Here is a 56632-nt window from a genome sequence, read left to right as displayed (position 1 = left end):
GCCAGCTCGCCGCCGAGCTGGCCGAGCAGCACGAGCTGCTGCGCGTGACGCTGCGCTCCATCGGCGACGGCGTCATCACCACCGACGCCCAAGGCCATGTGCAATGGCTCAACCTGGTGGCCGAGCGCCTCACGGGTTGGTCTTGCGACGAGGCCCGCGGCCAGCCTGTGGCGCAAGTCTTTGCCTTGCAAGACGAGCACGGCGCGCGGCGCGGCGACACCGCTGTGCAACAGTGCTTGAGCGAGCCCGGCCAGGCCAGCCCACCAACGCAGGGCGTGCTGCTGTCGCGCAACGGCCAGCGCTATGGTGTGGAGGAAACGGTCTCGCCCATACGCAGCGAAAACGGCGCCCTGCACGGCACCGTGCTGGTGTTTCACGACGTCACCGAGCAGCGCCGCCTGGTGGGCGAAATGCGCTATCGCGCCACCCACGATCAGCTCACCGGCTTGCTCAACCGAGGTGAGTTTGAAGCACGCCTGGGCGCCATGCTCGACGATGCCCACACCCGCAACAGCGAGCATGTGCTGATGTTCCTGGACCTGGACCAGTTCAAGCTCGTCAACGATGCCTGCGGGCATGCCGTGGGCGATTTGATGCTGGTGCAAGTGGCGCGCTTGTTGGGGCAATCGGTGCGTGGCCACGACGCGCTGGCCCGCCTGGGCGGCGACGAATTTGCTGTGCTGCTGGAGCACTGCCCACTGGCGCAGGGCCGACGCGTGGCGCAGCAAATCTGCCAGCAAATGGAGGACTTTCGTTTCAGCCACGAGGGGCGGCGTTTTCGCATTGGCGCCAGCATCGGTCTGGTGCTGGTGGACGATCGCTGGGGCAGCACCTCGCTCATCATGCAAGCCGCCGACTCAGCCTGCTACGCCGCCAAGGAAGCCGGGCGCAATCGCGTGCATGTCTGGTTCGAGACCGACATGGCCATGCGCGAGCGCCACAGCGCCATGCAGTGGACCAGCCGCATCGAAAGCGCGCTGGACCACGACGGCTTTGAGCTCTACGCCCAGCGCATCGTGCGCATCCTGGCACCGGGGCAAGTCGACGAGGGCGGGGTGCGCGCCGAGGTGCTGCTGCGCCTGCGCCAGGAAGACGGGACCGTGGTCGCGCCGGGCAGCTTCCTGCCCGCTGCGGAGCGCTACCAGATGGTCACGCGCATTGACCGCTGGGTGCTCTCTCATGTGCTGGACTGGTTGCACCTGCACCCCCAGCTGTCGCGTCTGGAGCTGCTCAGCGTCAACGTCTCGGGCCAGTCCGTGGGCGACCGCGCCTTCCACGCGTGGGCGCTGCAGCAGCTCCACCGCGCCGGCCCCGAGGTCTGCAAGCGCCTGTGCCTGGAGGTCACCGAAACCGCCGTGGTCACCAGCCTCTCGGACGCTGCGCTCTTCATCGACCAGCTGCGCCAGGTGGGCGTGCGCGCCTCGCTGGACGACTTTGGCTCGGGGGCCTCTTCTTTTGGCTACCTCAAGCAATTGGGGGTGGATGAGCTCAAGATCGACGGCCAGTTCGTTCGTGACCTCATCAACGACCCCCTGGATGCCGCCGCCGTGCGCTGCTTTGTGGATGTGGCCAAAGTCGTGGGCCTGCACACCGTGGCCGAGTTTGTGGACAACCCCCGCGTGCTGGAGCGGCTGCGCAGCATGGGCGTGAACTACGCCCAGGGCTACCTCATCCACAAGCCCGAACCCCTACAGCAGCTGCTGGCCTGAGAGGCAGCGGCGGCGGTGTTTCAAAAAAGCTGCGCTCAACAGTCCGCAAGCTGCCGGTAAAACTTGCTTTGTTGGGGTTTTTGCGTCGGCAAGGCGAGGGAGCATCTGTCCGAGAGGCCCTGGCTCGTCAGTGCCTTTGCAAGCTTGAGGTGCTAGGGTCAAGACAACGCCCCTGGAGATGTGTGTGCCCCCCATGCTTGCTGATGAATTTGGCGTTGCAGTCCATGCTCACCCGGACGACACGCGTTGGTTCCGAACACTGGCCGATCACTCACCGGCCGGGGTGTATTGCACCGACACGCAAGGGCTGACCACCTACGTCAACCCACGCTGGTGCGAAATCTACGGCAACACCGCCGCGGGTGCACAGGGGCAGGGCTGGCTAGACACCATCACCGCTGAAGACCGCGACGGCGTCCTGCGCGCCTGGCAGCAGGCCGTCAGCAGTGCCAGCCCCTTCAAGATGCGTTTTCGCCTGCGCCATGCTGACGACAGCCTGCGCCACATCTACAGCACCGCAGAACCCGTGCGCAACGAGCAAGGCCAGCTGCAGGGTTTTGTTGGCACCGTCATCGACGAAACCGACTGCGTCAACGCCATGCGGCGCATGCACGAAAGCCAGCAACGCCTCTCACTGGCTACCGACAGCGGTGGCATTGGCGTCTGGGACTGGAATGTGCAAACCGGCGAACTCTTCTGGGATGCCTGCATGTTCCGCCTCTACGACGCTGACCCGCAAAAAGGCGTCCCAAACCGGCAAGCCTGGGCCGACTTGCTGCACCCCGATGACCTCGCCGGCACCTTGCGCCGTCTCGACGAGCTGCTCAAGGTGGGCAGCCCACCCCTGAACACCGAATTTCGCGTGCGTTGGCGCGACGGCAGCTGGCACACCCTGCGTGCGGCGGCCAAAGTCACGCGCGACGCCCAGGGTCGCGCCCTGCACGTGGTGGGCGTGAACTGGGACCTCACCGAAATGCGCCGCCTGGCCGAGCAAATCGCCCACCAGCTCGCCGCCGAACTGGCCGAGCAGCACGAGCTGCTGCGCGTGACGCTGCGCTCCATTGGCGACGGCGTCATCACCACCGATGCCCACGGCTGCGTGCAGTGGCTCAACCCAGTGGCCGAGCGCCTCACTGGCTGGCGCTGTGCCGATGCCACCGGTCAACCCGTGGCCCAGGTGTTTTGCCTGCAGGAGCAGCCCGACGAGGGCTCCGGCCCCGTGCTGTGCTCGCGTCACGGCCAGCGCTGCGGCGTGGAGCACTCGGTGGCGCCCATCCTGGCGGCCGACGACCGCGTGCTCGGTGAAGTGCTGGTGTTTCACGACGTCACCGAGCAGCGCCGCATGGCGCGCGAGATGCAGTACCACGCCACGCACGACACCCTCACCGGCTTGATCAACCGTCGCGAGTTCGAGCGCCTGCTCACCCCTCATCTGGGCCCACGCCAGCACCCCGTGCGGCGCGGGCGCTACGGCGCCTTGCTGCTGGTGGACCTGGACCAATTCCGCCTCTTCAACGACGCCTGTGGCCACGCTGCGGGCGACGAGCTGCTGAACCAGGTGTCGCAGCTGCTGCAAAGGACTGCGCCCTGGGGCAGCTTGGTCTCGCGCATGGACCGCGACGAATTCGCCGTGCTGCTGGAGCACGCCACGCTGCGCCAGGCCGAGCGCTTTGGGCGGCAAATCTGCCACCAGATTGGCTTGCTGCGCGTGGTGCACGCCAACACCAGCTACCGCGTGGGCGCCAGCGTCGGCCTGGTGCCGCTCAACCACAGCTGGGGCAGCGCCGAGCAGCTGCTGCAAGCCGCCGACGCCGCCTGCCGCGCCGCCAAAGACGGCGGGCGCAACCGCGTGCATGTCTGGGTCGGCTCAGACCGTGTCATTCTGGAGCGCCGCAGCGAGCGCCACTGGGCCAACCGCCTGGAGCTGGCGTTGGATCAAGGCAATTTTGAGCTCTACGCCCAGCGCATCGACGCTGCGCAGGCCTCGCCCGGCGCGCCCACGGGCCTGCGTGCTGAAGTGCTGCTGCGCCTGCGCCAGGCCGACGGCAGCCTGGAGCTGCCCGGCGACTTCATGCCCGCGGCCGAGCGCTACCACCTCGCCACCCGGCTGGACCGCTGGGTGCTCACCCAGGTGCTGCGCTGGCTGCGCAAGCAGCCCTCGCTGCAGTGGCTGGACCGGCTCAACATCAACCTCTCGGGCCAGTCCATCAACGACAACCTCTTCCAAGCCTGGGTGCTTGACCAAGTCGAGCGCGTCGGCCCCGAGGTGGCCCAGCACCTGTGCCTGGAAATCACTGAAACCTCCGCCGTCACCAACCTGAGCGCCGCCGCGGCCTTCATCGATCACCTGCGCCAGGCCGGTGTGCATGCCTCGCTGGACGACTTTGGCGCGGGCGCATCGTCCTTTGGCTACCTCAAACAGCTGGACGTGGACGAGCTCAAGATCGACGGCCAGTTCATCCGCGACCTCATCAGCGACCCGCTGGACGAAGCCGCCGTGCGCTGCTTTATCGACGTGGCCAAAGTCATCGGCATCAGCACCGTGGCTGAATTCGTTGAAAACGACGCCACCCTGCAGCGCCTGCGCGCCATGGGCATCAGCTATGTGCAAGGCTATCTGCTGCACCAGCCCCAGCCCCTGGCCCAACTGCCGGCGCAGGCCGAGCTCACGCCTGCCTGCTTGCAGGGCTGAAACGCCCTGAGCGCCCGCGCAGCGCAGCGGTGGCGCTAGACTGCCACGCGGCTGCTGACGCCGCCGCCGCAGACCACCGCTCATCCCCGTTCGCGCATGACTTCCTCCCGCACTCCAACCGCCGCGGCGCTGAGCCTGGCCGTGGTCGGCGCAGGCCCCGCCGGTCTGGCCCTGGCCCTGCTGGCCGCACGCCAACTGCCCCAGGCCCACATCACCCTCTACGACGCGCGCGCGCTGGACAAAGACATCAGCGCCGACCCCCGCACCCTCGCGCTGGCCCTGGGCAGCGTGCAACTGCTGCAGCGCCTGGGCTGCTACCCCGCAGCGCAGGCCCAGCCCATCGTGCAAGTGCACGTCAGCCAGGCACCGCCCACCGCGCACCACCCCCTGCTGGGCCCTGGGGGCGAGCCCCAGGTGTGCATCAGCGCCGCCGAGCAAGGCTGCGACATGCTGGGCGCCGTGCTGCACTACGGCCAGCTGCTGGCCCCGCTGCAAACCGCCTGGCTGGCCAGCGCCCAGGCCGCGCCGCAGCGCCTGCACACCCGCTTTGGTCAAGGCGTGGCCGCGCTGCATCCCCAAAGCGGCGGTGTGGACATTGAGCTGGCCGACGGCCAACGCCAGCGCCACGACCTCGCCGTGGTGGCCGAAGGCGGTGTCTTTGCCGACCAATCCCGCAAAGCCCTGCACCACGACTACCAGCAAAACGCCTGGGTGGGCACCGTGCAACTCGCGCCCGACAGCCCCGTGGGCGTGGCCTACGAACGCTTCACCCGCCACGGCCCCGTGGCCCTGCTGCCCCTGCCCGCCCAAGGCCCGCAGCGCCGTGCCGCCCTGGTGTGGTGCTGCAGTGCTGCGCACGACGACATCGCCACCCTCAGCGACAGCCAACGCCTGCACCTGCTGCAACACCAGCTGCCCGCCAGCCTGGGCCCGCTGCAAGGCATCAGCCCGCTCAAATGCTTCCCCCTGGGCCTCAACGCCGAACGCCGCCTCGTGCAAGGCCGCACCGTGCGCATCGGCAACGCCGCCCAAACCCTGCACCCCGTGGCCGGCCAAGGCCTCAACCTCGGCCTGCGCGACGCCTACACCCTGGTCGACGCCCTGCGCCGCCACCCCACGCCCGAAGCCGCCCTGGCCCACACCGAACGCCACCGCACCCCCGACCGCTGGCGCACCATCGCCACCACCGACTTCCTCGCCCGCAGCTTCACCTGGCAATGGCCCGGCCTGGGCGCCACCCGCGGCCTGGCCCTCGCCGCCCTGCAAGCCCTTCCCCCCCTCAAAACCGCCCTGGCGAGGCAGATGATGTTTGGGGGGAGGTGAGGGGTTACATATCCCAGTGGTCTAGACTAATGCGCTTGCTCTACCAACTGAGCTAAAAGTTCCGGCCAGAGCACATATCCCAGTGATCTAGACTAAGGCATCACCGACCGGCCCATCACCGTGTGTTCCGGCCAGAGCACGTATCCCAGTGATCTAGACTCGCTTCGGTGGTGCGGCCCACGTCCTCGAGGTTCCGGCCAGAGCACATATCCCAGTGATCTAGACTGCATAGTCGGCCTCGGCCATTCGCGCCTCGGTTCCGGCCAGAGCACATATCCCAGTGATCTAGACTCAATTTGGGCATGGGCTCTGCGGCGGCTGAGTTCCGGCCAGAGCACATATCCCAGTGATCTAGACTTGCCACCACCCTCAGCGCCATGCCGCTGGGGTTCCGGCCAGAGCACATATCCCAGTGATCTAGACTGCTCCTGCGCGAGAACCGCATCCAGCTCGCCGTTCCGGCCAGAGCACATATCCCAGTGATCTAGACTCCTGGTCGCAGCAACCCGCCACAAGGCGCTGTTCCGGCCAGAGCACATATCCCAGTGATCTAGACTTTAATAAACATTGGAATGCGCCGACCGCTGTTCCGGCCAGAGCACATATCCCAGTGATCTAGACTCCAGTGAGGTCGATGAGGTGGGCGGTTTCCAGTTCCGGCCAGAGCACATATCCCAGTGATCTAGACTGTTTGCGGACGAGGCTGCAGAGGTCAAGCGGTTCCGGCCAGAGCACATATCCCAGTGATCTAGACTGCATAGTCGGCCTCGGCCATTCGCGCCTCGGTTCCGGCCAGAGCACATATCCCAGTGATCTAGACTTTCCGATAGTCGCATACCGTGCGCGCGCTAGTTCCGGCCAGAGCACATATCCCAGTGATCTAGACTAGGTCGGCAGCAACCCCTTGATTTATCAAGGGGTTTTTGCTTTTTGGGGCGTGAAAAATTGATCCACGGTGTCAAAAAAGGTCGAACTGGTCGGGTGTTTTTGGCGGGGGTTGTTTGGCTTGGCCGCGGAAGCTGATGATGCGTTCGTACTGCTTGTCGGTGAACTGCAGGATATTGACCTTGCCCCCTTGGGGCAAGACGCTTTGAACACGTCTGCAGTAGGTGTCGACCTGCGTGGCGCTGGTGCAAAGGCGCAGGTAGACGCTGAACTGACTCATTTCAAAGCCCATGTCCAGCAGGGCGTTGCGGAACTCAGTCGCAGCGCGCCTTTGGGCCTTTTCGACCACTGGCAGGTCAAACATCACCATCATCCACATCAGCCTGTATCCGGTCAGCATGGGCTTGCCAGCAGGGGTGCTGGATTTTCAGAAGGGCTCCTGGCCTAGCAGTGGTGCCAGGTCCAGTGGCAACGGGGGCGGGGGCAGGTCTAACTTGTCTCGTTCGCCCAGGTAGACCTGGGCCAGAGACACCGCCAGCCTTTGCATGCAAACCATGACGGGTGTGGTGCCAGCGGGGGTTTGCAGGTCGGCGTAGAGGGTCAGCACCAAGGCGCGTTTGACTTCGGGGCTCAGTGTGTCTGTGCCGGACTTTTGCAGCCGCCAGACTTTGAGGTCGATCAGCGGCCGAAAGGGTTCCATCAAGTCGTCCACCAGCCGCATGGCGTTGTTGTCATGGCTGTGGTGCAAGCCCAGGCTGGGATGCAGCCCCGCTGCAATGACGGCACGGGCCATGGCAGCCCGCAGGACGGTGTAGCCGTAGTTCAGCAAGCTGTTCAACCCGCTGCCTTGTTGGTCACGGCGGAATTGCGCACCAAACAGCAGGCTCCAGTAACGGCGTGCGCCTTGAGCTTCGAGGTTGTCTGGGTCACCGCTGCGCACTTTGCTGGCCAGGGCTTTGAGTGGGGCGTCCGGGGCACCAGTGGCGGCCAGAGCGGCACCCTGTTGCTCGAGCTTGGATTTCACCACTGCAGCCCACAGGCGTTTGTGGGTGGGCAGTTTGCTGGCCAGCTGTGCGTCAATGCGCCTGGCTTGTTCGAAATGGCCATCAATGGGCCAGAGCATGCTGACGGCGTTGTGGTTGGGGCCGCACACCACCATGGGGGCACCACGCTCGGCCAGGGCAACCAGCAGGTTGTTGCTGTAGCTCAGGCCGTGGGCGTTGGCGATGAGTGCTGCAATGTCGTCCAGCGCAACTTGCCCCAATTCGCGGCCACCGGGCTGGGTGTCTTTGACCACCAGAAAGCCTCTGTGAACGCTGAGGTGGCGGTGGTCGTCGGCGACTTCGACGATGCGGCCCAGCACGATCTCCGCCTTTACTTCTCGGTGATCTCACCGATCGGTGAGACCGTGACTTTGCGCCCCATGGCCTTTTGCAGTGAGCCAGCCATTTTCGAGATGTAGGCAAATGAGTCTGACTTGTTGCGGTTGCGCGCGTCCACGTTGGCCTCGTGAAGGTCGCACATATAGATCTGACCATTCGTGCTGACTGTGGCCACGCGCATGGTGCGCAAGCCCCCATCAATTTTCAAACGTACGGTGTCACCAATCATCAGGCGCATGACCAGGGGCTTGCCGGAGAGGCTCAGTTGGGCATCGCGCAAGCGTGCCAGTCCTCCTTGGCGCGCCGCTTGATAGGCCTCAAAGGTTGAGATCACTTCGCCCTGCCAGCGGCCTTTGTCGTCGCGCACGATGTCGATGCAGTGATTGCTATCGCCCTTGTAGCCTTTGTAAGGGCGTGGTGAGCCGTCTGGAAGGCGACCATGGCGCTGGGTATGCGTGGGTTCGACCATGGGAATCACCGTCAGCGCTTCTTCCACACGAACACGCTTGCCATCAATGGGCTTGTGAACCGCCACACGGCCATTGCCCAACAAGGCGTAGGCCGTGTCGTTGTGCATGGCCCCTTCGTGGCTGTGGTCGGGCTTGTGGCTGACCCAGATGTGCTGCACGGCGCGGGCCACGTGCTCGCGGTAGGTGGGCCAGGGCAAGGGCATGTCGCGCACCAGTCGTTGCAGGCCATCGGCCCGCGCGCTGGCGTTTGCTTGCGCAAAGCGCTGCAACATGCCTTGGTCGGTGACTCCGATGACGCAGGCGTCGACGGCATGGTGCCGGTGGTCATCGCGATTTTTTTCACCGTTGACTCCCAGCACCGTGTTCAAGCCGAACAAGCCTCGCAACATGGCAGTCATTTGTCCGGGAATGACACGGGTGCGCTGTGGACAGATAAGTTCCAGGTACTCGCGGGCCACACGGCTGAGGTAGCGCGTGTCGTTGAGTGCCCTGGCCAGGAAGCCACTGCTTTCGCCTTCCCAGCGTTGCATGCCGTCGGGTGCAAAGCGGTAACCCTTGTTGCGGGGCATGGTGGCGGCGCGTGCCAGCATGGCCTGATAGTCGTAGCCGGGAATGGTTTTGGCGCCGAAGGCTTCGAATGGGGTTTGATTGCCTTTGAGTCGGTTGGCGCTGCGCAAGGCCAGGGTTTTGTTGGCGGCGGAGTCATCCAGGGTGCGCGAGAAGGGCAGGATGTGCTCGATCTCCACCTCGGGGCTGAGTAGCCGCGCCATGCTGATGACCTCGCCGGTGTAGGGGCAGCAGCGATCCGCAGCGTTGTAAGGGTTGAGCTCTTCCCACAGGCGCAGTTTGAGCAAGTCGTCGTGCGAGACCCGGTTCGGTTCTATGCCCAGCACCTGGGCCACCGTGGCGCGGTGACGGGCGTTGCGGTCTTGGGCCTGTGCCTGCTGCTTTTGTGCCTCCAGGCGCGCGTCACGGCTTTGTTTGAGTTCCCGTGCCAACTCGACCACCACATCGGTGGGGTGGCCGTAGCGACGAATCAAGGCGTTGACGACCCTGCGCACTTGGTTGAGGCCGATATGCACGGTGGGGTTGGCGATGCGGCCAAAGCGTTTCTCGGGTGGGTCGGCTTCGGTGGCTCGCAGGTCGGCAAAGCCGACATGGCGCTGCAGAAATTCACCGTAGTAGGGCAGCTCTGTGAATACATGCAAGGTTTGAATCTCGCCCGTGCTGGGCACTACGACTTCGCGAGCCAGGGTGCGCCCAGGGATGGCCACGCCCACGCCGCTCAGGCGGCTGTGGTGAAAGCCAGCGGCTTGGGCGGCTTGGGCGTAGCCCACGGCTTCGGCAGCCAGCACCGGCAGGATGTGCGCCAGTGCTGCTGCGCTGAGGCTGCCGTAGCCCTCAGGGAGTTTGGCATTGGCAATGCGTTCGGCACAGGCTTCGTCAACGTGGGTATGTGCTTGCAGCCAATCGATGAGTGCCGCTTCGCTTTGCTCCTCCAGCAGTTGGGTCACGATCTGGTCTTGCAGGCCAAGCTCAAAGTCATGCCAGGCGGGGCCAAACAGCTCCTTGCGTGCCAGTACCAGGCTGGTGGCATTGCCTTTGAGTTCCTTGCGTTTGACATCGGCCAGGTTGAACTCGGTTCCACCGGGTAGGCCCAGCAGTTTGGGTATGGCGCTGGCAAAGCTGAGGTTGCGTTGCTCCAGTGCGCTGGTGAGCCGTTGCCGCTCGTCGAGGGTCAATGCTCGTTCCTGCAGCGTGTCGTTGAGGACGCGCAGGTTGGCCACTTCCTGAAGGGTGCGAAAGCGCTGCTGGCTGGGCAGTGCCAGCGGAGCGCGGGGCTCATCGGGCAGCAAGGTGCAACGCCCAGGTATGACGGGTCTGAGGTTGCGCTGAAACAGCAGCACGTCTTTGAGGCGCTGACCGGCCTCAGTTGGAAAGAGGGTCGGCTGCAACTGGGCTTGCTTGGCCCAGAGGGCATCGAATTCAGCAGCGACCATGGCTCGGTCGACGTATAGCTCGTAGTGTTTGTCGAGCTTGGTTTTACCTTGCTCGGTGGTGATGCGTTGTTCTCTGAGCCGTGCCCGAACACCTTGGCCGCTTTGCTGGCGGCGTGCCAGCCACTCGCCCACGGTGCGGCATCCTTCGGCCGCCAGCGTTTGCTGTGTGGTGTTGATGGCCTTTTTGAGGGCTCCGCTGTCGTTTTCTTTGGAGTCGGTTTTGCGGTTGCTCTTGAAGCCACGGCGCTGATTGATGTGGAACAGCGCCCTGGCGAATTCGCCTGGAGACAGGGCATGGTCCAAGCCTTTGGCACGCAGTACATAGGGGTCCAGCCGCTCCAGGGCTTTGCGCTCCAGTGTGTCTTGTGGGAAGTAACCCAGTTCAAGCAGCGCGCACATCATGCGGTGCTTGCGCTTGAGCAGCCGGTCGCGCCGGCGGCGCATGGCACGCGCCAAGCGGCGGTCAACTGCCAGGGAAGCGCCCGTTTTGGGGTGGCGACCATCACTGAAGATGCGCACGCCTGAACGAATCACTGCCGTGGGCTCGAGTTGGTCGTTGAGGCGGAGCACGGCCCAGCCAATTGAAGTGCTGCCCAAATCAAGGGCCAAGCGGTAGCGCGTGGTGTGCATGGTTCTCTCCCGAATCGTTATGAGTGTCATGGTAGAGTCCGCGCCTACATATCACTGGGATATGTGCTCTGGACGCTAACAAGCTGAAGCGAGTTTTCGCCAGATGCACCAAATGGAAGGCCGCGCATGCGCGGCCTTCGTCTTTTTGTCGCTGCCTGCAGCTACCGCATGGCATGGCGCTTTTGCGTGTTAGTCGCAGCGCGCGGCGGCACTGCCCAGTGCCTCAGATCACCTCTGTACTGTCTCTGACTCCCGTGCGCATAGCGTCCGCTTCGCTTTTGGTGGCGGGGCGGGCAGGGTTTTCCTGCGATTGGGGTGGTGCTTTCCCATAGACTCGCGCGGGCATTTTTGACCATGGTCGTTAGGGAGAGACACGATGAACAGTTCGGCGTTGGCGGGGTTTTTGGACCCGGCGGTTTTGTTTTTCGTGTTTGGCATGCTGGCCGGGGCGGTGCGGTCGAATTTGGAGATTCCGCAGCCGGTGGCGCGGTTTTTGTCGCTCTACCTCTTGATGGCTTTGGGGCTCAAGGGCGGGTTTGCGCTGGCCAAGTCGGGTTTGACGGTGGAGGTGTCGGTGAGCCTGGCGGCGGCCTTGGGGCTGGCGGTGGTGGTGCCGGCGCTGGGTTATGTGTTGCTGCGCCGGCTGCTCAATGGCTTTGATGCGGCGGCGCTGGCGGCCACTTATGGCTCGGTGAGTGCGGTGACCTTCATCACCGCCAGCCAGTACCTCGCGGACCACGGTGTGGCTTATGGCGGGCATATGGCGGCGGCGCTGGCGCTGATGGAGTCGCCCGCCATCATCATGGCGGTGCTGTTGGCGAACTTGACGCGCCAGCGCGAGGCGCGCGCGGGCGGGCGGGCGCTGCCCGAGGGGCACAGCCTGCGCCATGTGATGCATGAGAGCCTGACCGATGGCGCACAGCTGCTGCTGCTGGGGGCCATGGTGGTGGGCATTTTGAGCGGCGAGGCGGGCGAGCAGGCCATGCAGCCGTTTGCGGGCGATTTGTTCAAGGGCATGCTGGCCTTCTTCCTGCTGGACATGGGTTTGCTGGCGGCGCGCCATGTGGGGCAGTTGCGCGGCATGTCGCCCTGGTTGCTGGCTTATGCGCTGGGCGGGCCGCTTGCGCATGCGGCGCTGGCGCTGGCGCTGGCCGCGAGCCTGGGTTTGGGCGTGGGTGACGGCACGCTGCTGATGGTGCTGGCCGCCAGTGCCAGCTATATCGCCGTGCCTGCGGTGGTGCGCCAGGCCATTCCGGAGGCGCGCCCGGCGCTGTACTTTGGCATGTCGCTGGGGCTGACCTTCCCCTTCAACATCTTGCTGGGCATTCCGCTCTACGCCACGGTGGCGCAGCGCGTGCTGGGTTGAGCGGCGCTTGGCGGTGCGGCGCTGTCGACTGGCGCCGCGCTGCTGTCGATTGGGCGCGCGCCAGGTGAGTGGGGGGTGGGTGGCTTTCTACACTGCGCCCCATGACGACCTCGAACCCCCCCTCTTCAGCGCGCCCGCTGCGGGCGCAGTGGCTGGCGTTTTGGCGCGGCTTTTCGCCCGCCATGCACGACGAAGTGCGCACACCCGCGCAGCAGCTCGTGGCCACGGTTTTGTTCAGCGTCTTCATGGCGGTGTTTTTCACGCTGCTGTGGGCGGTGTTCAACCCCGCGCGTGCGGCGCAGGCCAGCGCTTGGGCGTGGCTGAGCGCCCTGGGGCGCAACCTGGTGGTGTCGGGCTGCGTGGGCGGGGCCATTCACGGGCTGTTCGCGCTGGTGCTGCCGCGCTTGGGCGGCCATGCGGCCATTCGCCAGCGCCCGAGCTGGCAGCGCAGCCTCATCTACGCCGGGCTGCCCATGCTGGGGGTGGCACTGGGCTGGCCGCTGGGCATGGCGCTCAGTGGCAATGCGCCTTCGGGCTGGTTTTGGAGCCGCAGCGGCACGATGTCGGTGCTCATTGCGCTGGGGCTGTCGGCGTGCATTTCGCTGGTGGTGCATGTCATCTACGCCGCCCGCGAGCGTGAACGCGAGCAGCGCCGCCGCGCCACCGAGGCCCAGCTGCAGCTGCTGCAGGCGCAGATGGAGCCGCACTTTCTCTTCAACACCCTGGCCAATGTGCAGGCCTTGATCGAGGACGAGCCCGCGCGGGCGCAGGCCATGCTGGGGGCCTTCACCACGTATTTACGCGCCTCGCTGCAGGGCTTGCGCCAGGGCGCGGGCACGCTGGGGGCGGAGCTGGATTTGCTGCGCGCCTACCTGGCTGTGTTGCAGCAGCGCATGGGCCCGCGGCTGCGCGTGCAGGTGGAGGTGGACGAGGCCTTGCTGGCCCTGCCGCTGCCGCCGCTCTTGCTGCAGCCGCTGGTGGAAAACGCCGTGCACCACGGCGTGGAGCCCAAGCTGGAGGGTGGCACGGTGTGGGTGCGTGCCTGGCGCGAGGGCGAGCGCCTGGAGTTGGAAGTGCGCGACGACGGCGTGGGCCTGGGCGCATCGCGGCGCGGCGGCCACGGCCTGGCGCTGCAGAATCTGCGTGCGCGGCTGGCAGCGCGCTGGGTCGATGCGGCGCAGCTGCAGCTCAGCCCCGCCGAGCCCGGTTGCCGCGTACGCCTGAGCTTGCCGATAGACCCACCCACACCCGCTCACCCATGAACACCCGCCGACCCTTGGCCCTGGTGGCCGACGACGAACCCGTGCTGGCGCAGCGCCTGTGCAAGCTCCTGAGCGCGCAGTGGCCCGAGCTGGAGCTGCTGCCCGTGGTGCACGACGGCCTGACGGCGGCACGCATGATCGAGGAGCAGCAGCCCGACGTGGCGTTTCTGGACATCCAGATGCCCGGCCTCAGCGGTCTGGAGGTGGCGCAGGGCATTGAGGGCGCCACGCGTGTGGTGTTTGTGACCGCCTACGACCAATACGCCCTGGCGGCCTTTGAGGAGCAGGCGTTGGACTACCTGCTCAAGCCCGTGGAGGCGCAGCGCCTGGCGCGCACCGTCGCACGCCTGCGCCAGGCCCTGCAGGCGCCGCCGCAGCCCGATTCGGCCGCCTTGCTCGCGGCGCTGCAGCGCCTGCAGCCCAGTGGCGCGGCCCAGGGTGCGGCGCTGCGCTACATCCGCGCCAGCCAGGGCGAGCAAACGCACCAGCTGCCCGTGGAGGACGTCATTTACTTCCATGCCGACGACAAATACACCTGCGTGCGCACGGCGCGTGGCGAGTACTTGATCCGCACGCCCATTCACGAACTGGTGGCGCAGCTCGACGCCCAGCAGTTCTGGCAGGTGCACCGCTCCACGGTGGTCAACCTCGCGCAGGTGGCGGGCACGCGGCGCGACGAAGCCAGCCGCCTCTTTGTGCGCTTTCACGGCGCCAGCAACGAGCTGCCGGTCAGCCGCGCCTACGTGCACCTCTTCAAAGCCATGTGAGCTGCAGTGCCGTGCCGCTGAAAGCGGCGGCACAGCCGTACTGCGCTATTCGGGTAATCCACCAGTGGCGCGGGATTGGGAGTAAAAACGCCCCACGTTGCGCGCATGGGCAGTGGGGCGCGGCACACGCACAAAGACAGGTTTTTGCGGAGGGTGTGGCGGCTGCGCGGGGTGAACCGTGGACGGAATCGACATGCGTGCATTGGCCTGGGTGGGTTCGGCCCTGGGCCTGTGGATGGGCTTGGTGCTGCTGGGCGTGCGGCGCCACCACCTTAGAGACACCCCCGGCATGCTGCTGTGGGCCTGGGCACCGCTGCTGTGCGCGGCGGGCTGCCTGGCCTACGCGGCCTGGGGCCAGTGGCCTGCGGCGCTGGTGGTCACGCTGGCCAACGGCCTGGTGCTGGGCGCGGCCGCGCTCTATGTGCTGGGTGCACAGCGTTTTTTCGGGCAACCGCTGCAGCTGGCTGCGCTGGCAGGCTGGGTCAGTGCTTGCCTGGTGCTGATTCAGCTGGCGCACCAGCTCTGGCCGCAGGCGCGGGCCGAGGCGCTCTTGCTCCTGCTCGGCGCGGCGGGCCTGAGCTGGGCATTGCAGCGCCTGTGGCAGGGTCAGCGCATGGGTGCTGCGGGGCGCTATTTGCAAGGGGTGCAGGCCGCGCAGGCGGCGCTGCTGGCGCTGTGCCTGGCCCAGCTGCTATGGCCGAGTTCGCTGGACGTGCCCCATGGCGCCATGTTTCTGGCGCTGTGCGCCACGCTGCTGATGATGGGGCTGGGCGTGCTGCTGCTGGCCTCGCAGCGCCTGCGCGAGGAGTTCATGCAGCTGGCGCGGCTGGATGCGCTGACAGGCTCGCTCACGCGCACGGCCTGGCTGGAGCAAGCCGAGATGGAGCTGGCGCGCTGCCGCCGCTACGGGCACGCGCTGTCGCTGCTGTTTTTCGACCTCGACAGCCTCAAGCACATCAACGACCAATACGGCCACCGCGTGGGCGACCGCGTGCTGCGCGAGGCCGTGCAGCAGGCACGCCTGACGCTGCGCCAAAGCGACCAGCTCGGGCGCCTGGGCGGTGAGGAATTCGCCGTGCTGCTGCCCGAAACCGAGGTGGCCAGCGCCATGCAAGTGGCCGAGCGCCTGCGCCAAGCGGTGGAGGTGGGCCCCGGCGCGCCGCGCACCAGCATCAGCGCGGGCCTGGTGAGCCTGGGCGCGTTTGAGGCCATTCCCGGCGGGCTCGACGAGCTGCTGTCGCGCGCCGACGCCGCGCTGCTGCGCGCCAAAACCCTGGGCCGCAACCGCGTGGAGCTGTGCGCGCAGGAGGCCGATCCGAGCCCAACCTCGATGCCCACGGCGCTGGAGGGCGGTTTGGCATAGATAATCGCCACCCGCCTGTTTCGGGCGTGCTCACCTGCCAGCCTGTTGCCAGCCAGTGAAGTCTTCAACACTTGCTGGATCTCGAACATGCTTGCATCACGTTGCAACCTCCGCCCCTCGCGCCTGGCTTGGGCGGCCGGTTTGACTTGGACCTTCTGTGCCGCGGCACAGGCGCAAAACCCACCCCCGGCTGAGCAGGAACTGCCCGTGCTCAAAGCCCGCGCGGCGCAGGACGACAGCGCTGGCCGTGCCACCACCACCACCAAGGGCGAGACCCGGCTGCTGGAGTTGCCGCAGTCCATCAGCGTGGTCACGCGCGAGCGCATCGATCAAACCCAGGCCAAGAGCCTGGCCGAGGCCCTCAGCGGTGTGGCCGGCGTGGTGGCGGGCGAGCGCGGCCGCCGCGGGTTTGACGACATCGGCATCCGTGGCCAGATCTTTGGTCAGGAGAAATTCGTCGACGGGCTCATGACCATGCGCCCGGGCTATATGCCGGCTGAGGAGTTGTTCGGCGCCGAGCGCGTGGAGGTGCTCAAGGGTCCGGCCTCGCTGCTGTTTGGCAGCGTGCGCCCGGGCGGCATGGTCAATGTGGTGAGCAAGCGGCCACAGCGCGAGGCCTTCACGCGGCTGGCGCTCAACGCTGGCAGCCATGGCTTCAAGGAAGCCACGCTGGATGTGGGCCGCAGCTTTGCGCAGCAGCAGCGCCATGCCTGGCGCGTGGCGGCGCTGGTCAATGACAGCGATGACGAAACCGACCACGTGTTCTTCCGCAACGCCTACGTCGCCCCATCCCTGCAACTGCAACTGGGCGAGGCCACGCAGCTCACGCTGCTGAGCAGCTACCAGGACCGCGCCTGGCTGCGCAACCAAGGACTGCCGCCCAAGGGCACCGTGTTGCCGAACAAAAACGGCCCAGTGCGCCGCGAGCTCTACCTGGGCGACCCCAGCCTGGGCCATAACGACACCCGCCGTACCCGCCTGGGCTGGGAGTTGCAGCACCAGCTCAACAGCGCTTGGAGCCTGCACCAGAACGCGCGTTGGGACGACTCACAGCTGACCCAGCGCGTGGCGGCCTACCACGCGACGCTGGCGGCCGACGAGCGCACCCAGGCGCGTACCGGCACCTTGGCCTCGGATGACCAACGCGCCCTGGCGCTGGACACCCATATGCGCGGGCGCGCGAATTCGCCCCTGGGCCGCCACAGCCTGACTCTGGGCCTGGATCTGGCGCACTTCAGCGGCCGCAGTGCGGCCAACAACTGCAGCACGGCCAATCTGGGCACGCAAGACCTCTACACGCCGAGCTACGGGCGCTTCTCGCTCAACACCGTCTGCACCGGGGCCGCGCGTGACAACAGCGAACTGCTGCGCAGCGCCGGTCTGTACGCACGCGACCAACTGCACCTCGACGCCGGTCTGGTGCTGACCTACGGCCTGCGCCACGACCAGCTGCGCGCGCAGCTGACCGACCAGCGCACCGCCAAGCGCAGCACCCAGGGCGACTCGGCCACCACGGGCATGCTTGGCGTGGTCTACGAAATGGCACCGGGCTGGGCGCCCTACGCCAGCCTGGCCAACTCCTTCGTGCCCGTGGTCGGCAGCGACCGTGCCGGACGCGCCTTCGTGCCCGAACGCGGGCGCCAGATCGAAGGCGGCATCAAGTACGAGGGGGCAGGCGGCCGCCAAAGCGCCAGCTTCGCTCTGTACGACTTGCGTCGCCAAAACGTGCTCACGCCCGACCCGGTCAATGCCGGCTTCAACGTGCAAGACGGTGAACACCGCAGCCGTGGCCTGGAGCTGGAGGCGGGCCTGGCGCTGGCGCCGGGCTGGCGTGTCAATGCCGCCTACGGCTACACCGATGCTGAAGTCAGCCGCAGCAACAACGCCGCGGAGCGCGGACGGCGCGTCAACAACGTGCCACGCCACAGCCTCAGTGCCTGGAGCCAGTACGACATCGTCCGTGGCCCGCTGGCCGGGGTCGGCGTGGGGCTGGGCCTGCGCGGCATGAGCCAGCGCCGGGGTTACAGCTATGACTTCGCCATACCCGGCTATGCGGTGCTCGACGCCGCGCTGCGCTACCAAGGGCCGCGCTGGGGCGTGGCGCTGAATGTGCGCAACCTCACCGACAAAACGGTCTACGGCGGTGCGCTCAACAACAACGTGGTCACCCTCGGTGACACGCGCCAGCTGCGCCTGAGCGTGAACTACTCGTTGTGAGCGGCAGTCGCGGGGTGGATTCATGACGGGGTGATGACGCTGTGGCGTGCTGTGCGCTGCCATCGCCCTGTCATGTGCGGTTTCTAACGTTGCGTGCTGTGTGTGCACCGATGTGCTTTATGTGCGCGCAGCTCTCAACACATCAAGGAACCGCCATGAAACCCACGCTTTTGACTTTGGCCGCATTGCTGGCACTGGCTGGCACCGCGCAGGCGCAAGGCCCGCGCAGCAACTTCAGCAACTTCACGCCGCTGACCAGCTCGGTGGCCGAGGCCTCGCTGCCCGAGACCGCACCGCTAGGCCTGGGCCATGCGCAGTGGCAGCAGCGTTCGCTGGCGGACCGCAGCACCCAGCTGGGCTTGGGGCAGTTCAACAGCGGCAGCTGGGACATGATCGACTCCAACCGCACCGGCGCGGACGCCGGGCGCTACCTGTTCATGCCTTTTGAAACCAGCCAAGGCGGCATTCAGCGTTACGACAAAAACACCGGCAGCATGGTGACGCTGTGGAACGCGGCCAACCGCAATGACTACGTCTCCATGGACGCTTCGCGCTGGACGCCTTTTGGCACCTACCTCAGCGCCGAAGAGAGCTGGGGCACGGGCAGCAAGTACGGGCGCCTGCTGGAGCTCACCAACCCCCTGAGCGCTGGCGCTGGCACGGGCGTGGTGGAGCACCGCAACGCCGTGGCACGCGTCTCGCACGAGGGCTTGGCCTTTGACAAGAACAACAACCTCTACTTCATCGACGAGACCAATGGCGGCGCCATCTACCGCTACAGCTCGGCCACGCCCACCAGCGGCGCCACCTACTTCAACGGCGGCGTGAACGCGGTGCTGCGCGTGGGTGATGGCCTGACCGACAGCGCCACCGGCCGCGCCAGCTGGGTGGACTTCACCGACGCCAACGGCCTTGCCCTGGCCGGGGCCGCCACCATCACCGACAGCAACGGCATCACCAGCGTGGATGGCCGTGCCACGGCCAATATCGACGCCTTCCGTGGCACCAACTACATGCGCCCCGAGGACATGGAGATCAAGACGCTGGCCGACGGCACGCAGCTGCTGTTCTTCACCACCACCACCACGCACGAGGTGTTCTCCATGAACCTCGACACCATGGAGGTCAAGCGCTTCGTCAGCCGCGACACCCTGGACATGGCCACCGGTGCTGCCGTGGGCGCGAGCTTTACCAACCCCGACAACCTGGCCATGGACGCGGACGGCAACATCTACATCGTCGAAGACCAGCCCGGCGGCATGGCCGACATCTGGTTTGCGCGCGATGAAGACCATGACGGCGTGGCCGAATCCGTCGGCCGCTGGGCCACTTTGTCGACCAAAGGCGCTGAGCCCACGGGCCTGTACTTCGACCTCAACGACCCCAACCTGGCCTACGTCAACGTGCAGCACCCCGACAGCGGTGTGGACCGCCTGATGCAAATCAGCGCCGTGCCCGAGCCCAGCAGCTACGCGCTGATGCTCGGCGGCCTGGCCCTGGTGGGTTGGTCGCAGCGCCGCCGCGCCACGCGTTAAGCGAAGAAGGCATAGCCGACCAGGATGGCGCCGATGAGGCCCACCAGGTCGGCCACCAGCGCGCAGGGCAGGGCGTGGCGGGTCTTGCGGATGTTGACGCTGCCGAAGTACACCGCCAGCACGTAGAAGGTAGTCTCGGTGGAGCCCTGGATGATGGCCGCCAGGCGGCCCTCAAAACTGGCCACGCCGTAGGTGTTCATCACGTCCACCATCAGCGCGCGCGCGCCGCTGCCCGAGAGCGTTTTCATCAGCCCCACGGGCAGGGCCGCCACCCACTCGGTGGGCAGGCCCAGGCTGGCCACGCCGCGCGCCACGCCGCCCACCACCAAGTCCATGCAGCCGCTGGTGCGGAACACCGAAATCGCCACCAGCATGGCCACCAGGTAGGGAATGATTTGCACGGCCACGCCAAAGCCTTCTTTGGCGCCCTCCACAAAGCTCTCGTACACATTCACGCGCCGCCACGCCCCCACGGCGATGAAGCTGCCCATCAGCAGCAAGATGCTGCCCGCACCCAGGGCGCCCATGACGCGCGTCATCTGCGCGGGCTCAAAGCCCTGCAACCACCACCACAGCCCGCCCATGAGGGCCGCAAAACCGCCAAACAGCGCCAGCACCGGCAGGCACAGCAGCTTGAGGCGCTGCACCCAGGCCACCGCCAGCAGGCCCGAGGTGAATGAGATGAAGGTGGCCACCAGCGTGGGCAGCAGGATGTCGGCCGCATTGAAGCCCGTGAGCCCCTGCTCCATGGCCAGGGTCTGGCGCATGGCAATCACCGAGCTGGGAATGAGCGTGATGCCCGCGGTGTTGAGCACCAAAAACAAAATCATGGGGTTGCTGGCTTCGTCGGGCTTGGGGTTGATGGCCTGCAACTCCTGCATGGCCTTGAGCCCCAGCGGCGTGGCCGCGTTGTCCAGCCCCAGCATGTTGGCGCTGACGTTCATCACCACCGCGCCATTGGCCGGGTGCTGGCGCGGCACCTGCGGCATCAGCCGCGCCAGCAAGGGCGCCAGCACGCGCGCCAGCAGCTGGATCACCCCCGCGTGCTCGCCCACCTTCATGAGGCCCAGCCACAAACACATCACCCCCACCAGGCCCAGCGAGATGTCCACGCTGACCTTGGCGGTGTCAAAAATGCCGCTCAACATCTGAGCCAGCACCTGCCCATCCCCCGCCGCGGCGCGCCACAGCGCCACGGCCAGGCCGATCAAGAAAAAGGCAATCCAGATGACATTGAGAACCATGGGGGGCGCGGCGCGGTTGGTGGAGCAAGAGGCCCATTATTCCGGCAGCGGCCACCCCTGAGGGGTCTCAGCCCCGACCCCGCCCAATACGCCCCATAAATCGCCCCAAGCCATGCTCGAAGATGGTTGCGCAGGGCGCTTGGCTGGCGCCGCCTCAACGCCCAAGCGAGACGCAGCCTGTGCCAAGATTCACGGCGACAGAGGAGGGGTTGCCATGGAGCAAACCAACAACGACCAAGCCGATCACTGGAAAAAAGACGCTTTCAAGCGCAAACCCTATGCGGATTTTTTGACCCAGTTTCTGATCGGAAAGTACAGCGCAGCGGAGTGTCAGAAGGTCCCCAGGCCTATACCTTGGCCTTGGATGCGGAATGGGGCGCGGGGAAAACTTTCTTTTTGGAATGCTGGCAGCAGGACTTGAAAGGCCCGCAGGGCAAGAAGCAGGCCTGTGCGGTGGTCAATTTCAATGCTTGGGCCGCTGACTTTGCCGCCGACCCGATGCCGGCGTTTCAAAGCGAACTGCGGGCCGCGTTGAGCGAGGCATTGAATACGGCTGGCATCACCGCGCAGGCAAAAAGCGCCGGTTTGAGTGCAATTCGTGCTGCGTCCGAGCAGCTTGGGCGCGTTGCGCTTTCTATGACCAAGTTCCTAGGCAATGTTGTGTTGAAACAGGCGACAGGTTTCAGCGTTGGCGGATGGGCGGAGGTCATCAGCGGAGTCCCTTGGCTAGGGCCCTACATTGCTCGTTACTTCAATGGCAAAACAGTGGGCGATGTGCTGCCAACTAAGTCCGCAGAAGATGCGCTGGACACGCTATTCACAGTCCAATTGGACGAACACGTTCAACGCCAAAAGGCGATAGTGGAATTCAAGCGCCAGCTGGCTGAGGTGATCAAAGCGCTGTCGCCCAGCAATCAAGCATTCACGCCGCTGTTCGTGTTCGTCGACGAACTGGACCGTTGCAAACCCAGCTTTGCCGTGGGCTTGCTCGAAGCCATCAAGCACGTGTTCAATGTGCCTGGCATGTGCGTGGTGGTGGCCACGCACATGGACCAACTGGCCTACACCGTCAGCGGTGTTTACGGCGCAGGCTTTGATGGCCGCACCTATTTGCAGCGGTTCTTCGACAGCGTGGTGGCGCTGCCACCCGCCACGGGGCCTCAGAAGCTGGCCGCGTGGTTGGAGGAGCGGCCCATCCTCAAAGAGGACCGATGCTGCTGGGTGCAGCCGCCGCTGGGCTATCAGTCCGATGACTATGGTTCCGGTGCAGCAGGCATGTTGGCTTGGGTGTTTGACGGAATCCCGCACGACCTTCGGTCTCAGCTGCAGGTACTGGATCTTATGGAAGCAGCGGCCTCCGGGTTCAAAAGCCCTGCGCGGATTCACGCGGTATGGCTGGCCATTCTTTGCAGCCTTTGGCATTCCAAACGAGATGCTTTTAAGTTGCTGGAGAAGACATGCCGGCGAACAGGTGACGCGAATTCGTGGGTTGAAAAAGCTGGCTTGGTTGACGCGACACGCACGTTGAATGTGCCTCAGGTGCCAGTCCAACCGTTTCCAGCTGACGTGATCGGTTTGGTGTCACTGCGCGAGCTTGCCGAGGTCTATGTGGCTTTGTGCCGAGGGACCAAACCCATTGCATTGGCGCAAGCATCGGGTTCTGGCAAGCGCATCCTGGCTGACACCGTGTCGCAATCCATGGAGGTAGCAAAACCAGGCATGCTGAACAGCTCGATCGAAGCCGAACAGGCGCAGCTGATTTCTTACTTTGATTTGGTCCGCAACGCAGGGCACTTGTGGAGCGCCAGTGCCAATGGCACGGCCTGAGATCGTTACGCCGAACACCTTCTGCGACGAGGCGTTTCGAGGCAGTGACGGGCATCAGCGGGCTGCCCATTTCCGCTCATGGCCGGAGCGGCTCAAACCCTGGTTCGGCTTTCAACCCCAGCTCAAGGTTTCGGGGCGCCAAGTGGCCGTGGCTTGGGTGTTGGCCACGGCAACCTGGGTCGGTGGCCACAGCAGGGCATTGAGCAAAGCGATGGTGTCTTCCAGACTCAAGGCTTCGATGCGGTTTTTGTTCAGGAAGGCTTGCCACTGCTTCAGCTTGGCCGGGTCTTCGCTGAACTGCTGGGTCAGTGCCAGTGGGCGCTCGGTGGGCAGGGCGGTTTGGCGCCGTGCAAAGGTGGCGGCGATGGCTGCTGCCAGCGTGGCGCCGTTCAGTTCTGTGCGCCGTGCAATGACCGCCAGGTCGAAGAAGTCTTTCATGCGGCTGTTGGCCTGCCCGAGCATCACCATGGCCTGGTATTTCTCGGCGATCACGGTGTAGACCGGATAGACCCGCAGCGTTGGGCGTGGGAAGTCGTTCAGCAAAGTCGGGTAAGCCGCGGTCTGCGGCCCTGGCGTGACGGCATCGCCGAAGCCCACGTCGATCTGCAGCGTGCAGCGTGCCGTTGCGATGCGCGCCACCAGGGTGATGCGTGTGCCGCCATACGTGTTGCTTTCGCGAATGGCCTCGGCCTTCACGGCATCGGGGTCAAACACGATGCCGTCGCTCAGGTCCAGCGCGGCGATGTCTCGGAAGGTGGCGATCAGGTGGGCCGCATCGTCGGGGCCGAAGCCCAGCAGGTCGGCGTCCCGGGTTGGCCGGTGTGGCGTGTCGTACCACAGCGCAAAGAGCAAGGCGCCCTTCAGCAAGAAGCGGTCGGCGTGCGGTGAGTGGCTGACCCGAGCCAGCAGGCGTTCCATGCCGAAGCGGTTGAGCAGCAGGTTGTAGTCGTCGCCACGCTGCTTGGCCAGCGCCAGCAGCCGAGCCAGGATCGATGCACTGAGGTTGCCGCTCACAGCGCGATGGCCTCCAGGTAGGGCTGCATCACGCGCTCGACCCGGTTGATCTTGGCGAAGTGGCTCAGCTCGGCCATGGTGACCTTGCGGCTGCGCCAAGCGTCTTTCAGCGCCTCCAGCGCCACGTCCAGACCGATCTTGTTGCGGAACTTGAAGCAGTCCGTCACCGTCTTGGCGGCGCTGTAAACGCGGATGGCGGCGCCGTGGTCGGTCACACTCAGAATGCCTTCGCGATATGCCAGGCCACGCAGGCGCGTGATGCGCAGCTGGGGGTAGCTTAGCGCTGGAGTTTGACTGCCTTCAGGCAGCGCGAGCCACACCTCGTGCGGGAGCTGCGTGCCGATGCCATGGAATTGCAGCGCGCTCAGCAGGCACAGCACGCCCTTGGGGACGCGTTGGCAGACCTCGAGCAGGGTTTGGTGTTCAGTGACTTCGGCTTCAGGAAGTCCATACAGACCCCGGGCGATGCGCTGCAGCTTGCCCGACTGGTGCAGCCGAATCAGCAGCTGCGGCGACCAGCCTTGCTCGCGCACATCCGCCGCCCGCAGCACACGCCGTTGCAGGGCCAGTTCGAGGATGTGGTCAGACTGAGTCATGTGGGAGAAGTTTAATAAACGCATTACTTAAGATCAAGTAATGCGATTAGCAATCTGATGTTGGCAGGGGGCTCTGCTCGCAAAAAACCCGGCTTGGCCGGGTTTTTTCATGGACGATCAACAGCCAACTCAAAACGCCGGCACCACCGCGCCTTTGTAGTGCTCGCGGATGAAGCGTACGGAATGGCTATATCGATATGGGGGTGTGACAAGATGCGGGCCACCCATGAGGCCCGCTGCCGCGCGCCCCCGGCCCCAACCTTGCACACCCCCGCCATGACGCTTTGCTACCGGCCCGCCACGCCCCAAGACGCCCCCGAGTGCCTGCGCCTGCGCGGGCTCACGCGCGAGAACCCGGTGTCGGTCCAGCGCCTGGCGGAGCTGGGCATCACCGCGCAGAGTTGGGCCGCGGACACGGCATCGGGCGATCTGCCCGGCTTTGTGGCCCTGGAGGGCGGGGCCATCGTGGCCTACTGCTTTGGCGCGGCGCGCACGGGCGAGGTGGTGGTCTTGGTGGTGATGCCCGCCCACGAGGGCCGCGGCGTGGGGCGCCATCTGCTGGGCTTGGTCGGCGCGCTGCTGCGCCAGCTGGGGCACACGCGCTTGTTCTTGGGCTGCTCGCCCGACCCGCGCGACCGCTCACACGGCTTCTACCGCCACCTCGGGTGGCGCAGCACCGGCGAGGTGGACCGCTACGGTGACGAGGTGCTGGAGCTGCTGCCCGCCGAGGGCTGAGCACTGCGGCGCTTGCCGCTCACACCTCAGCCTTCACACCTCAACCCTCAATCGGCAGCTCCGCCAGCTCGCGCAGCAAGGTGCTGAGGCTTTGGCGCATGGCCGCTTCCAGGGCCAGGCGGCCGCCTTGGCCGGGTTGGGTCCAGCTGCGCTCCCAGCCCAGGGTTTGGTGCACGCGCATCTGGCGCAGGTAGACCAGGCGTTCGCCCTCGCGCTGCACCAGGCGGAATTCCAGGTAGAGCGTGGCCTTGCTGTCGCCGGGCTGGGGCCAGCTGGCGTCTTGGCTCAGCAGCTTGGTGTGCAGCTCGTAGCGGGCGAGTTTGGGGTCGGGGGCGTTGAGGCCGGTGTCGCGCAGCAAGTCGTCCAGCACCACGCGCAGGCGCGGGGTGTTCACCGAGGTGCCAAACCAGGCTTCGCTGATGCGCTCGCTTTGCACCTTGCCCAGCGCCACTTGGCGGCGCAGCGCGGCGGGCATCCAGCTGGACAGCTGCAGGCGCTCGATGGTGCTGAGCCGCGCGCTCTCGGGCTCCAGCGGGGTGGCGCAGCCGCTCAGCAGCGCCAGCAACAGGGCCAGCGGCAGCAGCAAGGGGCGGGGCAGGGCGGACATGTCAGCCACTGTAGTGCGCACGCGCTGGCCGCCATGGCCTGAACAGGCCGGGCTTTGCCGCGGTGTTCGCGCGGCTGGCGCACCCCCCTAGTTCAGCAGGGGGTGGGGCCCAAAACCGTCAAGCTAGGGATAAGCGAAGCGCGCCTGGCCTCCCAGACTCACGCCAAGCCGGGCCCAGTGCCGCTGTGGCGCCGCCTGGCTCTTCACGCTGAGACAGCGATTCAAGGAGGATTCATGGACCGTTCTTACCGCCCCCTGCGGCCTGCCTGCGCCGCCGTGCGTGCGCGCCATTCAGACTTCTGTGCTGTGGCGCCCCACCCCGATTTGATGGACAAACTGCGTGCCGAGCTGGCCACGGCGCGCGCTGGCGCCAGCGACACGCTGGCCGCTGCCCTGAGCCTGGCGCGTGGCCCGCGCATGCTGGGCTTTAACGACGGGATGATTCTGCCGCCCGAGAACTTCCCCGTGGGCACGGCCATGAGTGCCATTCGCAGCGCGGCGGCCGATCGCGCGCCGCTGCGTGGTGCGCTGCGCGTGGTGGTGGTGCTGGCGCAGTTCAGCGACCGCCCCATGAGCGCGGGCGCGGCGGCACGCTTTCGCGATTTGTTCTTTTCTTCGGGCGTGCTGCCGCACGGCTCGGTGAAGGAGTACTTCCGCGATGTGAGCAACAACCTGGTGGACATCGTCGGCGAGGTGGTGGGCCCCTTCACCATGCCGCAAACCCTGGCCTGGTATGCCAACAGCAACTTCGGCATTGGTCAGCCCAGCGGCACACCCCGCGCCAACATCCTGGCGCGCGATGCGGCCGTGGCCGCCAACCCCACGGTGAACTACGGGCTCTACGACAACGATGGCAACGGCTATGTGGACGCCTTCATCGTGGTGCACGCGGGCTCGGGTGGCGAGGTCACGGGCAACTCGGGCGACATCTGGTCGCACAAATGGACGCTGCCCAGCGCCTACGCGGCCGATGGCAAGCAGATCTACGCCTACCTCACCATTCCCGAAGACGCGCGCCTGGGCGTGTGCGCGCATGAGCTGGGGCATTTGCTGTTTGGCTTCCCCGACCTCTACGACACCGACTACAGCTCCGAGGGCATTGGCAACTGGTGCCTGATGGCTGGCGGCTCGTGGAACGGCGGCGGCGACATTCCCGCCCACCCCAGCGCCTGGTGCAAGGCCAACCAGGGTTGGGTGACGGTGAACAACGTCACCAGCAGCAGCACGCTGTCGCTGCCCGATGTCAAAACCAGCCGCACCGTGCACCGGCTCTGGAAAGATGGTGCCGGGGGCAACGAGTACTTCCTGCTGGAAAACCGCCAGCGCGCGGGCTTTGATGCCCAGCTGCCGGGCGACGGGCTCTTGATCTGGCACATCGACGAAGCGCAGTCCGGCAACACCGATGAGAACCACTACAAAGTGGCCCTCATGCAGGCCGATGGTCGGCGCGACTTGGAGCTGGACCGCGGCCGTGGCGATGGCGGCGACCCCTACCCCGGCAGCAGCAACAACACCAGCTTCAACGCCAGCGCCAACCCCAACTCCAAGAGCTATGCCAACCAGGACACCTGCGTCTCGGTGACGGAGATTTCGGCCTCCGCCTCCACCATGACGGCGCGCGTGGCGGTGAGCTGCAAGAGCTTGATCAAAGACGCCAAAGACCTGCGCAAAGACCTGCGCAAAGACGGCAAAGAAGCCAGCAAAGACCTCAAAGACCTGCGCAAGGAAATCACCAAAGACTTGCGCAAAGAGGTCAAGGAAGTGGTCAAGGAACGCAAGGATTTGAAGGACCGCGTCGAGATCAAGCCGCGCAAAGAAGTCTTTGAAAAACCCGGTGGCGGTGGGGGCGGCGGCGACCCGCTGGGCAGCATCAACAGCGAGGGCGACAGCGCCTTGCTGCAGGTGGTCATGTCGCTGGAGCAACGCGTGGCCGAGCTGGAGGCGGGCGGTGCTGCCGCCGCGGAGATGAGTGCGCAGCCCTTCATCGGGGCAGAGCTTCGCCCCGACCTGGCTGGCGCACCTGATGCCGGTGACGACCATGCCGATTTGCAGGAGCGCATGGCGCGGGGCGACGCCTCTGCCAAGCGCGCTTTTGACAACCGGCCATGAGTCTGCTCATCCTGGCGCATGCGCGCGACGCCCTGGCCCAGGCCGTGGCCCAGCGCCTGCGGCCGGGCCTGGGCGAGCAGCTGCTGCAAGTGGCGCCCGAGGCCCTGGCCTCGGCGGCCTGGGCGCTGCAGCAAGACGCCCAGGGGCGGCTGCAAACGCGGCTCACCCTGGCCGATGGGCGCGTCATCTGCAGCCGCACGGTGCAGCGGGTGTGGTCGCGCGTGCAGGCGCTGCCCCAGCCCGCCTTTGCGCGCAGCCCGGCCAAAGACCGCGACTACGCCGCCGCCGAGCTGCAGGCCTTGGTCAGCAGCTGGTTGGCGGAGTGGGGCAGCCAGGCCGAGCCCGCGCAGCGTGCGCACTGCTCACCCACCCCGGCCCTGGCCTTGCTGCACTGGCTGCTGCCCGCGCAGCAGCTGGGCCTGATGCTGCACCCCGTGCTGCACCAGGCGCTGCAGACCGAGGCTCAGCCACCCAGCGCAGCGCAACCTGTGCCCGACTTAGCTGCCCGCAGCGAGGACGCGCCCTGGCGCCTCTTGCTGGCTTGGGGCCAGGCCAGCTGGTTGAACGTGCGTGGCACGCGCATGCCGCCCCCGCCTGATGCGGCCGATCTGCTGCAGCGGGCGCAGGCCCTGGCCCAGCAGCTGCAGTTGCGCGTGCTGGAGCTGCGCTGGCAGCGCCTGGGCCCGCCCGAGGCGCCGCTGCGCCTGGTGGCCGTGCTGCCATGCCCCAACCAGGCCAGCGCTGCTGCGGTGGAGTGTGTGGCTGCGGGCTTGCTGCGCTGGTGGCGTGAGGAGCCCGCGTCCGCAGGCGTGGCCTTGAACGGCAGAGCCAGAGAGCAAACATCATGATTTTGATCATCGGCCGGTCTGACGACCCGCCCATCACCATGGCCCTGCAGGCGCTGCAAGAGCAGGGTGCGCCGCACCAGTTTCTGGAGCTGCGCACCCTGGCGCAGGACGGGCTGCAATTCGATTTACAGCACGGCCAGCTGCAGGGCTGGCTGCGCCTGGCCGGGCAGCGCCTGCCCTTGAGCGAGGTGCGCGCCATCTACGCGCGGCTGCTGAGCCCGGGCAGCCGCTGGGCCTCGCCGCAGCAGGCCCAAACCGTGTCGGCCCGCGCCGAGCAGTTGTTGCACTGGCTGGATGTGGCGCCCTGTCTGGTGGTGAACCGGCCCTCGGCCATGAACACCAACAACGCCAAACCCATGCAGGCGCACTGGATTGCCGCCAGCGGCTTTGCCGTGCCTGAAACCCTGGTCAGCAGCGATGCGCAGGAGGTGCAGGCCTTTCGCGAGCTGCATGGGCGTGTGATCTACAAATCCATCAGCGGCGTGCGCTCCATCGTGCGCGAGCTCACCGAGGCCGACCTGCCGCGCCTGCAGCAGCTGCGCCAGCTGCCCGTGCAGTTCCAGGCCCTGGTGCCGGGGGAGGATGTGCGCGTGCATGTGGTGGGCTCGCAATGCCTGGCCGCCAGCATTGCCTGCACAGCGGTGGACTACCGCTACGGGCGCGGCGAGCAGACCGCGCGGCTGCGCCCCACTGATCTGCCCGCCGAGGTGCAGGCGCGATGCCTGACCCTGGCACGAGAGCTGGGTTTGAGCATGGCTGGCATAGACTTGCGGCGCACGCCCGACGGTTCATGGGTTTGTTTCGAGGTCAACCCCATGCCGGCTTACAGCTATTACGAGTCGCACACGGGCTTGCCCATCAGCACGGCGTTGGCGCGCTGCCTGATGGCCGCCGACTCGTCCAGCCCTGAGGACGCCCACCATGAGCATGCCAGTGACGGAGAACCTCACCCAACTCAGCGGCCGCGTGCTGAGCTGGGAACCCCATCCCTTGCGTGAGGGTTGGGTGTTGCTGCAACTGCAGCTGGAGTCTTGCCAGCCCGTGCCTGGCAAGGCCGACATGCTCGGCGCCAGCCTGCGCGTGGGCCGACCCGCCCAGCTGGTGCTGCGCCAGGATTTGCTGGCCGCCCACCCCGATCCACAGCCGGTGCCGGGCCTGCAAGCTTTTGAAGCCTGGCGGCTGCGCTGCCGCGCCAAGTTCACGCCTGAAGGCGCTCAGGTTGAGGCCCACCCCGAGCCCGAGCACTTTCAGCTCGCGCGCCCCTGACCCACCGCATCGTGGGCCTCCAGCTTGAACTCCCCCACCAGGGTGGAGAGCTGAAGGGCCTGGTCTTTCAGGCTTTCGGCCGCGGCGGCTGATTCCTCCACCAGCGCGGCGTTTTGCTGCGTCATTTGGTCGAGCTGGTTGATGGCTTGCTGCACCTCGCCAATGGAGCGGCTTTGCGCCACCGCACCCTGGCTGATGTCGCCAATGATGGCGCTGACCGAACGCACCGCCGCGACGAGCTCCGTCATGGTGTGTCCGGCTTGATCCACCAGCTCGGCGCCAGTCTCCACGCGTTCCACGCTGGTGTTGATGAGGGTTTTGATCTCCCGCGCCGCCTCGGCGCTGCGCTGCGCCAGCCCGCGCACCTCCGCCGCCACGACGGCAAAGCCGCGCCCCTGTTCACCGGCCCGCGCCGCCTCCACGGCTGCGTTGAGTGCCAGGATGTTGGTTTGAAAGGCAATGCCGTCGATGGTGCCAATGATGTCGGCAATGCGCCGTGAGCTGGCGCTGATGTCGTTCATGGTGCTGACCACGCGCTGCACCACCTCGCCGCCGCGGTTGGCCACTTCGGCCGAGGTGCTGGCGAACTTGGCAGCCTCCGTGGCCGAGCTGGCATTGCGCTGCACGTTCTCGGTGAGCAGCTGCATGGTGGTGACGGTTTGCTCCAGGCTGGCCGCGGTCTGCTCGGTGCGTGCGCTCAAGTCCTGCCCGCCCGAGGCAATCTCGCGCGAGGCCAGGGTGATGGACTCCGCCCCGTCGCGCACGCGCAGCAGCACGCTGCCGATGTGGGCTGCAAAGCGGTTGAAGGCCCGCGCCATGTCCCCCAGCTCATCCCTGCCGCCCTCATCCAGGCGCTGCGTGAGGTCGCCGCCATCGCCCGCGCCAATGCCCATCATGGCCTGGCGGGTCTGGTCCAGTCGGCGCAGCAACCGTCGCAGCAGCAGCGCCAGAATCACTGCCGCCACGGCGGCCTCGATCAGCGCGCCTGTCAAATTCGCGCGGCTCATCTCGTGCAGCATCTCTAGGGCCTCACTCTCCAGCGCGGCGGTCAGCAGCATCCAGTCCGTGCCCTCGATGGGTTCGCTCAACACCAAGTAGCGCGTGCCCTCGTGCACCAGCGGCGAGGGCCGCCTGCTGGCTTGATCGAGCAGCTCGGGGTTCAGGCTGGGGTAGATCTCACCGAGCTTTTTGAGCAGGTGTTGCGGGTCTGAATGCGCCACGATTTGCCCCGAGGCGTTGACCAGCAGCGCAAAGCCGCCGGGCGTGGGTTTGCGTGCTGCCAATTCGCGCACCAGAAAGTCCAGGCTGATGTTGGCCGCCATCACGCCCTGCACCTTGTCGCCTTGGCGCACGGCCGTGGCAAAGGCCAGCATGGGTTTGGCGTCGGCCACCGAATCAAAGGGCGGCGTCAGGATGGGGCCTTGCGCTTGCACGGCCCACTTGTACCAAGGCCGCGAGGTGGGGTCGAAGTCCGGGGGCAGGTCGGCCGCGGGCAGCATCACCGTGTGCTTGTCCGCACGCCCAAAGTAGGCGCGCTCCAGGCGCGTGGCGTTGAGGGTCAGCTGCAGCAGGGCATCAGGCCGCTCGGGGTCGAGGTTTTTGGACAGCGCGCCCAGCAGGCGCTTTTGGTCGCGCACCCAGTCGACGATGATGGCGGCCGCGGCGTCGTCATCGCGGCTCATGCGTGCGTAGAGGTCGTCAGTGACGCCCTCCTGCACGGTACGGTAGCTGATGAAGGCGCTCATGCCCACCGCAGCTACCACCACCGCCACGCTGGCGGCCAACAATCGTGCTTGCAGAGTTTTGAGCATGAAGATCTCCAGCATCTGGGTACAGCAAAGGGGGCTGATGGCGTGGGGCTTCAGGACTCGCTCAGCTTGAAGGCGCCCACCACCTCCGACAGCCGTGCTGCTTGCTCTTTGAGGCTCTCGGCGGCAGCGGCTGACTGCTCCACCAGGGCGGCGTTTTGCTGCGTCATGCGGTCCAGCTCGGAGATGGCTTCCTGCACCTCGCCGATGGAGTGACTTTGCTGGCCGGCGCTGTGGCTGATGTCGCCAATGATGGCGCTGACCGAGCGCACCGCCGCCACGATCTCTGTCATGGTTTGACCAGCCTGGCCCACCAATTGGGCGCCGCCTTCCACGCGCTCGACGCTGGAGCTGATCAGGGACTTGATCTCCTTGGCGGCCTCGGCGCTGCGCTGCGCGAGGCCGCGCACTTCAGAGGCCACCACGGCAAAGCCTCGGCCTTGCTCGCCCGCCCGCGCGGCCTCCACGGCCGCGTTGAGCGCCAGGATGTTGGTCTGGAAGGCAATGCCATCGATGGTGCCGATGATGTCGGCAATGCGCCGCGAGCTGCTGCTGATCTCGTCCATGGTGCTCACCACCTGCGCCACCACTTCGCCACCCCGGTTGGCCACTTCGGCCGAGGTGCCTGCGTGGCTGGACGCGTCGCGGGCTGAATCGGCACTGTGCTGCACCGTCTGCGTCAAGGCCTGCATGGTGGTGACGGTCTGTTGCAGGTTGGAGGCCGTCTGCTCGGTGCGCGCACTCAAATCTTGGCTGCCCGTGGCAATCTCGCGCGAGGCCACCGTGATGGATTCCGCCCCTCGGCGCACATCGCGCAACACGTCGGCAATGTGCTCGACAAAGGCGTTGAAGGCTTGGGCAATGTCGGTCAGCTCGTCGCTGCCGCGCTCATCCAGGCGCTGGGTCAAATCGCCACCGCCGCCCGCGTTGATGCCCACCATGGCGTCGCGCACCTGAACCAGGCGACGCATGATGCGGTGCACCACCAGCGTCATGATCAAGGACGAGACCAAGCCGATGATGAGCAATGTCACCAAGGTGTTGCGCATCAGCTTGCTCAGCATGCCCAGCGCCTCTTGCTTCCAGGCACAGCTCACCATCACCCAGTCCGTGCCCTCCACCGGGGTGACGCTGACGTAGTACTCACGGTCTTGGATGCGCACGGCGCTGGAGGTTGAGTCCGAGACCTTGCGCAGCGCCTCCAAGGTCAGCCCGGGGTAGAGCTCCTTGAGGGGTTTGAAGGCCAGCGCGGGGTCGCTGTGGGCAATCACGGTTTCGTCTTTGTCCAGCAGCAGGGCAAAGCCATTGGGGGTGGGCTTGGAGGAGGCCAGCTCCGTGGTCACCATGACCATGGGGGCGTTAATGCCCGCCACGCCCAGCAGCTGCCCCCTGTCGCGCCGCGCCATGGAAAACGACACCACGGGCTTGTTGTTGACGATGGCTAAAAAGGGCTTCGACACCACCGGCCCGTCGGCCTTGGTGGCGGGCTCATACCAAGGGCGGGTGCGCGGGTCAAAGCCAGGCGGCACCGTGGTGGTGGGCATGATGCTGAACTGACCGTCAGTGGAGGCGTAGAAAGCATGGTCCAGCCCGCCCATGCGCGTGGCCTGGAGCAGGGCCGGGCGCGGGTCTTCCAGGTCCAGGCTCTCGGCGGTGGCGCGGGCCAGGGCTTTTTGGCTCTCCACCCACTGCGAAATGGACTGAGCGTGCACATCGTCCTGGGTGCTGCGCTGTATGGCTGACACTTCCAGTACATGTTGGCGCACCGTGAAGTAGCTCACCACGGCGGTGAGGGCGACAGACAGCACAACCAGCACCCCGCTGGCCAGTGACAGGCGCGCCTTGATGGTTTTGAACATGATGGAAAAGCTCCGAACGACCGTGAACGAATGCACGCAATTGTTCGAAGTTCAGCCCATGCGACTGGGCCAAAAACCGCCATCAAGCCCGGCTGTCTGCGGTTTGAATTTCTGCCCGCGCTGACCTATGGCGTCAGGCCAGGGCGCCGGTGCTGCAGCGCTGGCAGCTGCTGGCGCAGCTGGCTGAGGCGCTCGCGCGAGAGCGTGGCCAGCGCCAGACCTTCGCCTTCGGCGTGGCAGGCCAGCACCTCGCCCCAGGGGTCCACCACCATGCTGTGGCCCCATGTGCGCCGGCCATTGCTGTGCAGTCCGCCCTGGGCGGGGGCGATCACATAGGCCTGGTTTTCCACCGCGCGGGCGCGCAGCAGCAGCTCCCAATGCGCCTGGCCGGTGCCGTAGGTGAAGGCCGCGGGCACGCTGATGAGCTCCAGCGGCGGCAGCCCCGGGCTGTGGCTCATCTGGCGGTAGAGCTCGGGAAAGCGCAAGTCATAGCAAACGGAAAAGCCCGTGTGCCAGCCGCCGAGTTCGGCGCGCACCGGCGCCTCGCCCGCTTGCAGCACGCGGGCTTCGTCGTAGCGCTCGCGGCCGTTGTCATAGCAAAAGAGGTGCAGCTTGTCGTAGCGCGCCACCAGCGCGCCATCGGGGCCAAAGCTCAGGCAGCTGTTGCGCACGCGGCCCGCTTCAGCGCAGCGCAGCGGCAGCGTGCCGCCAATCAGCCACAGGCCCAGCTCGCGCGCCAGGGCGCTGAGCTTGCGCTGGATGGGGCCATCGCCCGGGGTTTCGGCCACGGCGAGTTTGTCCTCGTCCTTGAGCCCCATGAGGCAGAAGTACTCGGGCAGCGCGGCCAGCTGCGCACCGGCAGCGGCGGCCTGGCGCAGCAGCGCTTCGGCGCGCGCCAGGTTGTGGGCCACATCGGGGCTGGAGACCATTTGCAGGGCGGCAACTCGCATCAGGGGCGCTCCGTGGCGGTGGGGGTGGAGGTCGGCGCCGAGGCGCCAGGCTCGGTGCTGGCAGGTGCATCGCGGCGGCGCTGGAGTTGCTCCACGCGCGGCTCGGTCCAGCTGCCGGTGATGCTGAACTCATCGGTATTGGCCGCTGCCAGCGGCTTGCCAATGAGCCACTGCGCCACAAAGGTGCCCAGGGCCAGCGCGGGGTTGACCGCCGCATAGGCCAGGGCCGCGCCACCGGCGTTGATCTCGGGCACCACCAGCACGTGCAGGTTTTGGGTCTCGCTGGCCAGATGGGTGCTGCCCTGCATGCGCACCACGGCATGCACGCCCTTCATGGTGAGGTTGTCGCTGCGCGCCACGCCCTGCTCGATGCGGATTTCGCCGCGGAAGCTGTCAAACGCAAAGCCCTGGCTGTAGACATCGCGGAAGTCCAGCAGCAAGCGCCGCGGCAGGGACTGCAGGCTCAGCACGCCCAGCAGCCGCGCCGCGCCGGGGTCGGCGCGCAGGAACTGGCCGTCTTGCACGTCCACGCTGAGCTGGCCGGCCATGCTGGCGTAGTCGGGCGACAGCGGTGAGCCCGCCCAGCTCAGGTGGCCGCTGAGCTGGCCCTGGCCTTTGCGCACCACCTCGGCGTGCCCCAGCCGTGTGAGCAGGGCGCCTGCGTCGTGCACCTCCATGCGCCAGTCCAGCTCGGTCTGGCGCTGGCTGCGCCCGCTGGCCGCCGCCCACTGGCCTTGGGCGCTGAGCTTGGCGGCGGGGTTGTCCAGCAGCAGGCGCTTGAGCCGCCACTCGCGTGCTTCGGCCGCTTGCTGGGCCTGGACTTCCAGGCGCCCCAGGCGCATGCCGCGCAGCTCGAAATCCTCCACCACGATGTCCAGTGTGGGCACGGAGCGCGGCGGCTGCTCCAGCAGGCGCTCCACCGATTCGGCCTCGCTGCGCGGCAGCGCCAGACGGCCCAGCCGTGCATACACGCGCCCGGGCTGGCTGCCCAGGGTGGGCCGGAATTCCAAATAGCCGCTGAGCTGCTCGGCATCCACCGTGGCGCGCCAGGTGGGGCCGTCGCGCGTCAGGCCCGCCACGACTTTGTTCAGCGCATAGCCCGCCACCTGCAGGGTTTGGGTGCGGGTGCTGAGCTGGTTGGGCACATAGCTGCCTTCGCCCGGTCCATGCTCGGCGGCCTCGCCCACCAGGCGCGGCAGAGCGCGCTGCCAGGCGTCGAGCGAGAGCAGCGGTGTGTCCGCGCGCGCCGTCACGCCCTGCGCGGGCAGCTCGGGCAGGGGCGCGTGCACGCCCACGGCGCCGCGCAGCACGCGCGCCTCGCCTTGGGGCGGCAGCTCGCGCACATAGTGCGCCTGCACCTGTTTGCCCAGCTCCAGGCGCAACTCGTCGCGCGCCACACCGGCGGGGCTGTCGGGCAGGCTGCGCTGGCTGTAGCGCAGCGGCCAGAGCTCGTCTGTGGCCTTGCGCAGCGGGGCGGGCAGCTCCACGCTCATGCCTTGCAGGGTGGAGCTGATGTTGAGCTCGGTGTAGGCCTGGCGCACCAGCACCTCCACGGCCATGGGGGCCGAGCCGCTCATGAACCCGGCCAGGCGGCTGGTCAGGCCCAGCTCTGTGGCAGCGCGCAGGCCCTCGGCGCTGACCTGGCCTTGCGCACCAAAGCGCAGGCTGCCGTCGGGCTGGCTGCCGCCTTCAAGCCGCGCGTTGCCGCCCAGGGTGCGCAGCTGTGTGGGGCCCAGCTGCAGGCCGCGCTCGTTGAAGTCCACCTGGCCTTGGATGTCGGTGAACTGCGGCAAGTCCGGGCGCAGGCGCAGGCTGTTGTCGGCCAGTTGCAGCTGGCCTTTGACGCGTGTGGCGTCGCTGTGGTTGAGCGGGATGTTCAAGTCCAGGCGCAGCTGTGCGTTGCCCCCAGCTTGGGCCTGGTCCAGGGCGTGGCGCGTCATGCCGCCCACCGGCGAGTTGCGCACAAAGCGCAGCATGTCGGTCAGCGTGCCGCGCGCCAGCCCGCTGACGTCCAGCACCGGGTTGCTGTGGCCCAGGTCGGGAATTTGCGCCTGCACATTGCTGAGCTCCACGCCCATGAGCTGGGCACGCGCGCGCCGCAGCTGCATGCCCGCGCGCTCAAACACCAGCTCGCCCTGCACACGCTCCATCTCCGGCCAGGGCGAGACATAGGCGGGCAGTCCGGCCTCGGCCGGGTGGCTGGGCACATAGGCCAGGCGCACATCGCGCACCTGCAGCGCCACGCTGAACTCGCCGCGCGATTGCGGCTGGGCAAAGGGGAACTCGTCCAGCGGCCCCTTCAGGCGCAGGCGCGCCTGCTGCGCTTGCCCGCCCAGCAGCGCATGGCGCACATAGCTGCGGGCGTGGGCGCCCAGCGACAGCGGCAGGTAGGCCGCCACGCGCGTGGCGCGCACCTCGTTGAGCTGGCCGTTGAGCTCCAGCTCGCCCAGCGGCTGGGCGCTGGCACGCCAGCGCCCGCGCAGCTCGCCGCGCAAATCGGCGTTGGCCAGGCGCAGCTGGGCCAGCTCCACCTCTTGCAGGCGCCAGGCCGCGCCGTCTTGCGTGGCGGCCTGGCGCCAGTTCAGCTCGGCTTGCAGCTGGGTCAGGGGCAGGGCCGCTTCTTCGAACACCCCGGGCAGGCTCAGGCTGCCTTTGTTGATGCGCAGCCGCGCTTGGCCGCCGCGCTCGTTCAAATCAAAGCGCAGCTCGGCCCCTTGCACGCCGGGGCGCGCGAGCTGGTGCGGCGCGCTGGTGCTGGCCTCGCCGGGGCGCAGGCTCAGGCCCAGCAGCTCGCCTTGCAGCTGGTAGCGGCGTGGGGCTTGCAGCGGGCCTTCCCACTTGGCTTTGGCCTGTTCCAGGCGGCCTTGCGGCTGCATCTGCGCCAGCACCTGCAGCTGCTGCGCCCCCAGGGGCAGGCGCTGCAGGATGTGGGCGGCCTGGGCCAGGTCCATGTGCTGGGCCTGCACGCTGCCGCCGCGCACGGCCAGCGGGTCGTTGGGCGCGTGCTGCACCTGCACCGACCAGTCCGAGGCCGGCCAGGCCTTGCCGTCGCTGCTGATGAAGCCCAGCTGCTGCGCCTCCAGGCTCCAGTGCTCGGCGCTGCGCGCGGCGCTCAGCCGCCCTTCAATCTTGGCCAGCTGCAGCGGTGCGAGGTGCGGCGCCAGGCGCAGCATCACCTTGTCCAGCGCCATGTCCAGGCTGGCTTGGCGCAGCTCGCCGTGCTCGATGCTGACCTTGGCGGCCAGTCGGCCCAGGCCTTCGTCCAGCTCAAAGGGCAGGTCGATGTGGCGGCGCAGCTGGCGCACATCGGCGCGCGGCAGCTCGCCTTGCAGCGTGCCGCTCCAGCTGCGCAGCTCGCCCGCGCGCGCCAGCAGCGGCTGGCGGAAGCTGCCCTGCAGCCGGAAGCGCTCGCCCCAGCCCGCGGGCGGCGTGGCGCTGAGCTCAAAACTGTGGCGCGCCAGGCCGTTGCGCAGTTTGAATTCCAGCTGCTGCAGCTCCAGGCGCGGAGCCTGGCGCAGCTCGTCCTGCCACAACACCCGCCCGGCGCTGATGACGAATTGCGGCTGGTTGAAGAACCAGTCCATGAGCTGGTCGGAGGCCTCGGTGTTGGCGCCGCTGGCCACGTCCAGCCCGGCCACGCTGAGGCGGCCCTTGGCGTCGCGCAGCAACAGCAGCTCCGGGGCGTACAGCTCCAGGCGCGCAAACCGCAGCTCCAGCGCCAGCAGCGAGCGCGCCGACAGCGCCGCCGAAACCCGCGGCAGGTGCAGGGCTTGACGGCCCTGGGCGTCGATCAGGCGCACATCCAGCAAGTCCAGGGCCGGGGCCAGGCCCTCGGGGCGGTGGCGCAGCTCGCCCAGGCGCAGCTGAACCCCCAGCGCGCGGCTGGCCTGTTGTTCGATCTGGGGGCGCCACTCGTTGATGTGCGGCAGAATGAAGCCGTGCAGCGCCGCCAGCGTGCCCACAAACAGCAGCAAGCCCAGCGCCAGCACGCCAAAAATGGCACGCCGCAGCCACAGGGCGGGCCGCTTCGCGAGGCGTCGGAGAGCGGCGGTGCGGGACATTTCAGGCGGGCTGCGCGGTGGTGAAGCGGTCGGGGAATCTAGCACAGTGGTGCCATGAACTTTGAACAACGACAAGCGGCGCAGTCGGTTGACCTCGCGCCTGGCGCAAACCCCCCGCAAGTGCGGGCCAAAGCCGAATACAGCCGCTTTGTGCAGCGCGTGCGTCGGCGCTGGAGCGCGGAGCTGGACCTGCTGCCTCCGGGCCTGCCCCGGCGCGAGACCATGCAGGCCGTGGTGGCGCAGCTGCAGCAGCAAGGCCGGGCCTTGGGCAGTGCGCTGCGCGTGATGCGCCAGCTGGTGCTGGAGCGCCTGGCGGTGCTGGATGTGGAGCAAGGCGCCAGCGTGCCCGAGGTCTGCCTGGCTATGACGGAGCTGGCCGAAATCAGCCTGGAGCTGGCGCTGGCCCAGGGCCGTGCCGAGCTGGACGCGCAATACGGCGCGGCGCGCGACGCGCAGGGCGAGGTCATTGAGTTCTGGGTGCTGGGCATGGGCAAGCTCGGTGGGCGCGAGCTCAATGTCTCGTCTGACATCGACCTGATCTACGTCTACGACGAGGACGGCCACACCGACGGCGCCCAGCGCATCACCGCGCACGAGTACTTCAGCCAGCTCTCGCGCAAGCTCTACACCTTGATTGGCGACGTCACCGAAGACGGCCAGGTGTTTCGCGTGGACCTGGCGCTGCGCCCCAACGGCAACTCCGGCCCCGCCGTGGTGAGCCTGGCCATGCTGGAAGAGTACTTTCTGGTGCAGGGCCGCGAGTGGGAGCGCTTTGCCTGGCTCAAGAGCCGCGTGGTGGCGCCGCGCCTGGCCATTGCCGGGCCCAAGGTGCAGGCGCTCAAAGCCCTGGTGACGCACTTCGTCTACCGCAAATACCTGGACTACGGCGTGTTTGAAGGGCTGCGCCAGCTGCACCGCAAAATCCGCGACGAGGCCCAGCGCCGCGCCGCCGGGCGCCCGCAGCGCGCCAACGACGTCAAGCTCTCGCGCGGCGGCATTCGCGAGATTGAATTCATCGTGCAGCTGCTGCAGGTGGTGCGCGGCGGGCAGTTCCCGGAAATCCGCACCCGCTCCACCGTCAAAGCCCTGCAGCGCGTGGCCGACAAAGGCCTCATGCCCGCCGCCACGGCCGACAAGCTGAGTGAGGCCTACGACTTTTTGCGCCGCGTCGAGCACCGCATTCAATTCCTGGACGACCAGCAAACCCACTGCCTGCCCGAGGCCGACGCCGACCTGCGCTGGATTGCCGACTCCCTGGGCCTGGTGTGCCGCGCCGAAGCCTGCGCGCTGTTTGAGCGCCTGGGCGAGGTGCGCGAGCTGGTGGCCGCTGAGTTCGACGCCCTGCTGCACGACAGCCAGCCCGCTGCAGGGGGTGGCTGCAAGCGTTGCGGCACCCCGGCGCTGCCGGTGGATGCCGAAGACTTTCTCAACAGCCTGCCCGAGCCGCTGCGCCCCGCCGTCAAGCGCCTGGCCCAGCTGCCGCGCGTGCAGGGGCTGCGCGAAGAGTCGCGCCTGCGCCTGGCCAAGCTGGTGGGGCGCGCCGCGCAAATCCAGGGCGAAGACGGCTGCAGCACCGAGGCCGTGCTGCACTTCGTGGACTGGCTCGAACCGCTGCTGCGCCGCGAGAGCTATCTGGCCCTGCTGCTGGAGCGCCCCTCGGTGCTGCAGCGCCTGCTGCGCCTCTTGGGCCTGGCGCGCTGGCCCATGCGCTACCTCATGCGCCACCCCGGCGTCATCGACGAGCTGGCCGACACCCGACTCTTGCACGAGCGCTTTGACAAAGAAGCCTTTGTGCAGGAACTCGCACAGCGCCGCGCCGTGTGGCTGCGCCACGGTGAGGCCGACGAAGAAGCCCTGCTCGACAGCTTGCGCCGCGCCCACCACGCCGAAGTCTTCCGCACCCTGGTGCGGGATGTGGAAGGGCGCATCAGCGTCGAGCAAGTGGCCGACGATCTCTCGCTGCTGGCCGACGCGGTGCTGCAATGCGCCATCGAATGGGCCTGGGCCGGGTTGCGCCAGCGCCACCGCGAGGCACCGCAGCTGGCCGTCATCGCCTACGGCAAGCTCGGCGGCAAGGAGCTGGGCTATGGCGGCGACCTCGACGTTGTCTTCCTCTTCGACGACGAAGACGACAGCGCGCTGGAGATCTACAGCGCCTTTGTGCGCCGCCTCATCACCTGGCTGACGCTGCGCACCGCCGCGGGCGAGCTGTTTGACATCGACACCGCGCTGCGCCCCAACGGCAACTCCGGGCTGCTGGTCACCTCCATGCAGTCTTTCGCCAACTACCAAAGCGGGCGCGGCAGCAACACCGCCTGGACCTGGGAACACCAGGCCATCACCCGGGCGCGCTTTTGCGCCGGTGCGCCGCAGCTGGCCGAGCGCTTTGAGGCCGTGCGCCGCGAGGTGCTCACCGCCACGCGCGACCACGCCGCACTGCGCCAGGAGGTGCTGGCCATGCGCGAAAAGGTGCGCGCCGCCAAGCCCGTGCGCGCCGAGCTGTTTGACCTCAAACACAGCGCGGGCGGCATGATGGACGCCGAGTTCGCCCTGCAATACCTGGTGCTGGCCCACTCCCACGCCCACCCCCAGCTGCTGGACAACGCCGGCGTCATTGCCCTCTTGCAGCGCGCCGAGGCCGCTGGTCTGCTGCCGCCCGACTGCGGCCGCGCCGCCGCCGACGCCTACCGCGCCATGCGCAGCGCCCAGCACCGGGCGCGGCTCAACGAAGCCAGCACCGCGCTGGACGCCGCCGCTGCCGCCCCGCTGCAAGCCCACCGCCAGGCCGTGCTGGCGCTGTGGCAGGCCGTTTTTGGTGCTTGAACCGCGCCTGCCCCCCGAAGCCGCCGCCCCGGCGGCCTGGGGCAGCGCCTGCGCCCTGGCCGCACTGGGCGCCACGGCCGTGTTTCTGGCACCAGCCGGGCTGCAAGCCGCACTGGAGTGGCGGCCCGAACTGGCCCTGACCCAACCCTGGCGTGTCTGCAGCGCCGCCCTGGTGCACCTGAGCCTGCAGCACCTGCTGGCCAATCTGGCGGGCTGCCTCATGCTGGCGCTGCTGGCCTGGCGTGCCGGTCTGGGCTGGCGCACCCTGGCCGCCTGGGCCCTGGCCTGGCCCCTCACCCAGCTGGGCCTGCTGGCCTGGCCCGACCTCAGCCGCTACGGCGGCCTCTCAGGCGTGCTGCACGCCGGCGTGGCCACCGCGGCCCTGGCCCTGCTGCTGGGCACCGCTCGCCCCAGCGGTGCTCCCCGCACCGTGGGCGCCCTGCTGCTGCTGGGCCTGGCCCTCAAAGTGGCCCTCGAACACCCCTTCGGCCCCGCCCTGCAAACCCGCGCGGGCTGGAGCATCCCCATCGCCCCCGCGGCCCATTTCACGGGTGCGCTGGCCGGTGTGCTGGGGTGGGCGGTGGTGTGCGCCTTAGCACGCTGGCGGTCCCGGCGGGGCGGCACGAGCCGCTGAGGCCGCATAGACTGGCCCAGCCTTCGGAGGTCTGCGCCATGCCCCACATCACCGTGCAACTGGACACCGCCACCTTGGCGCTGGTCGAACGCTCGGCCCTGGCGCAAGGGCTGACGCCCAGCCAGTGGGTGGCTGCGCTCATCCACCGCCACGCCGCCCAGGACTGGCCCCCAGAATGCCTGGCCCTGGCGGGGCGGTTTGGGGACTTCCCCCTCAATGAACCAACTGCCGCACAGCATCCCGGCGATTTGCCTCGGCTGACGTTTTGAAGCTTGGCTTGCAGGCCACATATGGCCCTCACGAAGCTAAACGCGAGAACACCACATAGCTGCCTAATTCACTGTTGAGCTAGATAGGCGGAGGAGTTGCATTCGCGCGTGGCGCCGCTCAACCGGTTTTGGCAATTGGGCCTACCCCACGCAGCCGCCGTGGCAAAACGCCACCTTGTGTCCGGAGCAGGCCGCTCGCTAAATTCTTTGCGAAACAAAGGCATACCCCCCATAACCCCGGGTTTCCGTGCTGCAAATAGCTGTGGTTGAATGATTAAGCCATCGCTCGAAATGGCGGTGGAAGGTGGTGGTTAATGGTGGAGGGATCTGTTTATATTAAATATACCACGCGAATTTCGATCCAAATAGAATATATGGAAGATAATTTATGCCTTGGAAGAAAGTTTTCGCAATAGTTATATTTTTCTGCTCATGCTCTTCGTGGGCGGCTTCAATAGACTGCATAGAGGTAAAGAACGGTTCAATTCTCGAGGTGGAGTTGAGGTCGCAGGATGGGCATGATAATTGCTTCCTTTTTGAGGGAATATCGTCATTAAAGCAATTAAATATCATATCAAAATCGATAAAAGATTTTGATCATAAAGTCACAGTTTTTGAACTTGATGGGAATAGTCAGCGTCAATTTGTGGGGGACTGGTCGTCAGATTCCCAGGGCTTGGTTGGTGCGCAGTTGGATATTCTCGGGAGAAGAATTGGATTGTCCATCGTTCCGGTGACTGAGACAGATAAAAATAAGCATCTTTCTGTGATGTATGTCGCCGACAAAGGTTATGCGGTTGTCGTGATGGATATTTCAAAAATTCAGATGGCGAATGGTTCAGTTGGTCCACGGCCTGACCCTGTTGTGAGATGTGCGAGATACCCATGTCCGCAAGCGCGATCAGTCCAATCGCCTTCGAGTACTGGATCTGTTGCCACAAAATGCTCCTTGTCTCCTAAAATGCCTGCAGGGAAGCATCCCGATTTCGATGTGGATGCAAATCTTGCTGATTTTTCGGCATAATCAGCGCTTATCGACAAGGTTCCAGATTCTGTAGGGCACTTCTAAAAACCCTGTTTGGCACAAAGTCGTTCCATTGAAATCAATGACTTATGGCGCTCTAGGGACCCTCTGCATAAATCAAGGGGGATCTGCCACGAGCGATCCAGCATCAGTTTCGCAGGCGACCGATCGAATGTGAGCTGTGGATTCTTTGTGCCTGCGGGACATGGCAGCTCACTGAACGGTGGGCTGCCATGGCAGATGTCGATTTATGCAGAGGTTCCCTAGATGCTCAAATATGAGGTTTCGAGAAGTGCCCCGTAGCGCTGAATGGGGTGTCCTGCGGGCAGGGCGGCTTGTGTCTGGTGGGCGCCTGGCCACATCCCCACCGCTTGCGCAATCATGAAACTTCAAGATAAATCATGATGGAGCTGGGTGTGACGTCGGTCCGAGAGCAAAAGGAGCGCCCCCGGCAGCATGTGATGGCGGCGTTTGCGGCGAGTCTGGAGGAGTTCGACAGCCTCTATCGCGAGCTCGCCAAGTAAGCCGTGGCGCGCGATTTCTTAACAGCGCCCTCATCCATCCGCCCGCAACAGGGCTTCTAACAAGCTGGCGGCGGCGTCGGGGTTTTGGTGCACCTGGGCGTGGAGGATGGCGCCGTCTGCGGCCAAGGTGGCGCGTGCGGCGCGCTCTGCACGAAGGGGGCCGCGCAGCACTTGGGCGATGGCGGCGGTCATTTGTGCCTTGTGCTGCTGGGAGAGCGCCACCACCTCGGGCTGGGCGCCGGCAAGTTCCACCACGGCGTTCAAAAACGCGCAGCCGCGAAAGCTGGGGCTCGCCCACCATTCGTGCAGCGCCCGCACCAGGGGTTGCCAGCGCAGCGTTACCCGCAGTATTGGTAGGGGCTCAAACGGCTGCAGGTTCGCCCGAAGGTGGGGGCTTGCGTCGCAGGGGCTGCCGCCTACGATGCACTCCCCAACACATGACGAGGACGCCGCCGAAGCGGTTTCTCGCGGTACTCACAGCCGCCAGCGCGCGCCTGTGCTTTTGAACTTGAGGATGACCATGGAACTCAACACCGCCAGAGTCTTCGTGAAGGACATTGACGCCGCGAGGCAGTTCTACGCCGGCCCGCTGGGCCTACCCTTGAAGGTGGATGGGAGCCCGCATGGCTACTGCGTTTTCAAGGCCGGGAGCACGGAGCTGGTGGTGGAGGTGGTTGCCGCTGACGCACCCGAGGAGGAGCAGCTGCTGGTCGGGCGTTTCACGGGTTTGTCGTTCGCGGTTCGCGACATCACGGAGAAGCACAGGCAGCTTGTGGCGCTGGGTGTGCCTTTCACGGGAGCACCCCAGAAGCAGTTCTGGGGCGGTGTTCTGGCAACGTTGCAAGACCCATCTGGCAACGAGCTGCAAATCGTTCAGCAGCCCGCTTAGCCCGAATCACAGAGCCCGCGGCGCTCACAACCCAGGCCCAGATGGCCCGCTGTGCGGGCCGTTTTTGTTTTTGCGCCCTCACAGCAGCCGTGTCATGAAGCGGCTGTGGGGGTCTGGGGCGTAGTCGGCAAAGGGGCCGCAGTCTTCAAAGCCGTGGGCCAGGTAGAGGGCGTGGGCGGGGGCGAAGAAGGGGGCGGTGCCGGTTTCCAGGCTCAGGCGTGAGAGGCCTTGAGCGCGTGCGTCGGCCATGAGCTGGCGCAGCAGCGCGCGGCCCACGCCGTGGCCGCGCCAGGCGGTGGCGGTGCGCATGGATTTGAGTTCGCCGTGGCGCTCCTGCAGGTGTTTGAGCGCGCCGCAGCCCAGCAGTTGCGTGCCCTGCCAGGCGGTCCACAGCCGCACATCGGGCTGGGACAGACGCTGCAAGGGCAGTGCGTACACGCTGTCCGGTGGCGAGGTGCGGCGCATGTCAGCCAGGTGTTCTTCCAACAGGGCGTGGAGTTGCACCACGGCCAGCGGTGAGGGCTCCAGGCGCAGGGTGAGTTCGGTGCTGTTCATGCGCGGGGCTCTCGCAAGTGGCGTGCCAGGGTGGTGGGTGCGTGCAGCTCATCCTGGGCAAAGTGCAGTTGGTCGCGGCGCAGGTGCGGTGCCTAGTGCCTTGCCGATATGGTGTGCTGCATCACCCCGGGGCCGGGTGTGTTTGGAGAATTCAATGCAGCACTGGAGCGAAAAGCTTCCCCTCTATCAGCAGTTGGCCGAGCACCTTTTGCAAAACTTGCTGGAAGGCGACCCGCCCGAAGGCGAGGCCATGCCCTCGGTGCGGCAGCTGGCCCATCAGCACCTGATCAACCCGCTGACGGTGGCGCGCGCGCTGCAGCTGCTGGACGCCCAAGGGCTGTTGGAGAATCGCCGCGGCCAGGGCTGGTTTGTGCGCCAGGGTGCGCGCCTGCGCTTGCTGGAGCAGCAGCGGGCCGCGATGTTGAACACCGAGTGGCCACAACTGCGCCAGCGCCTCGCGCGCCTGGGCTTGGGGCCGCAAGATTTGCAGTGGGAATGAGGGACGACATGAACCACAACAGCCAAGACGCACTGGTGGAGGTGCGCAATTTCTCGCTGCGCTATGGGCGCAAGACGGCGCTGGATGACGTCAGCTTTGACATCCCCAAAGGCCGCGTGGTGGGCCTGCTGGGCCACAACGGCGCGGGCAAAACCTCGCTGATGAAGGCGCTGGTGGGCTTGCAAAGCGGCCAGGGAGCGCTGCGCGTGCTGGGCATGAACCCGCAAGCCGACCGTGTGGCGCTGCTGGACCAGGTGTCCTACATCCCCGATGTGGCGGTGCTGCCGCGCTGGGCGCGGGTGCATGAGCTCGTCACCCTCATGAGCGGGCTGCAGCCCCGTTTCAGTGCAGAGCGCGCACGCACCTTGATCCGGCGCACCAGTGTGGAGCTGGGCGACAAGGTCAAAGCGCTGTCCAAAGGCATGGTCACCCAGCTGCACCTGGCGCTGGTGGCGTCCATCGACACGCGGCTCATGATCCTGGACGAGCCCACGCTGGGGCTGGATGTGCTGTCGCGCAAAGCGTTTTACGAAATGCTCATTGACGAGTGGTGCGACGGCGAGCGCAGCGTGCTGATCTCCACCCACCAGGTGGAAGAAATCGAGCAGCTGCTCTCAGACGTGCTCATGCTCGACCAAGGGCGCTTGGTGCTGAACCTCAGCCTGGCCGATGTGGAGCAGCGCTATGTGGCCCTGGCCCACGCCCCCGAGCTGGCCGACGCCGTGGCCGCCGCCCACCCGCTGCTGCGCTACCGCATACACGGGCGCAGCGCCGCGCTGTTTGACGGCGCGCCGCCCCAGCACCTGGCGCAGCTCGGTGAGCGGCTGCGGCCCAGCCTGGTGGATTTGTTTGTGGCCCTGACCCGCAAGCCCGAACAAGCGCCCCACGGGGCTTGAGCACAAGAAAAGGACGGCAATCATGAAAACGCAACGTATCGCCACGCTGCTCAAGCGCGAGTGGCTCCAGCACAAGTGGAGCTGGTCCATCCCCATGCTGGTGCTGGTAGGCCTGGTGTGGGCTTTGATGCTGAGCCTGCCAACGTTCAGCAGCAAGGTTCAATACAAGTTCCACGCTGGCGGCAGCACCCACACACAGGTGGGGGTGGAGGTCGGCGAGGCCAAAGGCGCAGAGGCTGCAACGCTGCCCCAGGGGGGCGCACCGCAAGAGGACGACTTGGGCCAGCTTGTAGCCTCGCGCTCGGACGTGACGGCCTTGCTGATCTTGGTGGGGGTGAGCTGGGGTTTTGCCATGCTGCTGTTGGTGACCAGCACGTCCATCGTGTTGTTCCAGATGCCAGGCTTGCCGCGCCGTGACCGCGCCGACCGCAGCCACGAATTCTGGCTCTCCCTGCCCGCCACCCATGTGGAGAGTCTGGGCAGCACCTGGCTGGCGCATGGCGTGCTCGTGCCCATGGCCGCCGTGTTGGTGGGGGCGGCTTGTGGCCTGCTCACGGGCATGGTGGGGGTGGTTCAGGAATCGGGCTTTGGGGCCCTGATGGCTGCGCCCTGGTGGGGTGTGCTGCAGGTGCTGGCGGTGGGGGCACTGCGCCTGCTGCTGGGCGTGGCGCTCATGGCCTTGTGGTGGTCGCCCTTTGTGTTTGCACTCATGCTGGCGCAGGCCTGGGTCAAAGGCTGGGGGGCGCCGCTGCTCATCGGCGTGACCGTGGCCGCCGCGGCCTTGCTGCAAAAGCTCTACGGCTACACAGCGTTGGCAGAGGCCTTGCAGGCGCAGCTCATGGGCGGCGTGGAGGCCGTGGCCATCAACATCCCGAACGCCGAAGCTCTGCTGCGCCAAGCCCACGACGCCAGCGCTGCCGCCCGTGTCCTGGTGGGCCAGCTGGGGGCTGACACCTGGAGTGTGCTGAACTCGCTGGCCTCGGTCCAGTTCCCGCTGAGCTTGGGGGTCGCGGCACTGTGCTTTGCGGGCCTGGTGCAATGGCGGCGCCGGGCGTGAGCGGCTTCAAGCCACGGGCATGAGGTTTGGGCACAGAGGCTGAGCCTGCAATTCATGCCCGGGGGCCTGGGTTCTGGCATCCTCGGGCATGGCGCATTCACGACGCCGACCTAGGGGAGACAGGGTGACGGGTGGGGCTTGGTTTTCGCGCTGGCTGGGGCGTTCGTCTCCGACGGCACCCGGTGGCGTGGCCTCACGTTACCAGCTACAGGAAGAAATTGGCCGCGGCGGCATGGCGGTGGTGTACCGCGCCATTGACACCCAAACCGGGCGCCCAGTGGCTGTTAAGCGCCTGGCGCTGAGCCGTGCGTTCGCGGCGGCCGATGTGCCGCAGATCTGCCAGCGCTTTGCACAAGAGGCGGCGGTGGCGCAGCGCCTGGACCACCCCGACATCTTGCGCGTGGTCGACGCCGGGCGCAGCCAAGACGACCAAGACGCCTGGATGGTCATGGAGCTGGCCAGCGGCCATGACCTCGGTGCTTTTGTGCGCGCCCCCCATTTGTTGCCCGTGGTTGAAGTGGTGCAAATCGCGGCCCGCCTGGCGCGCGCGCTGGCCTATGCCCACCGCTGCGGCGTGGTGCACCGGGACGTCAAGCCCTCCAATGTGATGTGGGACCACGCCAGCGCGCAGCTGCGGCTGATGGACTTTGGCGTGGCCCGCCTGCACAACAGCAGCCATACCGGCACCGGCATGGTGTTGGGCTCACCCACCTATATGGCGCCCGAGGTGCTCACCGGCTTGCCGGCCGATGGCCGCAGCGACATCTACGCCCTGAGCGTGCTGCTGTTTGAGCTGCTCACCGGCGCTTTGCCCCATCACAGCGACAACTTCGCCGATCTCATCCAGCAAGTGGCCCACGAAAGTGCCCCCGACGTGCGGCGCTACTGCCCTGGCTTGAGCGAGGGCCTGGCGCTGGTGGTGGCGCTGGGTCTGCACAAACACCCCAAGCTGCGCTATCAGGACGCCGACACCATGGCGCAGGACCTCGAGTTGGTGTTGCGCCTGGGTGTTGGGCGTCGCGGAAACGTTGACTGACGCGCTGCAATTGAGGGGACAAACGCGTGACGAATTCCGCATTTATCGGGGCTTCACCCTGCTGGCGTGGAGTGAAGATGCACAATCCGCCGACCACAACAACCCAGTTCTGCCATTTGTCATGAATTTGGAGTTCTTCAGCGCGACCGACACAGGCCGTGTGCGTGACAACAACGAAGACTCCGTGGCGCTGGATGAGCAGGCAGGGCTGTTCATCCTGGCTGACGGCATGGGGGGCTACAACGCCGGTGAGGTGGCCAGCCAGATGCTCACCGGATTCCTCAAGGCCGAGTTGGGGCGCTGGCTGCGCGAAACCGAAGGCCAGGCTGCGGAGTCCGAGGTTTGCCGCGCCATGGAAATCTGTGTCGACAACGCCAACCGCGCCATCTTCAACGCGGCCACCAGCAACCCCCGCTACGCAGGCATGGGCACCACCTTGGTGTTTGGCGTGTTTGCGGGCAGTCGTCTGGTGTTGGGGCATGTGGGGGATTCACGCGCCTACCTGTGGCGCGAGGGTGCGCTGCGCCAGCTCACGCGCGACCACTCGCTGCTGCAAGAACAACTCGATGCCGGCCTGCTCACCCCCAGCCAGGCGGCCGTGTCTCTCAACCGCAACCTCGTCACCCGGGCTGTGGGGGTGGACGAGCATCTGATGCTGGAGCTCACACCGCAAGATGCCAAGTCTGGCGACATCTACCTGCTGTGCAGCGATGGGCTCACGGACATGCTCGACGAGACCACCCTCGCGCAGTTGTTCCAGGCACACGGGCAACTCCCCGAGTTGGGGCGCGCGCTCATCGACGCGGCCAATGACTATGGGGGGCGGGATAACATCGCAGTCATTCTGGTCCGCACGAGCGAAAACACCCGTCATCGCCGATGGTGGGCACCCGGCCGAGCCTGAGTGGCTGGCGCGAGCATTGATCAGCACGGCTGCGGCCTGCACAGCAACATTTCGAGGTCAAACATGAGCAAGCTGATGGTGTCTCTCGATGGCGTAGTCATTAAAGAGATCCAACTCACCAAAGACAAGACCACCCTGGGGCGTCGGCCGTACAACGATGTCGTCATTGACAACCTGGCCATCAGCGGCGAACACGCCGTGCTGCAAATGGTGGGCAGCGATGTGTTCATTGAAGACCTCAACTCCACCAACGGCACCTACATCAACGGCAAAGCCATCAAAAAGCAGCTCTTGAACCATGCCGATGTGATCGAGGTGGGCAAGTACAAGATCAAGTATCTGGGCGAAGACACCAGCGAGTACGAGCGCACCCAGGTGCTGCGCAGCGGTGCTGCCACCGGCAGCGGCGCCATGCGCTCGGGCTTTGGTGCGGCCTCCGAGTTCGGCGCCCTGGGCCCGGGCATGATGCCCGGCCAAGCCGCTGCCATCAAAGTGCTCAACGGCCCGGCTGCAGGCCGTGAGGTGGTGCTCAGCAAAGTCGTCACCACCGTGGGCAAACCCGGCGTGCAGGTGGCCTCCATCACCAAACGCCCCAGCGGCTATGTGTTTGCCCACGTTGAAGGGCATATGCGCCCCAGCGTCAACGGGCAAGCCCTCACCAGCGAATCCACCGCCCTGCGCCACGGCGATGTGATCGAACTCGCTGGCACGCAGATGCAATTCCTGCACCACTGACCCCGCGCGCCGCGCGGCCCTGGCATGCCAGGTGCTGCGTGCACCACATCACGCGGCCTGGGTTTGGCAAGCGCTGCCCCTGTGGCGGTGGCGCAGCGTGCCAATTGCGCCACTGGGCTGAGCCTGGTGCGGGCTATACAGTGCGCTCCACGGCCTCAGTTGGTGGGGCCAGCTGTGCCCACAATGAACATTACTGCTTTGGGCTGCGCAGGGTCACTGGCTGCGGGCCACGACACCACGGCATTCCTGCTCGACGACGACGTACTGCTGGACGCGGGCTCCGGCGTGGGCACCCTTGGCATCGAAGCGCTGCTGCGCATCGACCATGTGCTGCTGAGTCACTCGCACATCGACCACATCCTGGGCCTGCCGCTCCTGGCCGACACCGTGCTGCGCCAGCGCACCCTGGCCGGGCGCCCCCCTATCCAAGTTCATGCGCTGGAGCCCACCCTCGCAGCGCTGCGCCGCCACCTCTTCAACGGCGTGCTCTGGCCCGACTTCACCCGCCTGCCCAGCGCCGAACACCCCGTGCTGAGCCTGCACCCCTGCCATATCGGGCAGGTGCTGGCATTTGGCGCGCGCCGCATTGAAGTGCTGCCCGCCCGCCACACCGTGCCCGCCTGCGGCTTTGCCGTGCAAGGGCCCGCTGGGCGCTGGTGGGCCTACAGCGGCGACACCGGCCCCAACCCCGCGCTGTGGCACCGCCTGCGCCAGCTGCCGCTGTCTCACCTGGTGGTGGAGTGCGCCTTTGACGACGACGAATTCGAACTCGCCGACCGCGCCCTGCACCTGTGCCCCCGCCAGCTGCGCACCGAGTTGCAAGACTGGCTGCCCCTCGAGCTGCCGCTCTACATCACCCACATCAAACCCGGCATCGAGCCCAAAGTCATGGGCGCCCTGAGCGCCCAACTCCACCCGCTGGTCCCCCGCGCTCTGCACGGCGGCCAGGTGTTCCAGCTCGACTGACAGATTTCGACCCCCGCGAATGCGGGGTGACCAATCCCGTCACCCCACCTGACACAGCGCGTCGCACCCCCTCATTCAAGTGATAAATTACCCCTCAAATGAGGGGTTAACTGCTAGAAATGCATGTGGCATGTGCATTGCGTCACACAGTGCTCCTCAACCTGTGTTTTAGGGAGCAACCCATGAAAAAACGCGTGCAACAAGGCTTCACCCTGATCGAACTCATGATCGTGGTGGCTATCGTCGGTATCTTGGCTGCCGTGGCAGTGCCTGCTTACCAGGACTACACCAAGCGCGCCCGCGTCACCGAAGGTCTGGGCCTGGCCAGTGCGGCCAAGCTGGCGGTGACGGAGTACTACTCATCCAATGCGGCCTTGCCTGCAGACAATGCAGCTGCTGGTTTGGCGGCGGCAGCCCAAATCACTGGCAACGGCGTGCAGAGCGTGACTGTCACCAATGGTGTTATTGCGATCAAGTTCAACGACAAAGTGGTTAACGATCAAACCCTCCTGCTGACACCTACGACTCCAACTGACGCGGCAGGTGGCAAGATCACTTGGAGCTGCACGGGTGGCACTTTGGACGCCAAATTCCGCCCCTCCGAGTGCCGCGCCGCTGTTGCTGGCTCCTAATGTGAACAGGTGGGCCTAGCGCCCACCTCCCCAACCCCGTCACCCCCTGACCATTCTGGTCACACGTGACGGGCGCAGGCGACCAGATGTGTCGCCTGCAAGGGGCTGGAGTGTGAACAGCGTCACGAACGCTTAGCACCTGGCCCCTGGCACGCCATCTGCAGTAGTAAGGATGTCCGCAACGACGTCCCCCAACTCCTCACTTCCGGAGAACTGCAATGAACCGTGCCATCAAAAGCGCCCAAAAGGGCTTCACCCTGATCGAACTGATGATCGTGGTGGCCATCGTCGGCATCCTCGCCGCTGTGGCCCTGCCGGCCTATCAGGACTACACCCGCCGTGCCCGTGTGGCTGAAGGCTTGAGCTTGGCTTCTGCCGCCAAGTTGGCCGTGTCGGAATACAAGGCTTCCAACAACGTCTGGCCCGAGAGCAATGATGTGGCTGGCCTGGGCAGTGACCCTATCACTGGCCAAGGTGTGGAAGACATTCAGATCGGTTCGGAAGGCGTGATCACCATCACCTTTAACAGCCGCGTCACTGATGGCAACAGCGGCAGCACGATTGAGTTGCGTCCCTCTTTCGACGAAAGCGGTAACAAAATTGGCTGGGATTGCACCCAGGGCGATCTGCTGGAAAAGTATCGCCCCGCTGAGTGCCGCGGCAGCCGTCCTCAATAAGGTCTGAGGCGATGCGCTTGCGTTGAGCCAGCATCTGGCCAAAGCCCGCCCGAATTCGGCGGGCTTTTCCCGTTTTCGCGTCGTTGCCTTCGTGACAAGCTGTGGCGCTGGTATGTTCAACCACATCAATCCGGTGCCCATGTTGAAACCCGATCTGCGCGGATGGACCTTGATCGAACTGATGGTGGTCGTCGCCGTGGTGGGCATTCTGGCGGCGGTGGCCCTGCCCACCTACCAGACGCACACCCGCCGCGCGCGCGTGGCCGATGGCCTGGGCATGGCCACCGGAGCCAAGCTGGCGGTGACAGAGTATTTCTCCTCGAACAACGCTTTTCCCGACTCCAACACGGCGGCGGGCTTGGCGGCCCCGGGTGAATTTCAAAGTGCGGCAGTCAGCAGCATTGAGGTTGGGGCCAGGGGGCTCATCACCGTGACCTACACCCATCTGGTGGACGAGGGTAAAACCCTGGTGCTGGAGCCTGATGGAATTGAGGCGGGCCGGGTGGCCTGGAGCTGCAAAGGCGGCACCTTGGAGCTGACCTTGCGCCCTGCCGAGTGCCGCTGAGCCGCGCACCGGTGTGCGGCTGAGGCGCCGCCTAGAATGCCCGTTTTGTGTCCGCGCCGCTTGGCCTGCGGACTGCGGCGCAGGCCCGTTCACAGCGCGGCAGCGCGCCCCGCTTTGAGCGTTGCCCAGAGGATTTGCCTGCCGTGATTGCCCCCGCTTTGCCCGCTGATGTTCACCGACCTCCTGCGCCCCTCTTGCTGGGGGGCTTGTTGTTTGGGGTGGTGCTCGCGCCCTTGCTGGCGGTGAACCACACGCCCTCGGCCACGCTCTACAACCAATTGCTGGCCCTGTGGGGCTGGGGCTTGCTGGTGTGCGCTCTGGCCACGCAGGAGCGGCAGCGGCCACGCTGGGGTGCGGTCGAGCTGTGCTTGAGCCTCTTGCTGCTGGCGGCCGCCCTGGCACCGCTGTGGCGCAGCCAGCCGCTGTCCATCGCCCTGGGTCAGCTGGGCATGCTGGGTGCGGCGCTGGTGGTGTTTCGCGCGGCGTGCGGTGTGCCTGCGGCGCAGCGCTTGGCCGTGTGGGAGGCCTTTGCTGCCGCCGTGCTGGCTCTGGGCCTGTGCAGCGCCTTGGTGGCACTGGTGCAGGTGTTTGCGCCCGATTGGGCGGATGGCGTGCTGATTGCGCGCTCAGGCCTGGTGGGGCGGGCCGTGGGCAATATCCGCCAGCCCAACCATTTGGCCAGCATTTTGATGTGGGCCGCGGTGGCTTTGGCCGCGCTGTGGCAAAGCGGTGCTTTGCAGCGCTGGCTGCAGGGTTCGGCGCGCTTGGCGGCGCTGGCGGCCTGGGCGCTGATGGGCCTGCTGATGCTGGCCATGGTGTTGAGCGCCTCACGCACCGGCGTGTTGGGGGTGTTGATGCTGGCTGTCTGGGGGGGCTTGGACCGCCGCTTGCTCTCGGGCCGCGTGCGCTTGCTGCTGGTGCTTTCGCCGCTCTTGCTGGCGCTGGCGTGGTGGGGCATGTCCTGGTGGTCGGCGCAGCAGGGGTTGACTTTGGGGGCGGAGTCCCGCTTGGCGGAAGGGGCGGGCTCGCCCTCGCGGGTGGCGATTCTGCGCAATGCCTGGGCGTTGCTGCAGGCTCACCCCTGGCTGGGCGTGGGCTGGGGCGAGTTCAATCTGGCCTGGACGCTGACCCCATTCCCTGACCGTCCGATTGCCTTTTTCGACCACACCCACAACCTGCCCTTGCAGTGGTTGGTGGAGTTGGGCTGGCCGCTGGGTTTGCTGTGCCTGGGCCTCTTGGGTTGGGGCTTGTGGCAGGCGGTGCGCCAGTGCGCGCAGCAGCCCACTTTGCGCGAAGCGCTGGCGCTGCGCAGCGCCTTGATGCTGGTGCTGACGATTGGCCTGCACAGCCTGCTGGAATATCCGCTGTGGTACGCCTACTTCCTGCTGCCTGCGGTCTTCGCCCTGGGCTTGGTGCTGGGCTCGGGGCCGCAGCGCGAATCGAGGCCGACCGAGCTGCCCTCGCGCGGGATGTTGCTGGCCGGTGTGGCCATGAGTGTGGGGGCGCTGCTCACAGCGTGGGACTACCAGCGCGTGGTGGAGATCTACCAGCCTTCGGCCCGCTCGGTGTCTTTGAGTGAGCGCATTGCGCGCGGTCAGCAGTCGTGGTTTTTTGCGGCGCAGGCCAACTATGCGGCGGCCACCTCGCCCCAGCCTTCGGCCAAAACCTTGGAGGCCGCACGCATGACGGCGCACCACCTCAGCGATGTGCGCCTGCTCATGGCCTGGGCCAAGTCGCTGCATGCGGTGGGCAAAACCGATGAGGCGCGCTATGTGGTGCAGCGCCTGCGCGAGTTCCGCAGCCGCGCGGGTGACGATTGGCTGCAGGTCTGCGAGGACTTGGAGCCGGGCCAGCCCGAGCCCTTCCAGTGCGCGCTGCCTTCGCGCGATTACGACTGGACAGAGCTGCGTTAATCGCCCGCCGCGGGCAGGGCGGCGGCCTGCCAGTCGCCGCTTTTGCCGCCGTGTTTTTCCAGCACGCGAATCTGGCCCATCACCATGCTTTTGTCGGCGGCCTTGCACATGTCGTAAATGGTCAGCAGGCCCACTTGCACGGCGGTGAGGGCCTCCATCTCAACGCCGGTCACACCGACTGTTTCCACCTGCGCCGTGCACACCACGGCCACAGCCTCGGCGTCCAGAGCGAACTCCACACTCACCCGGGTCAGTGGCAGGGGGTGGCACAGCGGGATGAGCTCGGCGCAGCGCTTGGCCCCTTGAATGGCCGCAATGCGCGCCACGCCCAGCACATCGCCCTTGCTCGCCGTGCCCGAGGCAATCAGCGCCAGCGTGGCGGCCTGCATGCGAATACGCCCCTGCGCCAGCGCCTTGCGGTGGGTGGCGGACTTGGCGGAGACGTCCACCATATGGGCTTGGCCTTGGGCGTCAAAGTGGGTGAGGGGGGACGTCATGACGGGGGAGCTTTTCGAAGATTTACGGGCCAGCAATATGGGCGCGCCAGGAGCTGCGATGATAGCCAGCCGCCCTGGCATCGGCTGCAGGACCGGGCGTAAAAAGAGCTGGAGGTAGACATGTTGCGGTGGATGAAGCAAGGCCCCTTTCGCGCGCTGGCCTTGACCTTGGCGCTGGTGCAGATGGCTGCGCCGCTGAGGGCCAATCCGCCGCTGCCAGCGCTGGGTGATTCGGTCTCGGCCGAGGTCGGCATCGGCTACGAAAAGCGTCTGGGCGAACAGGCCATGCGGCAGATACGCCCCGACCCCGCCTACCTCGACGACCCACTGCTGCTGGAGTACGTGCAGCGCAGCTGGACCCCGCTGGTGGAGGCCGCCAAGCGCATGGGCAATATCGGCGAGGACACGCGCGACCAGTTCGCCTGGGAAGTTTTTCTGGTGCGCGACAAATCGGTCAACGCCTTCGCCATGCCCGGCGGCTATGTGGGCGTGCACCTGGGCTTGCTGGCCGTGACGCAGACGCGCGATGAGTTGACCTCGGTGCTGGGGCACGAGCTTTCGCACATCACCCAGCGGCATATCGCCCGCGGCATGATTGGAGACTCCCGCAACAGCCTGCTGGCCTTGGCGGGCATGTTGGCAGGGGTGCTGGTGGCCGCGCGTGCGGGCAGCGTGGACATGGCCAATGCCGCCATCGTGGGCTCGCAGGCGGCTGCGGTGCAGTCGTCGCTGAACTTCTCGCGTGACATGGAGCGCGAGGCCGATCGCATGGGCTACCAAGTGATGGGCGAGGCGGGCTACAACCCTGCGGGCATGGCCAGCATGTTTGAGCGCATGGAGCAGGCCTACCACCTCATGGACTCGGGGGCCTACCCCTATTTGCGCACCCACCCATTGACCTCCGAGCGCATCGGCGAGGCCCGTGCCCGCGCCAACTCTCAAGGCTTGCAGCGGCCCACGCCCAGTGCTGAACACGCGCTCATGGCGGCGCGGGCGCGCGTGCTCATGGACC

At 66.3% G+C, this 56632-nt stretch carries 45 protein-coding genes, 2 pseudogenes and 1 CRISPR repeat array (2 of these 48 only partly in view); of the genes and pseudogenes, 33 read left to right on the top strand and 14 right to left on the bottom strand.

Annotated elements, in window-relative coordinates:
* The 3 genes from ACG0Z6_RS04560 to ACG0Z6_RS04550 all read left to right on the top strand — a co-directional run.
* Positions 1 to 1709, top strand: the 3' portion of a protein-coding gene (locus ACG0Z6_RS04560) for an EAL domain-containing protein (RefSeq protein WP_394458918.1). 1015 nt of this gene lie to the left of the window's left edge; only the last 1709 of its 2724 coding nucleotides appear in the window; its start codon lies off the left edge, out of view; the stop codon is at positions 1707 to 1709.
* Between the two features lie 193 nt (positions 1710 to 1902).
* Complete coding sequence (locus ACG0Z6_RS04555) at positions 1903 to 4401, top strand: EAL domain-containing protein (protein ID WP_394459974.1); 2499 nt, start codon at positions 1903 to 1905, stop codon at positions 4399 to 4401.
* 96 nt (positions 4402 to 4497) lie between these two features.
* Complete coding sequence (locus ACG0Z6_RS04550) at positions 4498 to 5724, top strand: FAD-dependent monooxygenase (protein WP_419964618.1); 1227 nt, start codon at positions 4498 to 4500, stop codon at positions 5722 to 5724.
* Positions 5725 to 5782: 58 nt separating this feature from the next.
* A CRISPR array of direct repeats spans positions 5783 to 6611; the repeat unit is 36 nt; unit sequence GTTCCGGCCAGAGCACATATCCCAGTGATCTAGACT.
* Between the two features lie 71 nt (positions 6612 to 6682).
* Here the strand turns inward: ACG0Z6_RS04550 and cas2 are convergent.
* From cas2 to cas9, 3 genes are read right to left on the bottom strand one after another with little or no spacing between them, the layout of a single operon-like run.
* Positions 6683 to 7009 (bottom strand): CRISPR-associated endonuclease Cas2, encoded by a 327-nt coding sequence (gene cas2, locus ACG0Z6_RS04545; RefSeq protein WP_394458917.1) that lies wholly within the window; start codon positions 7007 to 7009, stop codon positions 6683 to 6685.
* A 27-nt stretch (positions 7010 to 7036) separates the two neighbouring features.
* On the bottom strand, positions 7037 to 7972 hold the full coding sequence (gene cas1, locus ACG0Z6_RS04540; RefSeq protein ID WP_394458916.1) for a type II CRISPR-associated endonuclease Cas1: 936 nt from the start codon (positions 7970 to 7972) through the stop codon (positions 7037 to 7039).
* An 11-nt stretch (positions 7973 to 7983) separates the two neighbouring features.
* Positions 7984 to 11091, bottom strand: a complete 3108-nt coding sequence (cas9, locus tag ACG0Z6_RS04535) for a type II CRISPR RNA-guided endonuclease Cas9 (protein ID WP_394458915.1) — start codon at positions 11089 to 11091, stop codon at positions 7984 to 7986.
* A gap of 391 nt (positions 11092 to 11482) precedes the next feature.
* Here cas9 and ACG0Z6_RS04530 point away from each other — a divergent pair, with 391 nt between their 5' ends.
* From ACG0Z6_RS04530 to ACG0Z6_RS04500, 7 genes and pseudogenes are all read left to right on the top strand, one after another.
* Entirely contained in the window at positions 11483 to 12457 is a 975-nt protein-coding gene (locus tag ACG0Z6_RS04530; RefSeq protein ID WP_394459972.1) for a sodium-dependent bicarbonate transport family permease, read from the top strand.
* Between the two features lie 101 nt (positions 12458 to 12558).
* Positions 12559 to 13719: a sensor histidine kinase gene (locus tag ACG0Z6_RS04525; RefSeq protein WP_394458914.1), complete on the top strand. Its 1161-nt coding sequence runs from the start codon at positions 12559 to 12561 to the stop codon at positions 13717 to 13719.
* Complete coding sequence (locus ACG0Z6_RS04520) at positions 13716 to 14486, top strand: LytR/AlgR family response regulator transcription factor (RefSeq protein ID WP_394458913.1); 771 nt, start codon at positions 13716 to 13718, stop codon at positions 14484 to 14486. Before ACG0Z6_RS04525 ends, ACG0Z6_RS04520 begins: the two co-directional genes overlap by 4 nt.
* A gap of 193 nt (positions 14487 to 14679) precedes the next feature.
* Positions 14680 to 15849, top strand: a complete 1170-nt coding sequence (locus tag ACG0Z6_RS04515; protein WP_394458912.1) for a GGDEF domain-containing protein — start codon at positions 14680 to 14682, stop codon at positions 15847 to 15849.
* A gap of 87 nt (positions 15850 to 15936) precedes the next feature.
* Positions 15937 to 18066 (top strand): TonB-dependent siderophore receptor, encoded by a 2130-nt coding sequence (locus tag ACG0Z6_RS04510; RefSeq protein ID WP_394458911.1) that lies wholly within the window; start codon positions 15937 to 15939, stop codon positions 18064 to 18066.
* 110 nt (positions 18067 to 18176) lie between these two features.
* Positions 18177 to 19472 (top strand): annotated as a pseudogene (locus ACG0Z6_RS04505) (alkaline phosphatase PhoX); the annotation flags it as partial.
* A 30-nt stretch (positions 19473 to 19502) separates the two neighbouring features.
* Positions 19503 to 19601, top strand: a pseudogene (locus ACG0Z6_RS04500) (PEPxxWA-CTERM sorting domain-containing protein); the annotation flags it as partial.
* Here the strand turns inward: ACG0Z6_RS04500 and ACG0Z6_RS04495 are convergent.
* On the bottom strand, positions 19598 to 20845 hold the full coding sequence (locus ACG0Z6_RS04495) for a nucleoside recognition domain-containing protein (RefSeq protein WP_394458910.1): 1248 nt from the start codon (positions 20843 to 20845) through the stop codon (positions 19598 to 19600). The pseudogene ACG0Z6_RS04500 and the gene ACG0Z6_RS04495 overlap by 4 nt on opposite strands.
* Before the next feature lie 327 nt (positions 20846 to 21172).
* Between ACG0Z6_RS04495 and ACG0Z6_RS04490 the strand changes: the two genes are divergently transcribed.
* Positions 21173 to 22672, top strand: a complete 1500-nt coding sequence (locus tag ACG0Z6_RS04490; protein ID WP_394458909.1) for a KAP family P-loop NTPase fold protein — start codon at positions 21173 to 21175, stop codon at positions 22670 to 22672.
* 111 nt (positions 22673 to 22783) lie between these two features.
* Here the strand turns inward: ACG0Z6_RS04490 and ACG0Z6_RS04485 are convergent, their stop codons facing one another.
* Positions 22784 to 23686: a nucleotidyl transferase AbiEii/AbiGii toxin family protein gene (locus tag ACG0Z6_RS04485; RefSeq protein WP_394458908.1), complete on the bottom strand. Its 903-nt coding sequence runs from the start codon at positions 23684 to 23686 to the stop codon at positions 22784 to 22786.
* Positions 23683 to 24282 (bottom strand): type IV toxin-antitoxin system AbiEi family antitoxin domain-containing protein, encoded by a 600-nt coding sequence (locus tag ACG0Z6_RS04480; RefSeq protein WP_394458907.1) that lies wholly within the window; start codon positions 24280 to 24282, stop codon positions 23683 to 23685. The genes ACG0Z6_RS04485 and ACG0Z6_RS04480 overlap by 4 nt, the downstream gene beginning before the upstream one ends.
* A gap of 276 nt (positions 24283 to 24558) precedes the next feature.
* Here ACG0Z6_RS04480 and ACG0Z6_RS04475 point away from each other — a divergent pair, with 276 nt between their 5' ends.
* Positions 24559 to 25017 (top strand): GNAT family N-acetyltransferase, encoded by a 459-nt coding sequence (locus tag ACG0Z6_RS04475; protein WP_394458906.1) that lies wholly within the window; start codon positions 24559 to 24561, stop codon positions 25015 to 25017.
* Positions 25018 to 25057: 40 nt separating this feature from the next.
* Here the strand turns inward: ACG0Z6_RS04475 and ACG0Z6_RS04470 are convergent, their stop codons facing one another.
* Positions 25058 to 25624 carry a hypothetical protein gene (locus tag ACG0Z6_RS04470; protein WP_394458905.1) on the bottom strand — a complete coding sequence of 189 codons (567 nt, stop codon included), beginning with the start codon at positions 25622 to 25624 and terminating at the stop codon, positions 25058 to 25060.
* Between the two features lie 234 nt (positions 25625 to 25858).
* On the opposite strand from ACG0Z6_RS04470, the gene ACG0Z6_RS04465 reads away from it, so the two are divergent.
* From ACG0Z6_RS04465 to ACG0Z6_RS04450, 4 genes are read left to right on the top strand one after another with little or no spacing between them, the layout of a single operon-like run.
* Positions 25859 to 27733, top strand: a complete 1875-nt coding sequence (locus ACG0Z6_RS04465; RefSeq protein WP_394458904.1) for a M6 family metalloprotease domain-containing protein — start codon at positions 25859 to 25861, stop codon at positions 27731 to 27733.
* The gene (locus tag ACG0Z6_RS04460) at positions 27730 to 28581 is read left to right on the top strand and encodes a hypothetical protein (protein WP_394458902.1); all 852 of its coding nucleotides are present in this window, start codon (positions 27730 to 27732) and stop codon (positions 28579 to 28581) included. The genes ACG0Z6_RS04465 and ACG0Z6_RS04460 overlap by 4 nt, the downstream gene beginning before the upstream one ends.
* Positions 28578 to 29579 (top strand): ATP-grasp domain-containing protein, encoded by a 1002-nt coding sequence (locus ACG0Z6_RS04455; RefSeq protein WP_394458901.1) that lies wholly within the window; start codon positions 28578 to 28580, stop codon positions 29577 to 29579. Before ACG0Z6_RS04460 ends, ACG0Z6_RS04455 begins: the two co-directional genes overlap by 4 nt.
* Entirely contained in the window at positions 29503 to 29847 is a 345-nt protein-coding gene (locus ACG0Z6_RS04450) for a hypothetical protein (protein ID WP_394458900.1), read from the top strand. Before ACG0Z6_RS04455 ends, ACG0Z6_RS04450 begins: the two co-directional genes overlap by 77 nt.
* Here ACG0Z6_RS04450 and ACG0Z6_RS04445 read toward each other — a convergent pair.
* The 4 genes from ACG0Z6_RS04445 to ACG0Z6_RS04430 form a co-directional block, all read right to left on the bottom strand.
* Complete coding sequence (locus ACG0Z6_RS04445; protein ID WP_394458899.1) at positions 29829 to 31658, bottom strand: methyl-accepting chemotaxis protein; 1830 nt, start codon at positions 31656 to 31658, stop codon at positions 29829 to 29831. The genes ACG0Z6_RS04450 and ACG0Z6_RS04445 overlap by 19 nt on opposite strands.
* 50 nt (positions 31659 to 31708) lie before the next feature.
* Entirely contained in the window at positions 31709 to 33514 is a 1806-nt protein-coding gene (locus ACG0Z6_RS04440; protein ID WP_394458898.1) for a methyl-accepting chemotaxis protein, read from the bottom strand.
* 125 nt (positions 33515 to 33639) lie between these two features.
* Positions 33640 to 34464, bottom strand: coding sequence for a carbon-nitrogen hydrolase family protein (locus ACG0Z6_RS04435; protein WP_394458897.1), 825 nt, complete (start codon positions 34462 to 34464; stop codon positions 33640 to 33642).
* Complete coding sequence (locus tag ACG0Z6_RS04430) at positions 34464 to 38525, bottom strand: YhdP family protein (protein ID WP_394458896.1); 4062 nt, start codon at positions 38523 to 38525, stop codon at positions 34464 to 34466. The genes ACG0Z6_RS04435 and ACG0Z6_RS04430 overlap by 1 nt, the downstream gene beginning before the upstream one ends.
* A 54-nt stretch (positions 38526 to 38579) precedes the next feature.
* Here ACG0Z6_RS04430 and glnE point away from each other — a divergent pair, with 54 nt between their 5' ends.
* From glnE to ACG0Z6_RS04410, 4 genes are all read left to right on the top strand, one after another.
* Entirely contained in the window at positions 38580 to 41348 is a 2769-nt protein-coding gene (gene glnE, locus ACG0Z6_RS04425; RefSeq protein WP_394458895.1) for a bifunctional [glutamate--ammonia ligase]-adenylyl-L-tyrosine phosphorylase/[glutamate--ammonia-ligase] adenylyltransferase, read from the top strand.
* On the top strand, positions 41341 to 41982 hold the full coding sequence (gene rrtA, locus ACG0Z6_RS04420) for a rhombosortase (RefSeq protein WP_394458894.1): 642 nt from the start codon (positions 41341 to 41343) through the stop codon (positions 41980 to 41982). Before glnE ends, rrtA begins: the two co-directional genes overlap by 8 nt.
* 38 nt (positions 41983 to 42020) lie before the next feature.
* On the top strand, positions 42021 to 42251 hold the full coding sequence (locus tag ACG0Z6_RS04415; RefSeq protein WP_394458893.1) for a CopG family transcriptional regulator: 231 nt from the start codon (positions 42021 to 42023) through the stop codon (positions 42249 to 42251).
* Between the two features lie 388 nt (positions 42252 to 42639).
* On the top strand, positions 42640 to 43275 hold the full coding sequence (locus tag ACG0Z6_RS04410; RefSeq protein ID WP_394458892.1) for a hypothetical protein: 636 nt from the start codon (positions 42640 to 42642) through the stop codon (positions 43273 to 43275).
* Positions 43276 to 43829: 554 nt separating this feature from the next.
* Here ACG0Z6_RS04410 and ACG0Z6_RS04405 read toward each other — a convergent pair.
* Complete coding sequence (locus ACG0Z6_RS04405; RefSeq protein WP_394458891.1) at positions 43830 to 44117, bottom strand: hypothetical protein; 288 nt, start codon at positions 44115 to 44117, stop codon at positions 43830 to 43832.
* Between the two features lie 202 nt (positions 44118 to 44319).
* Between ACG0Z6_RS04405 and ACG0Z6_RS04400 the strand changes: the two genes are divergently transcribed.
* Positions 44320 to 44688, top strand: coding sequence for a VOC family protein (locus ACG0Z6_RS04400; protein ID WP_394458890.1), 369 nt, complete (start codon positions 44320 to 44322; stop codon positions 44686 to 44688).
* A 78-nt stretch (positions 44689 to 44766) separates the two neighbouring features.
* Here the strand turns inward: ACG0Z6_RS04400 and ACG0Z6_RS04395 are convergent, their stop codons facing one another.
* On the bottom strand, positions 44767 to 45243 hold the full coding sequence (locus tag ACG0Z6_RS04395) for a GNAT family N-acetyltransferase (protein ID WP_394458889.1): 477 nt from the start codon (positions 45241 to 45243) through the stop codon (positions 44767 to 44769).
* Between the two features lie 154 nt (positions 45244 to 45397).
* Between ACG0Z6_RS04395 and ACG0Z6_RS04390 the strand changes: the two genes are divergently transcribed.
* The 11 genes from ACG0Z6_RS04390 (at position 45398) to ACG0Z6_RS04340 (ending at position 55123) form a co-directional block, all read left to right on the top strand.
* Positions 45398 to 45742, top strand: a complete 345-nt coding sequence (locus ACG0Z6_RS04390) for a GntR family transcriptional regulator (RefSeq protein ID WP_394458888.1) — start codon at positions 45398 to 45400, stop codon at positions 45740 to 45742.
* 8 nt (positions 45743 to 45750) lie between these two features.
* Positions 45751 to 46638: an ABC transporter ATP-binding protein gene (locus ACG0Z6_RS04385; protein ID WP_394458887.1), complete on the top strand. Its 888-nt coding sequence runs from the start codon at positions 45751 to 45753 to the stop codon at positions 46636 to 46638.
* Positions 46639 to 46660: 22 nt separating this feature from the next.
* A complete protein-coding gene (locus ACG0Z6_RS04380) occupies positions 46661 to 47695 on the top strand; it encodes a hypothetical protein (protein WP_394458885.1) in 1035 nt (344 codons plus the stop codon).
* Positions 47696 to 47882: 187 nt separating this feature from the next.
* Positions 47883 to 48731 carry a serine/threonine-protein kinase gene (locus ACG0Z6_RS04375; RefSeq protein ID WP_394458884.1) on the top strand — a complete coding sequence of 283 codons (849 nt, stop codon included), beginning with the start codon at positions 47883 to 47885 and terminating at the stop codon, positions 48729 to 48731.
* Positions 48732 to 48852: 121 nt separating this feature from the next.
* Entirely contained in the window at positions 48853 to 49635 is a 783-nt protein-coding gene (locus tag ACG0Z6_RS04370) for a Stp1/IreP family PP2C-type Ser/Thr phosphatase (protein WP_394458883.1), read from the top strand.
* 63 nt (positions 49636 to 49698) lie between these two features.
* On the top strand, positions 49699 to 50370 hold the full coding sequence (locus tag ACG0Z6_RS04365) for an FHA domain-containing protein (RefSeq protein ID WP_394458882.1): 672 nt from the start codon (positions 49699 to 49701) through the stop codon (positions 50368 to 50370).
* Positions 50371 to 50553: 183 nt separating this feature from the next.
* The gene (locus ACG0Z6_RS04360) at positions 50554 to 51336 is read left to right on the top strand and encodes an MBL fold metallo-hydrolase (protein ID WP_394458881.1); all 783 of its coding nucleotides are present in this window, start codon (positions 50554 to 50556) and stop codon (positions 51334 to 51336) included.
* Positions 51337 to 51518: 182 nt separating this feature from the next.
* Positions 51519 to 51968, top strand: a complete 450-nt coding sequence (locus ACG0Z6_RS04355) for a pilin (protein ID WP_394458880.1) — start codon at positions 51519 to 51521, stop codon at positions 51966 to 51968.
* A gap of 218 nt (positions 51969 to 52186) precedes the next feature.
* A complete protein-coding gene (locus ACG0Z6_RS04350) occupies positions 52187 to 52645 on the top strand; it encodes a pilin (RefSeq protein WP_394458879.1) in 459 nt (152 codons plus the stop codon).
* Positions 52646 to 52784: 139 nt separating this feature from the next.
* Positions 52785 to 53210: a pilin gene (locus ACG0Z6_RS04345; protein ID WP_394458878.1), complete on the top strand. Its 426-nt coding sequence runs from the start codon at positions 52785 to 52787 to the stop codon at positions 53208 to 53210.
* Between the two features lie 143 nt (positions 53211 to 53353).
* Entirely contained in the window at positions 53354 to 55123 is a 1770-nt protein-coding gene (locus tag ACG0Z6_RS04340; RefSeq protein WP_394458877.1) for a PglL family O-oligosaccharyltransferase, read from the top strand.
* Here the strand turns inward: ACG0Z6_RS04340 and moaC are convergent.
* Positions 55120 to 55620, bottom strand: coding sequence for a cyclic pyranopterin monophosphate synthase MoaC (moaC, locus tag ACG0Z6_RS04335; RefSeq protein WP_394458876.1), 501 nt, complete (start codon positions 55618 to 55620; stop codon positions 55120 to 55122). The genes ACG0Z6_RS04340 and moaC overlap by 4 nt on opposite strands.
* Before the next feature lie 120 nt (positions 55621 to 55740).
* Here moaC and ACG0Z6_RS04330 point away from each other — a divergent pair, with 120 nt between their 5' ends.
* Positions 55741 to 56632: the 5' portion of a M48 family metalloprotease gene (locus tag ACG0Z6_RS04330; protein WP_394458875.1), read on the top strand. 674 nt of this gene lie beyond the right edge of the window; 892 of the gene's 1566 nt are visible here — the first part of the coding sequence; its start codon is at positions 55741 to 55743; its stop codon lies off the right edge, out of view.

Origin of the sequence: Roseateles rivi, assembly GCF_043555845.1 — a bacterium.
Taxonomy (GTDB): domain Bacteria; phylum Pseudomonadota; class Gammaproteobacteria; order Burkholderiales; family Burkholderiaceae_C; genus Roseateles; species Roseateles rivi.
This window is presented reverse-complemented; position numbering and strand designations above follow the sequence as displayed.

What these genes read in the sequence shown, in the direction of transcription:
- ACG0Z6_RS04555 (WP_394459974.1), top strand. Translation starts at nt 1,903, where the DNA reads ATGCTTGCTGATGAATTTGGCGTTGCAGTCCATGCTCACCCGGACGAC.
- ACG0Z6_RS04550 (WP_419964618.1), top strand. Translation starts at nt 4,498, where the DNA reads ATGACTTCCTCCCGCACTCCAACCGCCGCGGCGCTGAGCCTGGCCGTG.
- cas2 (WP_394458917.1), bottom strand. Translation starts at nt 7,009, where the DNA reads ATGCTGACCGGATACAGGCTGATGTGGATGATGGTGATGTTTGACCTG.
- cas9 (WP_394458915.1), bottom strand. Translation starts at nt 11,091, where the DNA reads ATGCACACCACGCGCTACCGCTTGGCCCTTGATTTGGGCAGCACTTCA.
- ACG0Z6_RS04525 (WP_394458914.1), top strand. Translation starts at nt 12,559, where the DNA reads ATGACGACCTCGAACCCCCCCTCTTCAGCGCGCCCGCTGCGGGCGCAG.
- ACG0Z6_RS04520 (WP_394458913.1), top strand. Translation starts at nt 13,716, where the DNA reads ATGAACACCCGCCGACCCTTGGCCCTGGTGGCCGACGACGAACCCGTG.
- ACG0Z6_RS04515 (WP_394458912.1), top strand. Translation starts at nt 14,680, where the DNA reads ATGCGTGCATTGGCCTGGGTGGGTTCGGCCCTGGGCCTGTGGATGGGC.
- ACG0Z6_RS04510 (WP_394458911.1), top strand. Translation starts at nt 15,937, where the DNA reads ATGCTTGCATCACGTTGCAACCTCCGCCCCTCGCGCCTGGCTTGGGCG.
- ACG0Z6_RS04495 (WP_394458910.1), bottom strand. Translation starts at nt 20,845, where the DNA reads ATGGTTCTCAATGTCATCTGGATTGCCTTTTTCTTGATCGGCCTGGCC.
- ACG0Z6_RS04480 (WP_394458907.1), bottom strand. Translation starts at nt 24,282, where the DNA reads ATGACTCAGTCTGACCACATCCTCGAACTGGCCCTGCAACGGCGTGTG.
- ACG0Z6_RS04475 (WP_394458906.1), top strand. Translation starts at nt 24,559, where the DNA reads ATGACGCTTTGCTACCGGCCCGCCACGCCCCAAGACGCCCCCGAGTGC.
- ACG0Z6_RS04470 (WP_394458905.1), bottom strand. Translation starts at nt 25,624, where the DNA reads ATGTCCGCCCTGCCCCGCCCCTTGCTGCTGCCGCTGGCCCTGTTGCTG.
- ACG0Z6_RS04465 (WP_394458904.1), top strand. Translation starts at nt 25,859, where the DNA reads ATGGACCGTTCTTACCGCCCCCTGCGGCCTGCCTGCGCCGCCGTGCGT.
- ACG0Z6_RS04460 (WP_394458902.1), top strand. Translation starts at nt 27,730, where the DNA reads ATGAGTCTGCTCATCCTGGCGCATGCGCGCGACGCCCTGGCCCAGGCC.
- ACG0Z6_RS04455 (WP_394458901.1), top strand. Translation starts at nt 28,578, where the DNA reads ATGATTTTGATCATCGGCCGGTCTGACGACCCGCCCATCACCATGGCC.
- ACG0Z6_RS04450 (WP_394458900.1), top strand. Translation starts at nt 29,503, where the DNA reads ATGAGCATGCCAGTGACGGAGAACCTCACCCAACTCAGCGGCCGCGTG.
- ACG0Z6_RS04445 (WP_394458899.1), bottom strand. Translation starts at nt 31,658, where the DNA reads ATGCTCAAAACTCTGCAAGCACGATTGTTGGCCGCCAGCGTGGCGGTG.
- ACG0Z6_RS04440 (WP_394458898.1), bottom strand. Translation starts at nt 33,514, where the DNA reads ATGTTCAAAACCATCAAGGCGCGCCTGTCACTGGCCAGCGGGGTGCTG.
- ACG0Z6_RS04435 (WP_394458897.1), bottom strand. Translation starts at nt 34,464, where the DNA reads ATGCGAGTTGCCGCCCTGCAAATGGTCTCCAGCCCCGATGTGGCCCAC.
- ACG0Z6_RS04430 (WP_394458896.1), bottom strand. Translation starts at nt 38,525, where the DNA reads ATGTCCCGCACCGCCGCTCTCCGACGCCTCGCGAAGCGGCCCGCCCTG.
- glnE (WP_394458895.1), top strand. Translation starts at nt 38,580, where the DNA reads ATGAACTTTGAACAACGACAAGCGGCGCAGTCGGTTGACCTCGCGCCT.
- ACG0Z6_RS04415 (WP_394458893.1), top strand. Translation starts at nt 42,021, where the DNA reads ATGCCCCACATCACCGTGCAACTGGACACCGCCACCTTGGCGCTGGTC.
- ACG0Z6_RS04410 (WP_394458892.1), top strand. Translation starts at nt 42,640, where the DNA reads ATGCCTTGGAAGAAAGTTTTCGCAATAGTTATATTTTTCTGCTCATGC.
- ACG0Z6_RS04400 (WP_394458890.1), top strand. Translation starts at nt 44,320, where the DNA reads ATGGAACTCAACACCGCCAGAGTCTTCGTGAAGGACATTGACGCCGCG.
- ACG0Z6_RS04395 (WP_394458889.1), bottom strand. Translation starts at nt 45,243, where the DNA reads ATGAACAGCACCGAACTCACCCTGCGCCTGGAGCCCTCACCGCTGGCC.
- ACG0Z6_RS04390 (WP_394458888.1), top strand. Translation starts at nt 45,398, where the DNA reads ATGCAGCACTGGAGCGAAAAGCTTCCCCTCTATCAGCAGTTGGCCGAG.
- ACG0Z6_RS04385 (WP_394458887.1), top strand. Translation starts at nt 45,751, where the DNA reads ATGAACCACAACAGCCAAGACGCACTGGTGGAGGTGCGCAATTTCTCG.
- ACG0Z6_RS04380 (WP_394458885.1), top strand. Translation starts at nt 46,661, where the DNA reads ATGAAAACGCAACGTATCGCCACGCTGCTCAAGCGCGAGTGGCTCCAG.
- ACG0Z6_RS04370 (WP_394458883.1), top strand. Translation starts at nt 48,853, where the DNA reads ATGAATTTGGAGTTCTTCAGCGCGACCGACACAGGCCGTGTGCGTGAC.
- ACG0Z6_RS04365 (WP_394458882.1), top strand. Translation starts at nt 49,699, where the DNA reads ATGAGCAAGCTGATGGTGTCTCTCGATGGCGTAGTCATTAAAGAGATC.
- ACG0Z6_RS04360 (WP_394458881.1), top strand. Translation starts at nt 50,554, where the DNA reads ATGAACATTACTGCTTTGGGCTGCGCAGGGTCACTGGCTGCGGGCCAC.
- ACG0Z6_RS04355 (WP_394458880.1), top strand. Translation starts at nt 51,519, where the DNA reads ATGAAAAAACGCGTGCAACAAGGCTTCACCCTGATCGAACTCATGATC.
- ACG0Z6_RS04350 (WP_394458879.1), top strand. Translation starts at nt 52,187, where the DNA reads ATGAACCGTGCCATCAAAAGCGCCCAAAAGGGCTTCACCCTGATCGAA.
- ACG0Z6_RS04345 (WP_394458878.1), top strand. Translation starts at nt 52,785, where the DNA reads ATGTTGAAACCCGATCTGCGCGGATGGACCTTGATCGAACTGATGGTG.
- moaC (WP_394458876.1), bottom strand. Translation starts at nt 55,620, where the DNA reads ATGACGTCCCCCCTCACCCACTTTGACGCCCAAGGCCAAGCCCATATG.